Source organism: Streptomyces sp. NPDC085866, from assembly GCF_044541035.1.
Lineage (GTDB): Bacteria > Actinomycetota > Actinomycetes > Streptomycetales > Streptomycetaceae > Streptomyces.
In genome coordinates, this window is record NZ_JBITSQ010000018.1 from 1 (window position 1) to 56,616 (window position 56,616).

A 56,616-nucleotide genomic window follows, 5' to 3' on the forward strand; every position below is an offset into this window, starting at 1 on the left:
TACCTCGCCCGGGCCCGGGACGGGGACAGGGACCTCCTCCACGACGAACTTCTTGCTGTCCAGGTGGAAGCGTCCGGCGAGCATGGTGTCCATGAAGATCTGCTTTCTGTGAGTGGCACGTCGCGGTCGGCCGGGCCGACGGGTGCCGTGGGATACCTCGGAAGTGGGAGGCGGGGGTTGGTGGCCGGGAGGCGTGCAGGGCAGCGGTCCGCACGCCTCCCGGCGTCTGGGGGTCAGGCGAAGACGTCCTGCTGGTAGCGCTCGTCCGCTTCCAGTTGGGCCAGCCACTGCTGGGCGGCCGCGTCGTCGCTTCCGGTCTTCTGACGGTGGATGGCGGAGAGTGCCTCGCGGACGGCGGGTGCCATGCGGCGGCCGTCACCGCAGACGTAGATGTACGCGCCGTCCTGAATGGCCTGCCACACCGTGTCGGCGGCACTGGCGATGGCGTTCTGCACGAACCGGGCCGGGTGTCCGGTCACCGCGGAGAAGGCGGTGTGCACCCGGGCGATCCCGGACAGCTCCCACATCTCCATCTCGCCCCGGTAGAAGTAGTCGTGCTCGGGGTGGCGGCAGCCGACGAAAACCTGGGACAGGCCGATCTTCGTGCCGTTCTCGTACTGCCAGGCCCGCTCCTCCAGGAAGCCGCGCAGCGGCGCGATGCCGGTACCGGGACCGATGAGGATCAGCGGCGTGGCCGGGTCGGCGGGCGGGGCGAACGTCGGGGAGGGCACGCGGACGTAGCCGTAGACGACGTCACCGGGCTCGAGGCCCGCGATGTAGGAGGAGCAGGTGCCGCGGTACTGGCCGTCGCCGGACAGGGCCGGGCCTTCCAGCAGGCCGACGGTCAGCCGCACGTGGCGCGGGTTGGCCAGCGGGGAGGAGGAGATGGAGTAGAACCGCGGGCGGATCGGGCCCATCATCTCCAGGAACACCGCCAGCGGCAGCTCGACCGCCGGGAAGCGCTCCAGCAGGTTGAGCACGGAGACCCGCTTGCCCAGGATCTCCTTCTGGTAGCGCTCCTCGGCTTCGGCGGTGTCGGCCGTGTAGGCCTGCAGCTGCGGCCGGGTCCACGGGCACTGGGTGTGCTCGGCCAGCGTGTGTATCTGGGTGCGGGTGGCCACGTCCTGTAGCTCCAGGAACTCGGTGAACAGCAGACCTGCCGTGACGGGGGCGCCCACCGGGAGGTGCGTGCGACCGCCGGCGGGCTGGTCCAGTCGCAGGACCTGGTCGCGGTCGACGCCCAGCCGCGCCAGCGCGCGGTCGACCAGCTGCGGCTCGTTCTTGGCGAAGACAGCCAGGTGGTTGCCGGTGTCGTAGGTGACACCGTCCGGCAGCTCGATGGTGATGGACTTCGCGGCCGGGCGCGGCGGCTCGATGCTGAAGTCCCACAGCCCGGTCGCGTCGTTGACCAGCTCGTCGTTGGCGACCACGGTGAGCGGGTACGCCTGCTCGGAGACGATCGCGGGACGCACGTCCGCCTCGGTGAGCAGCTGCACCTGGTAGCGCGGCCCGGTGGTGTCGGAGGTGTCGGCCGCGTACTCCTCGGCCAGGGTCGCCCACAGGCCGTCCATCCAGCGGGTGGCCATGCCGTCGAAGTCACCGGCGGCATCCGCGATGCCGCGCTCGACCACCGGGGTGGCGCCGGCGGCCAGCAGGCCTTCCTCGATCCGCTTCGGGAAGGCCTGGTAGGTGGCCACCCACTGGGTGTTGCCGGCACCCAGCAGCCCGAACCGCACGTTGGACAGCGAGCCCTCCGGGAGTCCGGCGGCGAGCAGGTCGTCGAAACGCTGCGCGTTGTCCGGGGCTTTGCCGTTGTAGCTGGAGGCCACGACCACCAGCAGGCCCTCGGTGGGCAGGTTGTCACCCAGCTCGTCCAGGCCGACCAAGGTGGTGCCGAACCCGGAGCGCTCGCCGCGGTCAGCAATCGTGCGCGCCAGGTCCTCGCAGGAGCCCAGGCTGGAGCCGTAGGCGACGGTCAGGTTCACCCCGACACCGCTGACCGCGGCCTGCGCCTGCGTGTCATCGGTCTGCAGGTCCGCGGCGCCGAAGACGGTGCGCTCGTGCTCCTGGCGGGTCCGTACGACCAGCTGGAAGTCGCCTGGCTTCCGGGTCAGGGCCTCCCGCACGTCCATCTTGTAGTCGCTGGTGTCGGAGAACTTGAACTTCTGCAGCACAAGCGCGAGGGCCAGGCGGGCCTCGGTGAGCGCGAACTGGCGGCCGATACAGGCACGCACGCCGTTACCGAACGGCTTGTAGGCGTGCGGGTGGTGATTGACCCGGTTCTCCGGCAGCCACCGGTTGATGTCGAACTCCTCCGGCCGCTCCCACGCCTTGGGGTGGGTGTGCAACGGGCCCTCGAGGATGTTGACCCTCGTTCCCTTCTTCAGCTCGTAGCGGCCGCCGATGACGGTGTCCTCCAGCGGGGCCTTGCCGATCAGCGGGATGGGAGCCCACAGGCGCAGGGTCTCCTCCAGAATCCGCGGGATCACATCCATCTGCATGATCGTGTCGTAGTCCGGGACCGTGTCGCCCGGCATCAGCCGGTCCACCTCGGCGTAGGCCTGGGCCAGGACGTGCGGGTTGCGCATCAGCGAGTAGGTGGCGAACGACAGCAGACCACTGGTGGTCTCGTGGCCGGCGATCAGGAACGTCACCACCTGGTCGCGGACGTTGTCGTCGGGCAGCGGCTTGCCGGTCTCCGGGTCGGTGGCGTCCAGCATCAGACCCAGCAGATCTTCCTCACCGCTGCCCTTGCCCTCGCGCCGCTCCTTGATCACGCTCTCGACGAGGTCACGCATCAGCTGGATGTTCTGGCGGTACTTCTTCTCGTCCGCCTTGCGCAGCTTGGTCATCATCGGCAGCTCCTGCGAGCGCCGCAGCGACTCCACCAGCGCCGCCAGCAGCCCGTTGAGGAAGGGGTGCAGTTCCTCCTTGGCAAAGGAGTCGAACCGGTAGCCGAACCCCGACAGGGCGATGGTGTCCAGGGTGAGACGGGTGTAGTCGTCGGTGATGTTGACCGGCCGGCCCTCCTTGCCCTCCCACTTGCCCACCAGGTTCTGGGCGATCTCCAGCATCTGCCCGAAGTAGCCCTTCATCGCCCGCTGGCTGAAGGCCGGGAGGAGGATCCGGTGCGCCATGCCCCATTCCTCCTCGTGCTGGTGGGCCGTGAACAGGCCGGCTCCCGCGTAGTCCCGGACATGGGCCAGCGGCGTCTTCTCGACCTGCTTGAAGAACCGCGTCTCGTCGCAGACCTCGGCCACCAGGTCCGGGTCGGAGACGAAGACCTGCTCGATGCCCGCGATGTCCATGCCGTAAATGCCCTCGGGGAACTGCTTGGACAGCTCGCCGAAGTACTCCACCGGGTTGGTGCTGGGGATCTGCGGTGTGTGGCCGAGGAGGGGGACCCCGCGCGGGGACCGGATGGGCCGCAGGTCGGTCTCGGGCTGTGTGGTCATGGCTGACTCCTTCAAGGGGAAAGGCGGGCAAGGGCGCCATTCGGTACGGCGGGGCGCCGGTACGGGAGCGTCCCGGTTTCCATACGCTGTATGCCTTCAGTGGTACCATACGACGTATGGAAACTCAATCGACGGACCCCTGGGTCGAGAAAGCAGGAGTGTTCGGCTCATCGGGGACGGCGTCGCTCACGCAACGGAGTCGCATCAAGATCAAGCGCTTCCGGACGCTCGCCCGATCGGAGGAGGCGAGGGAAGGCCGGCCGTCGCCAGCCGGGCGGCTCGACCGGGCTCCTCCTGACGGATGCACCCCGTGGAGAACACCTACGATCCGCGACGGCGGCTGCGGCGACATCCCGGCGAGCGGCCAGTCCCCCCTTCCCGCCGACAGGCATCGCACAGGTCGGGGCCGCCCCCATGCGTGTTGGCGGCCGGCGGCAGCGCTGGAGAAGCAGGCGTCTCCACGTCTCTACGCCGCGCTCGATCGGTCCGGCATCAGGCCGTGAGAGCAGGCAAGGCAGGTTCGCAGGATCCCCCGGCCGGACACACCTGCGATCCGCCGCCGCAGGCGAGTGCACCGGGGAGTGGGCGCGGCCGACACGTCTCGCCCGGTTCTACGCCTGCTGGCGCCGGGCAGCACTGCGCCATGACGGTGAACTGGGCCGCTGCGAGCACAGCGAGTACGAGTGAACGCCGAGACAGCCGCCGCTCGCGCGTCGAGCCGCTCTCCTCGAGCTCGGCTTCCAGTCGAGCCTTTTCCTGGTCGAGGCAGGCTTTGCCGACGCCGCCGACGCTGGTACCATACACTGTATGGCGACTGCACGGAAGCCCCCTCGGGGCACGAGAAAGAGGGACGTACCGCTCACCAAGGACGGCATCTACGCCATGGCGTTGCAGCTCATCGACGCCGACGGGGTCGAGGCGCTCACCATGCGCAAACTCGCGACCGCGCTCGATGCAAACCCGATGTCGCTCTACCACCACGTGCCGAACAAGGATGCCGTGCTGCGCGGCGTGGCCCACCGGGTCGGTTCGCAGTTCCGCGCGGGGGAACTGGAGGACGTCCCCTGGCAGGATCGGCTGCGTGAACTGGCCCGGGACTTCCGCGAACTGTCGCACCGTCACCCGAAACTGATGGGGTATTCCTTCACGCGCCCCGACTACGTGCAGCCGGAGGACCCCTTCTGGCAGGCACTGATCGACATCCTGGCCTCCGCGAAACTACCCGAGGAGGAGATTCCGCGCGTCGCCGCGACCCTGGTCGGCGTGTTCACGGGTCTGCTGCTCGGCGAACTGAACGGGGCACTGCAGCGGTGGGCCACCCTGCCACCGGCACCGTCGGGCCCCGACGGGGAAGACGCGCCCCCGCCCTCCAAGGACGTGATCGACACAATGTTCAACTCCGCGCTGGACGCAGCGGTCGCCGGAGTGGAGAACCGTGTCGCAGGAGTCCGCGAGGGGGCGTGACGGAAAAGGGAACGGCGCCGTGGAGGCGGGGCGCGATCCGGCGACGCCCCCACCGGGCCGACCTGATGCCGCCCGCGACAGCGAAGGACCACAGGGGAGGCAGGAGCGTAGAGAGGCCGCCGCGATGTCCGGAGCGCTGACCCAGCCCACGTCGCCCACGTCAGCCAGTACCGAAGCGGGAAGCCGTCCGGGCACGGAACGGAATCGTCCCGCGGACGCACACCATCCGCTGGATGGGCCGGTGGCGGTCGCCACGGCGCCCGACCGCACACCCTGCGGATACGGGAGGACGCCGCCCCGTTCGCTTCCGCGGCGCTGACGCCGGCCGAGACGGCGCCGCTGGAGCCCGACGGGACCGACATACGGACCGAGTTCACGCCGCCCCAGACACGTTGGCCAATTCCGGCCCCCACTGCGCACCCACCGTCTCGGCGGAACGGTACAGCTTGAGGATGCTGTCCCTCATCAGCAGCACGTCTGGGCCTGAGGCCCTCACTGCTCTTTCGGCTCGAAACCGGCCGCCATGTCCGAGACGGGATTTTCCTGGGACTCTCCTTCGCAGCGTGCGGCCGGCGGGCGGAGTTGACGGGGGATGCACGCGGAGGGACGCCGGAAGTTCTGCGGGGGCCGGCCGTCGCGTCTGCCGGCGTGATCGACTGTGAGCCGGCTTTCCAGGCCGTTGATGATCGTGTCCAGCACCAGGCGGAACATCCGGTCCTCGCCGGAGTCCTCGTTCGTCGGCCCGCCCTCGCTGGAGGCGGGGGTGGTGGGCTGGAGGCTCGACCACCGGTGGAGCGCGCCGTTGAGCTCGGCGATCATCACGCCGCTGACGACGGCACACACGAGCGCGGCGAGCTGCGGGATCTCCGACTGCGGCACCCCTGCGGCATCCAGTACGGCGGTGAGCGCGACCCAGAAGGGATCTTCAGCCTGGATGAAGTCCGGCTGGCTGAACGAGTAGGCCATGAGGTTGGGATGCTGGTGTGCCAGCGTCCGGAAATCCGTGGCAAGCAGGCGCATGCGCTCCTGCCAGGGAGCGTCCTCCAGCGTCACGGTGCGGAACCGGGTACCGACCATTCTCGCCACGCCACGCAGCAACGCTTCCTTGTTCGGCACGTGGTGGTACAGCGACATTGGGTTCGCGTCCAGCACGGCGGCGAGTCTGCGCATCGTGAGCGCCTCGACCCCGTCGGCGTCGATGAGCCGCAGGGCGGAGACGCAGATCCCTGCCTCGGTCAGAGGCACATCCCTCTTCCGAGTACCTCTAGGGGTACGCTTCGCACTTTCCATACGATGTATGATATCAAGCCGTACGGCGTACGGAAATGTGACGTACAAAGCAGAGCAGCGGTGCGACTGCCAACGTTGCGGGCGGGCCGGCTGACGGAGACGGTCGTCCACTCCCCCCTTCCCGCCCGAGTCGGTTCTTCACGCCTGGCCTGCCGAACATCCGAATTCTCAAGGGGTACTCACCTCATGGCTCTTCCGGACCTGGACGATCTCATTGCGGAAGTCGACCGCAGATGCGACACCGCAACCCGCCCCGATGGACAAGAAAAGTCCGACTGGCCAGCCCTCCTCGCGGTCGCCACCCAAGTCGCGGGGGAACTACAGGGGCTGGCAGACGCCCTGGTCGAGGAGTACGTCGAGCACTGCCGGAGGCACGGCTCCTCATGGACGGACATCGGCGCGGCCCTGGGGGTGACCCGACAGGCGGCCCAGCAACGATTCCAAGTCCCGCACAAGCGCTACGGCCCCGAGACCATGACCGACGACCTCCAGCAGGCGATGGTCCACGTCAGGCATGCGGCGGTACAGCACCGCAACAACTACATCGGCACCGAGCACCTGCTCTGGGGACTGACCGCGCAGGACAACAGCGCCACGCGGCTCCTGCAGGCTGCCGGCGTCTCACCGGAGACGGTCCACCGGTCGGTCGGAACTGAGCTGAGCCCGGGTGCCTCCCAGGCAGCAGAGCGCATCGCGTGGACGCCCTACTCACGCAAGGCCATCGCCATTGCGCAGGCCCGGTCCGAGCACAACGGATCCGACCACATCGACTGCGACGACCTGCTCATCGGACTTACGCAGGTCGGCCGCGGAGTCGCCGCCAACGTCCTGACCGAGGCCGGATTCGACCCGGCCGCCCTCGACTCCACGGCTGCGAGAACCCGCTCAACACAGCACGGGTGCGTCCACTGATCGTGCGGCGCTGCGGCTCGTCGTCCCGGCCACGTCCATGACCAGCTCCTACCGCAGGGGCCTGGCGCCGACACGCACGTCCGGACCGCTCGGGATCGCGTTCACGCTACAGCTCCGTTCCGGCGTCGCCCTCGTCGTCCGAAGAGTGCCGCTGTGCGGTGTCACCCTGGACCGGGGTGTCCTTCTCCTGCTCGTCCAGCAGTGCCAGGAGGGCGGCGTCGGCCTTCTGCTGGTCCTCCTTCGTCAGTTCAAGAGGTGCGTTGCTGTAGACCGTGTACTGGTTGGGATAGATGATGTTGGCGGCCCTCAAGGTGAACGTCAGAACCGGGCGCCACCCCTTGCGGTGACCCACTCGCGCGCGAAGCTGGACCTTGTAGTTACGGGGCTCCGCGACGAATCCCGAAAACGGCGCCTCGAACTCGACGAAGAGTTGTCGCGCCTCTCTGCCGGCCACGGCGAATCCGGCCGGCAACTTCAGCTCCTCGCCCGGCCCGGGTTCGAGTCGAGACGGTGAGGACCTCCACAGGAGCGGCAGATGAGAGGCGGGCTCATCAGGAAAGGTGAGCATGAGATCCTGCACGACTATCGGCTTGGCCCCGGTGTTGTGCAGAACAAGCGGAAGCCGCAGGCGAGCCCGGGAAGGGTGGACAATCGCCGCAAAGGAATGAGGCTCCCACGACTCCAGGCGCCCCTGCCTGGCGTTGATCCACCAGAAGGAGGCGACCGTGAAGCACAACGCGCAGACCGAGACAATGGCGCCACCAGAAAACAGTGAGGACGCAATCTGATCAGTAGCTGCCATCAGCGGAAGCACAGATTCAGTGTGTCAGCACTGGTATGGGCACGCGAACAGGACTCGGTGTCGAGAGGTCATGAGTGCCCTGGCCTCTCGTGGCGTAGCCGCTGAGCCCCTCACCCTCCGGCGAGGAAGTGCGCCAGCAGAGCGTCCAGGTCGAAGTGCCGGAGCTCGGCGCCCCTGGGCACCACCGCCTCTGTTTCCTGCAGGAACGTCTTGATTTCCTGCGCCTGAGCTTTGAGCAGGGCCGTACCAGCCGGTGGACTGAGGAGGATGTACACGTCGCCGAGGTCATGCTCGTCGGCGGGCCATACGCGTATGTCGCCCTCGCCTGCGGGACCCTTCAGGCCATCGGCCAGAAGATCTCGCCCAATGATCCAGTCCACCGCCTCGTCGCTTCCGGCAACAGTGAATGCGGCACGGAGGGCATAAGGATCACTGGGGTCGTACCGCAGGCTCATGGTCATTGACAAGGACATCTCTTGCGATACGACAAGCTCCACAGATAGCCCCCGGATCACGGTTTTCAACGACTTCATCGGTCTTACTCCTGTGCCTCGAGGCATACGGGGAGGCCTTCAGGGGACATCCGCCGGAATCAAAGAAGCTGCCCCCTCGTCACGGTCCCCGCCATGACGCCAGCCATGGCAGCCGCGCTCACGGATTTCTCCTCCGCCTCAGAGCAATCCGTCAGTGCAACAGACGCTCAGATCACTGATGCAGCTCGCGGGGCGTTGCTCGAAATGCAGGGCATAGGCCGTCCTCAAATAACACCCCGGGGGTTCCATGCGCCGCATGGAACCCCCTCACCCAGTGAACCATACGTCGTACGGAAAGTCGACGGCAGCGTTACCGGCGCGGGAGAAACGGCTCTCCCTCATGATCATGGCGACGCGGCGGGAGATGTGGTCGGTGATGGACGGGGCCAGGTCGAGACGGCCGTTGCCGGCCAACCGGATCAGCTCGTAGACGTGATCGAACGAGGATCCGTAGTGTCCGAACACCTTCTTGTTCTTCAGGTTGAAGGTCATCCTCTCCGAGATCTTCAGCGGCTCGGTGGTGATACCCACCAGGACGAGCGCACCGTGGTTACCGAGGATCGGCATCGGGGTGAGCGCCTACACCCTGGGTATGCGGCACGCGTTCGACGCCGACCACATCGCCTTTTTGCGGCCGGCATGAGTCTGCTGGACACCATCGACGGTTCTTTCATGAACTTCGCCTACGGCTGGGCCTTTTCCAAGCCGGTACGGAAGGTCTACTACAACCTCACCATCACCGGCCTGTCCGTCGCCGTCGCGTTGATCACCGGCACCGCCGAACTGCTGGGCCTGCTCGCCGAGAAGGCCGACCTGCACGGCGCGTTCTGGGACTGGATCAGCGGCCTGGACCTGAACACCGTCGGCTTCGTCATCGTCGGCCTGTTCTTCGCCACGTGGGCCGCTGCCCTGGCCGTGTGGAAGCTCGGCCGTGTCGAGGAGAAGTGGACCGCCGGGCTGCGCCCCGCCGAGCAGCAGAGCGACCGACAGCTGGGCACAGCAGACTCGGTGAAAAATCGGCGCCGGTACTCAGAAGAGCACCGGCGCCCACGGCATGGCGCCTCTCACCTACCAGGCGGCGTGCCCTCAGGCATAGGCGACGGCGTCCTCGACGGGCACGCGGGGCAGCCGCGGGAACCACGGGTCGGCACCGGGGTGACCGATGTTGACCACCAGTTGCGAGCGCCGGCTGGTACCGGCGAAGAACTCCCCGTCGACGCCGGCCTTGTCGAAACCCGCCATGGGACCGGCCGCGAGCCCCGCCGCGCGGACCGCGAGCAGGAAGACCCCGGTCTGCAGTGCCGAGTTGTAGGCCGCGATGCTCTCGCGCGTGTCGATCTGGTCGGCGAACGCCGCCCGCAGCATGTCGCCGCGGGCTGGAAAGACTGTCGGCATCTGCTCGTGGAAGTCGACGTCGTACGCCAGGATCGCGACGGCCGGCGCACTGAGCGTCTTGGCCCTGTTGCCCTCGTCGAGGTGCCGGACGAGTCGCTCCTTGCCCTCGCGGGTGCGCACGAAGAGCACGCGCAGAGGCTGGCCGTTGGCGGCGCTCGGCGACCAGCGAGCGAGTTCCCAGATCATGGCGAGTTCGTCGTCGGCAACGGCCACCTCGGCGAAGGTGTTCGCGGTGCGGGCCTCGGTGAACAGCACCTTCCGCCCGGCGTCGTCGAGGACATCGAGGGCCTGCGGTTCGCGGTCGGTCATGCTCATCATTTCTCTCTTACTTCGGTTGTGTGTGGTGCCGGGGCGGATTGACCGCCCCGGCACCACCCCGTGGGGACGGGGTTTGCGGAGCCGTGCGGGGCACAAGGACCCTGTGCTGTCACATGGGTCTGTGGTGCCCTGGCCGACTCATGTGTGGTGTGCTGACCGTTTGTTCCGCTCCGCGCCCAAGCGGGCGAAGTAGGCGATCAGGTCGGGGTTGTCGACCGCCGCGGGGTTCAGGACCTGCTCGGCGGGGGCACCCTGGAGCAGGCGTTTGACGGGAACCTCGAGCTTCTTGCCGGTCTTCGTGTGCGGGAGCGCCGGTACGGCGAGGATCTCGTCGGGGACGTGGCGGGGTGAGGCGCCGGCGCGGATCGCGTCGCGGATCCGGTCGCGCAGGGAATCGTCCAGGCCGACCCCGTCGGCGAGGACCACGAAGAGCGGCATCCAGTAGCCGCCGTCGGGTTCCTCCGCGCCGATGACGAGGGCCTCGGTGATCTCGGGGAGGCGTTCGACGACGTCGTGGATGTCGGCACTGCCCAGACGCACGCCGTTGCGGTTGAGCGTGGCGTCGGAGCGGCCATGGACGATCACCGAGCCGTGCGAGGTGAGCGTGATCCAGTCGCCGTGCCGCCACACACCTGGGTAGGCGCCGAAGTAGGCGTCGCGGTAGCGGCTGCCGTCGGGGTCGTTCCAGAAGTACAGCGGCATGGACGGCATGGGGCGGGTGACGACCAGTTCGCCGACCTGGTCGAGGACGGGGGTGCCCGTCGTGTCGTAGGCGGCCAGCGCCACGCCCAGGCTGGGGGCGGACAGCTCCCCCGCCCAGACGGGGGTCGTGGAGGCGCTGCCGGCGAATCCGGAGACGATGTCCGTGCCGCCGCTGGTGGAGGCCAGCTGGACGCCTGCGCCCACGTGGTCACGGACCCAGGGGTAGGCGGAGGCGGGCAGAGCGGAGCCGGTGCAGCCGACGACGCGGATGGCCGACAGGTCGTGCACGGAGGGCTCGATGCCCAGCTTGGCCATGGCCAGCAGGTACTGGGGGCTGGTGCCGAAGACGGTGACCTTGTGACAGGCCGCCAGCTCCCACAGGACGTCCGGACGCGTCTGCGGTGCAGGGCTGCCGTCGTAGGTGCAGGTGGTGGCACCAGTCAGCAGGGTGGAGACGACCAGGTTCCACATCATCCAGTGGGTCGTGGTGTACCACAGCAGGCGGTCCCCGGTGCCCAGATCGGTGTGCAGGCCGAGGGTCTTGAGGTGTTCGAGCAGGACCCCACCGTGCCCGTGGACGATGCCCTTGGGCAGGCCGGTGGTGCCGGAGGAGAAGACGACCCACAGAGGATGGTCGAACGGCACCGGGGCGATGGTGAGGTACTCGATGCGGGTGACCGCGTCCTCCCAAGGAACCGTCAGCCCCGAGTCCCCACCTTCGGGCCAGGCAAGACCCACGTGGTCCACGAGCACAGTGGCCTTCAGTGTCGGAAGAGCGGCGGCGAGTTCGAGCGAGGCGGTCCGGCGGTCGTGTGTGGTGCCGTTGAAGAGGTAACCGTCCGCGGCGATGAGCACCGTGGGTTCGAGCTGGGCGAAGCGGTCGGCGGCGGCCTTGGGTGCATAGTCCTGGCCGCACACCGACCACACCGCGCCCAGGCTTGCGGTGGCGAGGAAGGCGATGACGGCGTGGGGGGTGTTGGGCAGATAGCCCACCACCCGGTCGCCCTGTCCGACTCCCAGGTCGCGCAGGCTGGCGGCGACGGAGGCGACCCGGGCGCGCAGCTCCCGGCCCGTGATCTCATAGCCGGCTCCGGTCTCGTCCAGGGCAGTGATCGCGGGAGCGTCCGGCTGCAGGTTGCGCAGCGCGTGGTGGGCGTAGTTGAGGGTGGCGCCTGGGAACCAACGGGTGCCGGGCATGGTCTCCTCGGCCAGCACCCGCTCGTACGGAGTCGTCGCGTCGATGCCGAAGTACTCCCACACCGCGGCCCAGAACCCATCGAGGTCGGTGACGGACCACTGGTGCAGAGCTCGGTAGTCCGTGGGGTCCTGGATCCCTTCGGCGCCCCGGTGCCGGGCCGCCCATCGGGCGAAGTCCGCGATGCGGCTGCGGGCGACCGCATTCGGGTCGGGGGTGAAAAAGGGTTCCGGATACGGCGCGAGATGGGGGGTGGTCATGGCGTGGTGCTCCTCGGCGGGGGGACTGGCCGGGCATTGGCGGTACGGCGGGCCGTATGCAGCAGGGGAGCCCAGGCGCCGGCATCCGTGAAGCCGCCGGTGCCGGCCGGGACGGTGTCCATCACGACGCGGTCAGGGCGCAGCAGGACGGCGTCCGCCCGGCCGCGTGCCAGCCAGGCGGCCAGGGTTCCCTCGTCGCCCAGGTCGTCGACGTGGATCGTGGATGCGCCCAGTGCCGTGGCTACGGCCGTCACCTGCGGGGTGGGAGGCACGGCGGTCAGAACGGCGAAGGAGTCCCCGAGGACGTCATCGAGGCGCACTCGTCTCCCGTCGCGCCGTACCCACGGCTGCGGGCAGAAGGTGCCGGCCAGCACCCGGCCGACCAGCCTGGGTCGGCGCCGTACGAGTGGACCGGCGGTCAGGGCGGGGCTGAGGTCACGGCTCACCGCCTCGGTCACGCCGGGGATGCGACAGGCCGTGCCCACGACGGCCCGGCGGAACGCCGCACCGCGGTCCTGCCCGCCGGTCATGGCCCAGCCGACGGCGACCGCCACGCGGATCACATGGCGGGCGTGCGGCTTGCGCTCGCGTTCGTAGGTGTCCAATAGCTCCTCGTGTGCGCCCTGTTGGAGCACACGGGCGAGTTTCCAGGCGAGGTTCTGCGCGTCGCGCAAGCCCGCGCACAGACCCTGCCCGACGAAGGGCGGGGTGAGGTGGGCGGCGTCGCCCAGCAGGAAGACGCGTCCCCGGCGCCACCGGTCGGCGAGACGGGCCCGGAAGGTGTACTGCGCCTGCCGCATCACCTCGAAGTCGCCGCCCGCCGAGGCAGCGGAGGGCGGCAGGTCCACCCAGGGGGCGACCAGCTCGCGCAGGCGTTCCAGTCCGTCCGGGCCGTCCAGGGGTTCGTCGGCGGCGAGCCGGAACTCCCAGCGGTAGCGGTCCTCGCCGACGCGCATGAAAGTGGCGGGCCGGGTGGGGCAGCAAATCTGCTCGGCACCTTCCCAGGTGCGCACCGACCGGCTGGTGCGCACGTCGATGACCCGCCAACTCTCCTCGAAATGCAGGTCCTCCCACACGGCGCCGATGGCGTCACGGGTGACACTGCCCGCGCCGTCGCAGCCGAGGACGGCATCGGCCCACAGGTGCTCCTCCTCGTCGCTGCCGTCGCGACGGAAGGCGACCCGGACCGGACCCGTCGGATCGTTCGGTCCGTCGGTGTTCTGCGTGGTGGACTGGGTGACGGACACGACCTCCACCCCGCTCCACAGCTCGCATTCCGGGCGGTGGGCCAGGGCGTCGCGCAGCAGGCGTTCCAGCTCGGGCTGGTCGAACATGCTGGTCTGCGGGAAGCCGTGGTGTCCGTGCAGGGACCGCGGGAACTCGGTGATCACGCGGCGCCGGGCGTCCAGCAGCCGCAGCCCGGGCGCCGGGCGGGCGAGGGCGGCGAACTCCTCGTGCACACCGACGCTCTGCAGGATCCGGCGGATCTCGTCGTCCACGACGACGGCGCGCGGCAGGGGGTAGATGTCCCGGTGGCGTTCGAGGAGCAAGCTGCGCACGCCGTGCCGGGCGAGCAGAAGGGCGGCCATGACCCCGACGGGTCCGGCACCGACGATCACCACCGGTCTCCGGGATGCGGCCTTCATGGCGCGTCCGTAACGGGGGTCCGCTGCTCGCCGAGCTCGATCCGCCCGTCGGGGGTGGCGATCGTGGCGGTGATGAGGTCACCGCTGTGCAGGTAACGGGGGTTCTTGGCCTGGCCCTTGAAGAAGGCCTTCCACTTCAGTGCGGGCGGCAGCAGCGCACCGATCTTCTCGGCCGGCTTGGGCGGGGCCTTCAGCGCAGTGCCGCCGGGAGTGCCGGTCAGCAGCAGGTCGCCCGGGTCGAGCGTCTGGAAGCGGGCGAGCAGGGTGAGCGCCTCGGCGGGCCGTACGATCATGTCGGCAAGGGTGCGGTCCTGGCGCGGTACGCCGTTGACCGACAGCCGCAGCCGCAGGTTCAGCAGATGGGCGAAGTCCTCGGGCTCCAGCAGGGCCAGGTACGGCCCCGTCGGTGTGAAGGTCGGATAGGACTTGCTCTCGTAGAACTGGGTCTTGGTCAGCTGGACGTCGCGAGCGCTGACGTCGTTGGTCAGGACGAGCCCGGCGACGTAGCGCGGCAGATCCTGCTCCTCGACGACGGTGCCCACGGGCAGGGTCGCGCCCATGACGAGGCCGAGTTCCACCTCGTAGTCCAGGAACTTCACGTGCGCGGGGCGGACGATCGCGTCGTGCGGGCCGCTGACCGAGCCGGACGCCTTGCGGAAGAAGGTGGGCGGGATGTCACCGGTGAAGCCCGAATCCTTGGCGTGGCTGCGGTAGTTGACCATCTGGGCGACCACCCGGCACGGGGTGGTGACCGGCGGCAGCACCACCAGGTCGACGACGGGCGTGCCGCTCTCGGCGGAGGCGGCGGCCTCGCGGACCGCGTCCCGGTCCGCGAGCAGTTCGGCGGTGGTCACGGCCTTGGTGTCGATGCGGACGGCGCGCTCGTCCCGGACGACCCACCAGCCGTCGGGGGTGCGCAGAACGTTGGTGCTCATGAGCTCATCGCTTTCATCAGGCCCAGAAGGCGTGCGGGGTCGAGTTCGTTGTCGTCGCGCAGGGCCGCCATGACCTCGCGCAGCTTGGCGGGCGACGGGTTGGCGCCCAGGAAGTCGCGGGTGACCGGCGGGCCCCACTGGGCCAGGCCGCTCGCCGACATCGGCGCCCAGCCGGGCTCCAGGTCGCAGGAGAAGAGGTCACCGTCGGCGAAGTGCTCCAGCATGAAGCGGTCGGGGTCGCGCCAGTAGTCGAACAGCTGGCTGCCCTGGATGTGCCGGCCGATGCCCCAGCTGCGCTTGTAGCCGCGTTCGGCCAGGTACTCCCCGCCGGCGGCGATCGCGTCGAGGTCGGTGACCTGGTAAGCCGAGTGGACGTAGCCGGTTCCGGGCCCCAGGTGCAGGGCCAGCGTGTGGTGATCGACGGCCACGCTCCCCTGGTCGCACCGGATGAACGCCATCGTCGGCCCGCGCCCGCGCTGTCCGTCCAGGAACAGGAAGTCGGACACGATCATCCCGAGGGTGTCCAGGTACCAGTCCAGAGTGCGGGCGAACACCCGTGTCTCCAGCACCACGTGGCCCAGCCGCTGAATACGGGACGGCTCACGGGGCGGACGCTGGGTGGCGTTCGTACGACGGTGATCGGTACCGAAGTTGAGGATCAGCGGCTTCTGCTCGGGCAGCGCGGGCAACTGCTCGGCGCACTGCACGACCCGGACCGGCAGGCCCGAGGGATCGAGCAGGGCGACCGACTGCCCGCCGCCCGGTACGCCGATGTCCTGGACGGTGCTGCCGGTGGCACGGGCCAGCCGGTCCAGGTCGGCCCGCTCGGCCGCGCGGAACGCCGGCCCGATGAACCGGGACGCAAGTCCCCGCCGGATGACCATGCAGGGTGAGCCCGCGAAGGTGCCCCGCAGCCACAGCTCCCCCTCGGTGCGGGCGGCGATCGCAAACCCGAAGTCACGCGCGAAGACCTCGGCTCGGTCCAGGTCGGGCTTCTCGAACTCCAGCCAGGCCAGGTCGGCCACCTTGATCACGGGATTCCGGGACCGTCCCGGATGCTCACCGCGCAAGGCGCCCTGCTCGCTGTGGAGGTCTTGGTGGGCCGTCTGGGGAGCGGATCTGTTGACGGGGGTGTGGGACATGGTGTCCTCCAAGCAACACTGCTGTAATGAGGAAATCATCAACTTTGCCGTTACCCATCGTCAATAGGGTGGAACCAAATAATTGATAATCTCATCAGTAATGGCAGACTCATCGCGATGGTTGTTACACTCGCCGTATGCCGACGTCAGCCCCGCCCAAGAACCGCTTCGAGCGGCGCCGTGCCGAGACCCGTCAGGCGCTCGTCCGTGCGGCCCGGCAGATCCTCGCCGAGACCGGGGACACCAGCGCCAGCATCCAGGCCATCGCCGAGCGCGCCGACGTCGGTTTCGGCTCCTTCTACAACCACTTCGAGTCCAAGACGGAGCTGTTCGACGCCGCGGTGACAGACGCCCTGGACGAGTTCGGGCAGGTCATAGACGAGCGCGTACAAGGAATCGACGACCCGGCCGAGCTCGTCGCCGCGGGCTTCCGGCTCACCGCCCGCATGGCCGACTCCCACCCTGAACTCATGCGGATCCTGCGGGACCGCGGTCTGGCCTACATCCACTCGGAACGCGGACTCGCCCCGCGAGCCCTGCGCGACCTGGAGAACGGCATCGCATCGGGCCGCTTCACCTGCCGCAACGCGACCACCGCCCTGTCCGCCATGGGCGGCACCCTGATGTCCCTCGTGGCGCTGCGGCTGGCCCGCCCCGACCTCGACGGCGACGAGGCCGCCTCGGACCTGGCCGAGATGGTCCTGCGCATGCTCGGCGTCCCGCCGGACGAAGCCCACCAGGTGACCCGGCGGCCGCTGCCCGACCTCGGTTGACCCGAGCACCGGCTGCGCCAGGCCCCGTGGACACCGGAGAGCCGTGGGCGTCACACGTCCGCCGGTGGCCGCGCGGACCCTTGCCCTCGACCACGACCAGCCCGTGAGAGCGGGCTCCTCCGGGACACCGGGCAGCCAGGTGCGGCCGGCTGAGGCTTCGCGATCCACCAGGACGGCGTAACGTCGTCAGCGTGGACTTCACCGCGGACAGTCTTCTGTCCCGTGCCGCGCATCAACTCAGCCCGCGAGCGGACGAGCTGATCCACGACGCAGAGCAATGTCTGCGGCGCGAGGTCCCCGACGCCGGCCAGAGCCTGGACGCTGCCGTGCGGCTCGCTCGCACTCCGGACGTCGATGCCTGCGCATGACTCGGCCGACCGAGCTGCGGACCCGGCAGCGGCCGAAGCCTGACGCACGGTGTCGCCGGTACGCGTTCACTCGCCGGCCGACCGGGCCTCCATGTCACCGGGCGTCCGCCTCCCGTACTGACGCGCACTCAACCGGGCCTTCGGCAAGACGGTTGCCGCAGACATCGAGCGGCTCGGTACCTGTCACCGCAAGGGTGAGTCGGCGGTGGGCGTCAGCACGGACTCGGCGACGCCGACGATCTGGTTGATGTCGAAGCCCTCCATGTCCGCACGGAATTCGGGGCTGGACAGGTACGCCTGCAGCCGCTCTTGAACGTCGTCGGCGTCCCGGTAGGAAACGAGGGCGTACAGCTGGGGCGCCTCACTCCCAGGAGCCGCAGCCACCGTCCAGACGCCGTGGGTGGCGATCCTGTGCTTGGCCATGCCGGGAATGTGCTTGGACCAGATGTTCTCGTAGGCGACGAGTGCCTCAGGGCTGCGCAGTGTGTAGACGCGGAGCTGGTACTGGGACATGAACTCTTTCCTTCTCTTCTGTGGCCGGGACAAAGATCCCCATCCGCCCGGCGGTTGGGAGGCTTCTCTCAGCCTTTTGCAAACAGGTTCGCCAACTCGAGGTCCCAGTCGATGTGTCCGGACTCGGTGCCCCGCGGCACCAGCGCCTCCGTGTTCTCCAGGAAGGTCCTGACGTCCTGCACGGGAACCTCGAGCAAGGCGGTGCCCGCGCGAGACCCGAGAGCGATGTGCATCCCTTGGTCACCACGGCTGACAGCCGACCAGATCCGGATGTCCCCACAGCCTGCAGAACCCCTCAGGCCATCGGCCAGAAGATCACGCCCCAGCACCCATTCGGTCGGCTCGTCAGCGTCGGTGAAAAAGTCGGCACGAACGACATAGGGATCAGCGGGCTCGTACCGCAGGTTCATACACATGGACAGCGAGTAGGTGCGCGAGATGACAAGCTGCACGGCCACTTCCTGCATGACGGTGTTCAAAGACTCCATCGACTTTCACTCCTGCCTGGGCGGCGGTCAGCGACCGCTGATCTCGTCCCGGCCGTCACGGTGCCAGCCATGGATCTCGTCCCAGGAGTAGCCCAGTTCCAGCAGATAGCCGACACCGTGGTCCCAGCGGTCGTCGCCGGCGTTGACGCCGACGGCAGGGCGCTGGCCGTGCACGCATGCAGAAGTCGCGGCCGAAGCGGTGCCCCCGGCACCGAGAACGGCGACACCCGCGACCGCCACGGATGAAGCGGTGACGGCAACGCGCCTAGTGAGCTTCTTCTTGAACTTTCCCTTCCCGATTCGTGCGATCTGCACCATTGGCTACATGCAGGCGATGTGCCCTGCCTGGCGCGACCCGAGCAAACTCTTCCATGCGGCGTATGGAAGTGCCTTCACAGGATTACCATACGATGTATGGAACTGTCGAGGCGGCGAATATGGCCCACTCGGCCGGCAGGGGCATGAACAGCTCGACGTCCTCACGCAGACCGTCGACCGCCTGGACGAAGTCAGCCTGGCGTTAAAGAAGATGCTCACCTGCATCGACCGTCTCAGGCTCTCCATCGAGGAGATCAGCCGCATTGGCAGGCAACTGGGCAGCTTTTCTGGAGCTTTCACCCACCTCTCCCTCATCGGCGCGACCTTCGGACGCGACCACGTCCTGGGCTGAGCCCTCGCCCCTGAGGAACGAGCTGCCCAGGTTTTCTGTCTCCGGCGCCGTGGCATGCGCGCGCCCAGGTCCGGCCCCATGCTGGAAGCGAGGAGGGAGACAACGGAGGGAGTGGTGGGCATGCAGACCGTTGTGGATCTCACGCGCTGCCAGGGCTATGCGCAGTGCGTCTTCCTCGCGCCGGAGGTGTTCCAGCTGCACGGGGAGGAGGGGTTGTTGTACGCCACAGCCGTCCCCGACGACCAGGTCGAGCGCGTGCGCCAGGCCGCGGCGGCGTGCCCGGTCCAGGCCATCCTCCTCGGCGAGGAGGTGAGCGCCGGTGCCCGGTGACCTCAAGGACGGCCGGATCGTCATCGTCGGCGCGTCGCTGGCGGGGCTCAGGGCGGCAGAGACGCTGCGCGAGGAAGGCTTCACCGGCTCGCTGACCGTGGTCGGGGACGAGCCCCATCCGCCCTACGACCGGCCGCCGCTGTCCAAGCAGGTGCTGCTCGGCCAGGCGGCGGCGGACACCACCGGGCTGCCGATGCGCCAGGACCCGAACGCCGATTGGCGGCTGGGCGTGCGCGCCACCGGCGTGGACCTGCTGGCGAAACAGGTGTTGCTGGAGGACGGCGAGTCACTGCCGTACGACCGGCTGCTGATCACCACCGGGACCCGCGCACGGCCCTGGCCCAACCCGGAGGAAGCCTCCCTGGACGGGGTGTTCACCCTGCGCACCCGCGAGGACGCCGGCGGACTGGCCCAGCGGCTGACCGCCGGGCCGGAGCGCGTGCTGGTGATCGGCGGCGGCTTCACGGGCTCGGAGATCGCCTCGGCCTGCCGGGAACGGGGACTTGAGGTCACGGTCGCCGAACGCGGCCCCGCACCCCTGGTGGGCGCGCTCGGTGGCACCCTGTCGAAGCTCGCGGCCGTCATGCAGCGCAACCACGGCGTGGACCTGCGCACCGGGGTGACGGTCACCGCCCTCAACGGCAACGGCAGCTTCACCGGTGCGGAGCTGTCCGACGGCAGCCGCATCGACGCCGACGTCTGCGTCGTGGCTCTGGGGGCGGTACGCAACGTCGAATGGCTGGCGGAGTCAGGGCTGGCGGCGGGCCCGCGCGGGATCGCCTGCGACGCCGGATGCCGGGCCTTCAACATGTACGGAATCGTCACCGACGACGTCTTCGTGGCCGGAGACGTCTCCCGCTTCCCGCACCCGCTGTTCGGCTACCAGATGCTCTCCCTGGAGCACTGGGGAAACGCGGTCGAGCAGGCCGAGGTGGCGGCACACAACATGATCAATCCGGGGCCCCTGCAGCGCCCGCACCTGGCCGTCCCGTCGTTCTGGTCCACCCAATTCGGGCTCAACATCAAATCGGTGGGCGTGCCCACGTACTCCGACCACGTGGTCATCGCCCAGGGCTCCCTGGAGGCGCGACGTCTGGCAATGGTCTACGGCTACCAGGGGCGGGTCACCGCCGCGGTCACCGTCGACATGGCCAAGTCGCTCGACTACTACCGGCACCTGATCGAGACGGCTGCTCCGTTCCCGCCCCCGCCCGGCGCACAGGATCGTGCGATCGCGGCCGACATCGCGATTCCGTCCGACGTGCCGGATCCGAAGTGGCTGTCTCACGGCCCCACCGTCGCACTCACCGGTCACCTTCCCGATCGACGGCTGACGGTGGTGTAGCCCACGGACCGACCCACGTCCGCCCAACCACGAGGAGCCGCGATGGCCTCCGAGACCCTGCTGGCACGGATCACCGACTACGCCAGTCGCCCCAACCCCTACCCGCTGTACGCGGAACTCCGCGAGGCCGGTCCCGTGGTGCGGCAGGCAGACGGCGGCTACCTGGTCGGCACCTACCACGAGATCGCCGCTCTGCTCCACGACCCGCGGATGAGTGTCGACCCTCGCAGCCGTGGCGAAGTGACACACAAGCCGCCGTTCCTGCGGCTCGACGACCCGGAGCACCACAGGCTGCGCACCCTCGCCATGCGGCCCTTTGGCCCGCCGCACAGCCCGGGCCGGGTCGATGCCATGCGCGGCGAGATCGACCGGATCACCGACGAACTGACGGAGTCCTTCGAGGCGGGCCGGCAGATCGACGTCGTCGACGATTTCGCCTACCCGCTGCCTGTCACGGTGATCTGCCGCCTGCTCGGCGTACCGCGCGAGGACGAGCCGCTGTTCCGGGCCTGGTCCGACGCTCTGGTCGCAGCCGCCGACGTCAGGCCCGAAGAGGACACCACCGAGACGGACAAGGCGGGCGACCAGGCGCGCATCGAGATGGGCGGGTACCTGGTGAACCTCGCCGAACAGCGCCGTGGCAAGCCGAGCGACGACATGCTCTCCGCCTTCGTCAACGAACGGGACCCGGCCCTGCGGCTCACCCAGGAGGAACTCGCGGAAACCGCCATACTGCTCCTCATCGCGGGACACGAGACCACGGTCAACCTGATCACCAACGGGGTGCTCACTTTGCTGCGCCAACCCGAGCACCTGGACCAGCTGCGCCGTGACCCCGGCCTGCTGCCGCGAGCGGTGGAGGAACTGCTGCGCTACGAACCTCCGGTCCACATCCGTGAGCGCCTCCCGCTCGCCGACATCGACGTCGCCGGTACGCCGATCGCCCAAGGTACCCCCGTCGTTCTGGTGCTGGCCTCGGGCAACCGCGACCCCAGGCGGTTCCACGATCCCGACCGGTTCGACCCCACCCGCCCGGACAACGAGCACCTCGGCTTCGGCAGCGGCATCCACCTCTGCTACGGCGCACCCCTAGCCCGCATCGAAGCCCAGGCCGCACTGGGCGCACTGCTCCCCCACCTCGGCACGGCACGCCTGGTCCAGGAACCGCCCCCCTACCGCCAGAACGCCATGCTCCGCGGACCCCGCCACCTGCCTATCCGACTCCGAGGCTGAGGGGCGACGACAGCAGGCGAGGCAAGACCAGCCACTGCGGTCCGTTACGCAGGCCCGCGGGAACCGGTGCACTGTCGGCGCCGGTCGGCCGGTGCGCGACAGGATCCTCTTCACGCGGCAGCGGGAAGGGGCCGCCGGGCGAGGTCACGGGCCTCATCCGGGGAGAGGCCCAGCATGCGCAGGATCATCTCGGCCATTGTGCCTGCGGCCCGGTCGCTGTCGGCCTCGGGCTGATTGCACCACAGCTCCAGGAGGGCCAGCAGGCTGCCGTTCAGCACGGTCAGGGCGATCACCGGGTCGACCACGGTGAACCGGCCTGCGTTCATGCCCTCCTCCACGTCGCGCTTCGCCCGCGGAGCCAGCCCGTCACCAGCACATATCCGACCGAGCTCGCTGCGGAACAGGATCTGCATGATCTCCGGGTATGACTCGGCCATGCGCGCGCTGAGCCGCACGCCCCCAGCGAGGCGCTCGGCGGGATCATCGACGCCGTGCAGGCGTTCATCGACGGCTTGGGCGTACTCCTCGAGTGCGTCGGCCACGGCCGCGTCGAACAGGTCCGGCTTGCCCGTGAAGTGGTTGTAGAAGGAACCGAGGCCCACGTCCGCGCGCTCCGCGATGGCATGGATGCTGGCGCCGACGCCACCGGACTCGGCCAGGATCTGCCGCGCGGCGCGGACGAGTGCCTGGCGGGTCTCGGCGCGACGACGTTCGAATCGGTTCCTGCGTGGGGCTGACATCAGCATGCTCCATGAATAAGAGCAGCATTTCTGATGGATTCATCATTGCACCGCCCACCTCGACTGTCCACCCTGACCCACCCAGCCCCGACTCCGCGATGGCGTGACATGACAGCGCACGGTCACATCTGGGCATTTAATAACTTTCGGGTGACTTGACGATGAAGCAGTCGTATCTGACTATTTCATCAGAAGTGGACAAAGTCGTCCAAGGTTGGCAGACGTCGCGCCGGCTTCCATCACGGCCGCAGATCGGGCCGACGCCGCACATGCCGACGCTGCCTCACACCCACGCACCGATGGGAAGAACCGGATGACGAACACCGACCACACACCACTCGCCGAGCCGGTGAGCTCCCGGGAGATACCCGACGCGGCTATAGCGATGCTCGATGGAGAGGGGACCGTGGTGGGGTGGACGCACGCCGCCGAGCAGCTTGTCGGGTACTCGGCCGGGGAAGTGGTGGGCCGGTCCGCCGCACACGTGCTGCCGCCCGCCGAACACGCCCCGGGGGCTTCGGCGTTCGCCGAGCAGTGCCGCGCCCAGGGTGGCTGGTCCGGCACCGTGACGGTCCGCCACCGCGACGGCCACGCCATCAAAATGACGCTGCGGATCTCACTGCTGTGGGGGCAGAACGCCGGCACCCGGTGGCTGGTGTCCGTGACCGACATAGGCACCCTGTCCTCGGGGGCTTCCGACGGAGCTGTGCGGGAGTCGCTCCTGGCCCACTCACCGGTCGGCATCGCCGTCTATGACCCGCAGCTGCGCTGCACCTGGGTCAACGACGTCATGCAGCGCCACGACGGCACTCCTCGTGAGCGACGGTTCGGACGCCGCCTGCGGGACTCATTGCCCGCCGTCGAGGCCGAAGCGCTCGAGGTGGTGATGCGGCAAGTGCTGGACAGTGGCATCACCATGGTCCACGAGTACCGGGCGTGGTCGTCGACGGACCGGCGCCGGGAGCACGCGTTCTCGGCCTCGTTCTTCTGCCTCCAGGACGCGGACGGCACGGCACTGGCAGTGTGCTCCATGAGCGTGGACGTCACGGGCAACCGGCGGGCACGCGAGCGCCTTGCCATCCTCAGCGAAGCCAGCACGTGCATCGGCAGCACCCTCGAGGTCATGCGGACCGGGCAGGAACTGGCCGACCTTGCCGTGCCCCTGCTGGCCGACCACGTGATCGTCGACCTGGTGGAGTCGGTTCCGTTCGGCGTGGATCCCTCGGCGGGGACCGGCAACGCGAACGACCGCCCACCTGTGCTGCGCCGTGCCGGTGTGGCCTCCGTCGACCCGGGTACCCTCAAGTTGCCGTGGGTGCGCCAAGAGGTGATCCGCCCCTTCCCGACCTCGCTGTTCGCCACCGTCCTGCGCACGGGCAGGTCTTACCTGGAATCGGTGCTGGACACCTATGCGGGCCCCTGGACCCTTCACGACCCGGTGCGCACGCAACGGCTCCGTGACAGCGGCGTCCACTCTTTGATGGTCGTACCCATCCGTGCACGCCGCTGCGTGCTGGGGCTGGCGGTGTTCGGCCGCTCCGAGGAGCCGACGCCGTTCCAGGAGGACGACCTCCTCCTCGCGGAGGAGCTCGTCACCCGAGCCGCGCTCAGCCTGGACAACGCTCTCCAGTACGCTCGCCAACGCACCGCAGCCCTGACGCTCCAACGCGACCTGCTCCCCCACCATGTGGGAGGCGGCGCCGCCGTCGATGTCGCCTCGCGCTATGTGCCGGCTGACATGGATCACGGCGTGGGGGGCGACTGGTTCGACGTGATCAAGCTGTCTGGCGCCCGGGTGGCCCTCGTCGTCGGAGATGTGGTCGGACACGGCATCAACGCCGCGGCGACGATGGGCCGATTGCGCACCGCCGTGCGCACGCTCGCGGACATGGAATTGCCTCCCCACGAACTGCTGAGCCACCTCGATGACACGGTCAGGCGGCTGAGCGAGGAAGATGCCGACACTCCGGACCAGTTCCCCGCGGCGGTGGGCGCAACCTGTCTGTATGCCGTCTACGACCCGGTTACCCGGCGGTGCACGATGGCGCGGGCCGGGCATCCGCCGCCCGCGATCATCGACCCGAAGGGCCATATCACTTTCCCCGACATGCCCGCCGGGGCCCCGCTCGGCCTCGGCCTCGGTCTGGCCCCCTTCGAGTCCGTGGAACTGGAACTGCCCGAGGGAACTCTGCTCGCGCTCTACACCGACGGTCTGGTCGAGTCCCGCGACGACGACATCGACGTGGGACTGGATCGCCTGGGCGCCGCCCTGGCAGAGACCGGATCGTCCCTGGAAGACCTGTGCTCTCAGGTGATCGAGACCCTGCCGACTCAGGCGCCGGCCGACGATGTCACCTTGCTCCTTGCGCGAACTCGCGGACTCGAACCGGCCCAGGTCGCCTCCTGGGAACTGCCGAACGAACCGGCCGCCGCCCGCATCGCCCGGCAGGCAGCCGCCCGTCAGCTCAGCGAATGGGGGCTTGTGCATCTGGTGACCACCGTGGAGCTGGTTGTCAGTGAACTGGTCACCAACGCCATCCGCTACAGCGGCGGGCCGATCCGCCTACGGCTCATCCAGCACCAGGTCTTGACTTGCGAAGTCTCCGACAGCAACTCCAGCCACCCACGCCCCCGTCATCCCCACATCGTCGACGAGAACGGCCGCGGTCTTTCCCTCGTGGCTCAGCTGTCCCGCAGGTGGGGGTCACGCTCCGCAATGGACGGCAAAGTCGTCTGGGCCGAACAGGACCTGCCCTCGCAAGCCGTTGTGGTGTGACGCGCTGCCGACCGGGCGGCCAACGGCCGCCACATCACGACGATCTCTCGAGCCGCAGGCTCTCGTACAGGAAGCCACAGATGGATATGGACAATGTCAAGAACGCCGACTCGGCAGGCGCCTCCGACGGATCGACGGGCGTCTCCGGTTCCGGTCCCAGCGGCAGGTTGTACGCCTTCGACGGTCTGGCAGCCGCCGTGCTCGACGATCGAGGCGCGGTGCTGCGGTGGACGCAGACAGCACAGGACCTGACGGGGTTCCGCGCCGAGGAGGTCTGTGGCCGCCCCGTGCAGGAACTGGTGGCCGACCTCCCGTACGACCTGCGCGGCGCCACGGAGATGCCGGCGTCCGGCCGGGTATGGCTGTGGCACCGGTGCGGCGACACCATCGATGTCACCTTCAGGACCACCATGGTGGGGGGCTCGGCGGAGATCCTCGTCCTGGCGGCCCCTACGCCCCACGTCACCGACCACGAGCACGGAGCGGCGCTGCTGCGTGCGCTGGCCGCACAGAACGGGATCACGATCGCCGTGCACGACACGGATCTCACCACTGTGCAGACGAACGCCACGCCGGGCAATGCCGACGGCCGTCCAGTACCGCCCGGCGCTCGGCTGAGCGACGTGCTGTGCGCCCAGGACGCGGAGAACCTCGAGGCAGTACTGCGCCAGGTACTCGAGACGGGTGCCCCAGTGGTCCGCAGAAACCAGCAAGTGAGCTGGCGGCACGATCCGGCGCGGCAGTACGCGCTGTCGGTGTCCGCCTTCCGACTGGAGGACGCGCGGGGACGCGCCACGGGGGTCGCAGCCCTGTACATCGACGAAGCCGACCAGATGCGTGCCCGCCGCCATCTGGACCTCGCCCGCGAGGTGGCCGAGCGGGTAGGAGGATCCCTGGATGTCGTACACACCGCGCAGGACCTTGCAGACGTTCTCGTACCTGCCTTCGGGGATCTCGCCGCAGTCGACCTAGCGCACTCCGTTTTCGCCGGGCACGAACCCTCGAAGGAACTGGGCGGTGGAGACATGAACAACGCGGCCCTTGCGCCGGCCACCGCAGTGTGGCCGGCGGGCATCGAGCGCGGGCAGTGCGTCCCGCCCCTTTTCGCCCACCCCCTGCTGCACAGCTTCCGACACGGCGAGCCGGTCGTCTTCGGCGTTGACGACGTCATCGCCATGCTCAGCGACCCACAGCTGGTCGAGTATCTCGTCCCGAAGGACGCCCATTCGGTGATGGTTGCACCGTTGCATTCCCGCGGGCTCACGCTCGGCGCCATATCGGCCTGGCGCTGCGGCCGATCCGCCCCCTTCACCGAGGACGAGGCGGATCTCATGAAGCAGATCGCCTCACGGGGCGCGCTCGCCATCGACAACGCCCGCCGTTACACGCGGGAGCACAGGGCGGCCGTAGCGCTGCAGCAACTCCTCCTTCCCCCGGCCACGACCGACACTCCGGGAGCAGAGACCGCCGGCGTCTACCTGCCCGCAGGCTGGGGAGCGGGCAGCAGCGGCGACTGGTACGACGCCATTGCCCTCCCCTCTCTCCGGCTGGCACTTGTCGCCGGAGACGTGGTCGGCCACGGGATGCCCGCGAGCGCCACCATGGGCCGCCTGCGCGCCGCCATCCAGACGCTCGCGGACCTGGAACTCGAACCGGACGAGCTGCTCACCCGGATCGCGGACCTGGTCCAGCGCCTCGCGGCCGAAGCCCCGTCCGGCGACCGCGACATCGTCGGCGGCACCTGCCTGTACGCGGTCTACGACCCGGTCACCAGACGCTGCACCATGGCCAGTGCCGGCCACCCACCCCCCGTCCTGGTCCGGCCCGACGGGACCGCCGAAGCAGTCGGGATCTCCCCGGGGCCACCACTCGCCCTCAGCGGCATGCCGTACGAGACCACCGTGATCGACGTCGAGCCGGGCAGCGTCCTCGCTCTCTACACCGACGGCCTGGTCGAACGGGGCGATCGCGACACCGGCCAAGGCCTGCGGCGCCTGACGGAAGCCCTGGCGGCGTACTGCCGTCCGGGTCGTGCCCTGGACGAAACCGGCCGGGCTCTCCTCGCCGACCTGGCAGACCAGGCGCCGCGCGACGACGCGGCCCTGCTGCTGGCCCGCACCCGCGCCGTCCGAACGGCGGACACCGCTCACTGGGAGATCCCGGCCGATCCGGCCGCCGTCTCCAAGGCCCGAAAGTGGATAACCCACCAGCTCACCATGTGGGGCCTGGACGACCTCCTCTTCACCACCGAACTCATCGTCAGCGAACTGGTGACCAACGCCATCCGCTACGGTCGTCCGCCGATGGACCTCCGTCTGATTCGCCACAACGTCCTGGTGTGCGAGGTCACCGACTCCAGCAGCACCCAACCCCGCCTGCGGCGTGCCCGCACAACCGACGAGGGAGGACGAGGCCTGTTCCTCGTCGCTCAACTCGGCGGACGATGGGGCTGTCGCCATGGCCAGAACGGCAAGACGATCTGGTCCGAGCAAGCCATCCAGGATCCCCCTGAAGCTACGGCTCACCGAGGTGGGTCGCGGCAGAGTCACCCACTGCTCTGATGTCTATCGACCCGGTGTGCCATGACGGAAGTACATGAGGCCGGAGTCTGCGAGCGGGAGCAGACTCCCACCTCGTGGCCGCTGTGTGGCTCGGCTCGCTGGAGGCGCAGCGACCGGGATCAGGTGCCGTCACCGAAGCCGGGCTTGGCATTGATCACGGAAGAGACGTCCACGACCACGTCACTCGCACGCTTCTCCGGTACCCCGGCAGCGATCAGGGTGGCGACGACGAGAGGGACGACATCATCATCCAGGACCCCGGCATTAACGCTCTCCAGCAAGGCGACCATCAGCGCTTCCAGTCCAGCGCTGAGCGCCACGGGCGGCAGGTGGGAATGGAAAACGCCCTCCCGCTGTCCCCTCTCCAAAATGTCCGTCGCCGCGTCTCGGACCGGAGCCAAGATCCCCGTTACGCGTTCGGCTCCCAAGTGCCTGCGAGCCAGCGCCAAGAGCATCCGGTACCTGTCCCCCACAGGCCACATCGCAAGGAACAGCCGCGCCAGGGCCCGCTCAGCCGACTCATCCAGCCCCACCGCGTCCTCCGCAGCCTCCCTCAGCGCTGTGGACGCCTCGTCGGCGAGCGCTACGAGCAGGGCTTCCCGTCCGGGAAAATGCCCAAAGAGCGTGCGCCGCACGACACCGGCAGCTCGCGCGAGCTCCTCCATCGTGATGTCCGGGTTCCGACCGAGCTCCCGGCGGGCCGTGTCCAGGATGCGCGCCCGGTTGGATCGTGCATTGCGGCGCTGAGGCGCGCGGGCCACGGGTTTGCTCACGACAACCTCGGTACATCGGTAGGGCAGGGTGGCGGCGCAGAGGCCAATCGGTACGTCCGATTTTGGCAGAAGCGAGAATCGCCTGCTCTGTCGGCCCATCGCTGTGCGCCATTCGCGCCGACAGCCGCCGCGTGTGAAGTTCGCGCCATCCGCGCCGACACGTGCAGGCCGAAGCTCTCCATCACGCAGACATTCCTCTACGCCGCAGCGGTGACGGCCGTGGATGCCGGGGACGCGTGGCTCAGTCGAGCGAGATCACCCGTGCCGCGGGCCACCAGACCGCCTCGCTGTCGTCCCTGTCTCACGACTCGCATCTTGATGTAGCGTTCATTCTAATTGGAATGATCGCTATGACAGGGTGAGCGCAGGAACGGGGGTAAAGGCCACGCACCAAGGAAGGCACATCGATGACGAGGCCGCAGACGCCGCGCCGGAAGCGCGCGAACGGGGTGGAGTCGCGGCAGCGCATCCTCGATGCCGCGGCGGAGATCGCTGGTGAGCGCGGATACGAGGGCACGAGCATCGCGGCGGTCAGCGCCAAGTGCGGCCTGCCCGCGAGCTCGATCTACTGGCACTTCGAGAACAAGGACGACTTGATCGCCGCGGTCATCGAGCGTAGCTTCGAGACCTGGCTGGCGGAGGTCGAACTGCCGGACGAAGGCGCCCCGCTGGAACGGGTCGCCACCATGGCGGCGAACGTGGCCAAGTCACTCATCGCAGCGCCGGACTTCCTGCGCCTCGGCCTCATGCTGGCCCTCGAGCGCCGCCCGGAGGAACCCGCGGGACGGACGATGTTCCTGCAGGTCCGCGAGATCGCCCGGAACAAGATCACAGAAGTGCTCGAGACTCTCTTGCCGGAGCTGGACGACGCCGCCGTCCGCGATCTCACCACCTACGCCGTCGCCGGCGCCGACGGTTTGTTCATCGCCCACGAGATCGACGGCAACAGCGTCGATCTCGTCCAGATGCTGCAACTGCACGCCCGGTTGGTCTACGAGGCCGCCACACACACGTCCGCAATGAGCCACGGATGACGTGGTCGCTGACAGGCATCGACCTCACCCTCACTTTCCTGCGCCAAAAGCGCAAGGAGAGCCAGCGACCCGCCCGCATCGCGCCGGTCGAACTTCGTGGCATGCCGGGCATCTCTAGACCTGCTCAACGGCTTCCTGGAGAGGCTGACGGCAGAGTGGGCGGAGTCGGCTCTCCCGGGTCCTCGAGCGATTGCCATGCCGAAGGGCACCTAGCCAGCCGGTGCGACCAAGATCCGGACCATGCCCGGACCAAATGCCGGAGCACATGCGCATCTGTGCGTACGGCTTCCGCGGCGGGGGTGCGGGGGCTTCACGTGACGTGCCTCCCGGGGAGGACGGACGGGGTCACGTGTCAGTTGCCGCCGCCTGAGCGGGAGTTACCGCCTGCTTCCGGTACGAGCGCACGCTGAACCTCGGGTCGGCGCGGCGGCGGTCCTGGCCGGGCAGGGCAGCCAGCCGCTCGGCGAAGCCTTCGACGCGGGGGTCGCCGGGCGGCAGCGCGGTGAACCAGCCGCGCCGCAGGTCGGCGATGGTGGAGCGGGGGCTGCGGCCCTGCCCGAGGCCGGGGAAGGTGGCCCGTCCGGCGGGCTGCAGCCCGTGCTCGGCCGCGTGGGCCGCGAGGATTTCGGCGGCGTCCTGGGCGGGGCGGCGGGGGCGCGGGGCGAGGACGGTGTCGATGTCGCTGCCGACGTCGTGCGCGGCGGCCTTGTCGACGGTGGTGACGTAGACCCCGCCGGGCCGCAGCACGCGGGCGCACTCGGCGACGACGGCGCGGACGTCGGCGGGGTCGGACAGCAGGTGCAGCAGCCAGATGCTGGTGACCGCGTCGAAGGTGGCGTCGGCGAAGGGCAGTCGGCGGCTGTCGGTCAGCAGGACCGCGCCGGGCAGGCGGGCCGCGGCCGTACGGGCCATGCCGGGGGCGAGGTCCACGCCGGTCACCCGCAGCCCGGGGCGGGAGGCGGCCAGGCGCCGGGTGACGATGCCGGTGCCGCAGGCGACGTCGAGGAGACGGCCCGGCCGGTCGGGGATCAGGCCGAGGACGGCGTGTGCGGCGGCTTCGGCGCGCGGCTCGCCGCCGCGGGACGCGTCGTAGGCGTCGGCTTCCTTGTCGTAGTCGAGCACACCGCTCAGTGTGGCCCGTGACCTGGGGCGATGTCCTCCACCCTGTGGGCGAGTTCGAAGTCCTTCCCGGTGACGACGCCGCCCGCGCTGTGGGTGTTCACGCTGAGGGAGACGGTGCTGTAGCCGAGGGTCAGGTCGGAGTGGTGGTCCAGCTCGTCCTGGATCCGGGCGATGTGCACGACCAGCGCCGTGGCAGCGAAGTGCGAGCCGAGCCGGTAGGTGCGGGTGAGCCGGTCGCCCTCCACCGACCAGCCGGGCAGCTCGGCCAGCCGCTCCTCGATCTCCTTCTGCAACAGCGGTTCGACGGCCATGACCGGTCTCCCTTCGGGGCGGGCTGGTACGCGTTCAGCCTGCCACGCTCAGCCCCGTACCCGCTCCGCGGCGAGGTCGTCGGCCAGTGCGGCGATGCGGGCGCGGCCCTCGACCCGCTCGACCCAGGCGTGGGGCAGGCCGACGTCGCCGTGCCGGGCGCCGAGCAGGTTGCCGCAGATCGAACCGGTGGAGTCGCTGTCACCCGAGTGGTTGACGGACAGCAGCAGGGCGTCCTTGACGCGGGGCTTCGCCAGGGCGCAGTACACGCCGAGGGCGAGGGCCTGTTCGGCGACCCAGCCCGCCCCGAGGGACTCGACCTTCTCCGCGGTCGGCGACCCCTCCGCGGCCAGGTCGAGGGCCTCGCGCAGGGCGGCCGAGGTCTCCTCGTGGCCGGGGTGGCGTTCGAGCAGCCGCAGGGTGCGCAGCACCGCGCCCTCCAGAGAGTCCCCGGCGACGAGGTGGGCCACGATCGCGGCCAGGGCGCCCGCCGCGTAGTAGCCGGTGGGGTGGCCGTGGGTGATCTGGGCGCCGCGGGCGGCCATGGCGAAGGCCGCGTCGGCGCGGTTGACGAGGCCGAAGGGGGCCGAGCGCATCACCGCGCCACAGCCCTTGGAGTCCGGGTTGACCTGCCCCGGCCTGCCGTCGAGCGGGAGCTGGGGGTCGGGCGCGTACATCTGGGCGACCCCGGACAGACAGGCGTTGCCGGGGGCGCGACGGGCGTACAGCCAGGCCTCGGCGAGCAGGCCGACGGCGGGCTGCGGTTCGGCCTCCCCGGGGCCCGGCTTCGACTGGGTCTGCAGCCACCGCTCGTACGCCTGGCGCAGCAGCAGGGCCCAGCCGCCGCCGATCCCCTTCTCCCGCTCCCGGGCGTGGGCCTGAACGAGGGCCTCGACGGTGAACAGGGTCATCTGCGTGTCGTCGCTGATCCGGCCGACCAACCCGTGCGCGCCGGGGACGAGACCGGTCACCCCGTGCTCGCCGTGGGAGACGCGGATCCGGTCGAGGGAGGCGAACTCGACCGGGTAGCCGAGGGCGTCACCGACGGCTCCGCCGAGCAGACAGCCGCGGACCCTGGACCGGTACACCGCCACGGCCTCCCAGGACTGATTCCACGGCTGGTTCATGCGGGTGCTCCTCAACTCCGGTGCCCGGTTGCGGTAGTCGGGCGGGCTCCTCGACTACGGTCGTCCGTATGACCATTGTCGCGACCGGCCCGAACGCATCCGCCGACACCCCCGCAGACAGGACCGACAAGGCCGACAAGGGCATCGGCCCGCTGCTGCGCGCCTGGCGGGAGCGGCGCAGGATCTCGCAGCTGGAGCTGGCGCTGCGCGCCGACTCCTCAGCCCGGCACATCAGCTTCATCGAGACCGGCCGCTCCCGGCCCAGCGAGGAGATGGTGCTGCGGCTGGCCGAGCACCTGGACGTGCCGGTGCGCGAGCGCAACGCCCTGCTGCTGGCGGCCGGTTACGCCCCGCACTACCCGGAGACCCCGCTGGACGACCCGGCGCTGGACGCGCTGCGCGACGGCATGGAGCGCCTCATCCAGGGGTACGAGCCGTATCCGGCGCTGGTGGTCGACGCCGGGTACACCGTGGTGGCCGCCAACCGGGGCATCACGATGCTGCTGGAGGGCGTCCCCGAGAAGCTGCTGACGCCCGCCCCGAACGCGATGCGGCTGACCCTGCACCCTGAGGGGCTCGCGCCGCGCATCCGCAACCTGCGCGAGTGGCGCGGGCATCTGCTGGCACAGATGGAGCGGGAGATCGCCCTGCACCGCTCGGACCAGCTGCGCGCCCTGTACGAGGAGGTGGCCGCCTACCCGGTGCCCGAGGACGCGCCCGGCGACGAACCAGCCGAGCCGGTGCCGTACTTCGCGCTCCCGATGCAGATCGAGCACGACGGCCGGATCCTCTCCTTCGTGTCGTCGATCTCCACCTTCAACACGCCGATGGACGTCACGGTCGCCGAACTCGCCATCGAGACGTTCCTGCCCGCGGACCCTGCGACCACCAAATACCTTCACACACTGGCCGGTTGACGAACTCTCCCGAGCCGACTCCCCTCGACCGCGTGTGCGAAACGGCGCCGCATGACAGACTGCCCGCGTACTTCGGCGCGTAGGGGAGGGCGTGGCGTGAGTGAGCGGCGGGCTGCGCCCACCGTGGGCCAGGTGGTGCTCGGCAAGCGGTTGCAGGAGCTGCGGGAGGCGGCCGGCCTCAGCCGCGAGGAGGCCGCCCGGGTGCTCCGGGTGGCGTCGGCGACCGTACGGCGGATGGAGATGGCCGACGTCGCGCTGAAGATCCCGTACGTGCAGGTGCTGCTGACCACCTACGGGGTGTCCGAGCAGGAGTCGGCCGCGTTCGTGCGGCTGGCCGAGGAGGCGAACCAGCCGGGCTGGTGGCAGCGGTTCCACGACGTGCTGCCCGACTGGTTCAGCCTGTACGTGAGCCTGGAGGGCGCCGCCCGGATCATCCGCTCCTACGAGCCGCACTTCGTGCCCGGTCTGCTGCAGACCGAGGAGTACGCGCGCGAGGTGATGGAGGCCGGGACGATAGGGCAGACCGGCCCGGAGACGGTCGAGCGGCATGTGTCGCTGCGCATGGAGCGGCAGCGGCTGCTGGAGCGGGACGATCCGCCCCACCTGTGGGTGATCATGGACGAGACGGTGCTGCGGCGTCCGGTGAGCGTCCGGCCCGAGGTGATGCGCGACCAGCTGGACCGGCTGCTGGAGTACGCCGAGCGGGACCGGGTCACCCTGCAGCTCGCCGAGTTCGCGGCCGGCCCGCACCCGGGGACGTACGCCCCGTTCACGCTGTTCCGGTTCGCCGAGCCCGAGCTGCCGGACATGGTGTTCACCGAGTACCTGACCGGCGCCCTGTACCTGGACTCGCGCCGGGAGGTCTCGGCGCATCTGGAGGTGCTGGACCACATGACGGCCCGGGCCGCCTCCGCGCAGCGCACGATGAAGCTGCTCCGGGAGTACCGCCAGAGCTTCTGACCCCCTGCGACACCTCCGACACCCCTGCGACCAGCTGAGGAGCACCCACCGCATGACCGGACCGGACGCCGCGCCGCCCACCGTGATCGACACCAGCAGGCCGCACCCCGCGCGGGTGTACGACTGGTGGTTGGGCGGCAAGGACAACTACCCGGTGGACGAGGAGCTGGCCCGCAAGATCCTGGCCGCGGACGGCACGGCGGTGCGCGGGGCGCGCGCCAACCGCCGGTTCATGCACCGCGCCGTGCGGGCGGCGGCCGAGGCCGGGATCCGGCAGTTCCTGGACATCGGCACCGGCATCCCCACCGAGCCCAACCTGCACCAGGTGGCGCAGGGCGCGGCCCCGGAGTCCCGGGTGGTGTACGCGGACAACGACCCGATCGTGCTGCGGCACGCCGAGGCGCTGCTGCACGGCTCCGCCGAGGGCAGCACGGAGTACATCCACGCCGATGTCCGGGACCCCGAGACGATCCTGCGGCGGGCCGGGGAGAGCCTCGACCTCGGCCGGCCGGTGGCGCTGTCCCTGATCGCGCTGACCCATTACCTGGGCGACGGGGCCGATACCGACGACGACGTGTACGGCCTGGTCGAGCGCTATGTCGCGCGGCTCGCGCCGGGCAGCTTCCTGATCCTTTCCCAGGTCACGCAGGACCTCAGCCCGGACGGGGTGGCCCGGGCCGCCGAGCTGTTCCGCAGGAGCGGCACGCCCTTCCACCCGCGCACGCTGCCCGAGTTCCGGCGATTCTTCGACGGCCTGGAACTCCTCGGTCCGGGCGTGATCCCCGTGCACGGGTGGCGCCCGGAGCCGGAGGACGTGGCGGCGCAGGCGGAGGGCGTGGTGCCGGTGTACGCGGGAGTGGCGCGCAAGCCCTGACCCGAACGGGTGAGCGCCCGCGCCGGGTGACCCGTACGGCGGTCTGAACAGGTGGGTGTCCCCGCCCGCCCCTAGGTTCTGAACCATGGGGTGAGCAAGGGAGCGCACGTGACGGACACGCGGACACCACCCGGGGAGCCCGGCGCGGCGCTGCTGAGCGCCGCGCGGTTCTTCCGTCCGGGCACACCCGCGCCCGACCTGCACAGCGTCACGCTCACCGGCGGCCGGGAGGCGGACGCCTTCTACCGGGACCGGTGGAGCCACGACAAGGTGGTGCACTCCACGCACGGGGTGAACTGCACCGGTTCCTGCCGGTGGAAGGTGTACGTCAAGGACGGGATCATCACCTGGGAGACCCAGGAGACGGACTACCCGTCGGTGGGCCCGGACCGCCCCGAGTACGAGCCGCGCGGCTGCCCGCGCGGCGCCGCGTTCTCCTGGTACACCTACTCCCCGACCCGGGTGCGCTACCCGTATGTCCGGGGCGTGCTGCTGGAGCTGTACCGGGAGGCGAAGCAGCGGCTCGGCGACCCGGTGCTGGCCTGGGCCGACCTGCAGAACGACCCCGAGCGGCGGGGCCGTTACCAGCGGGCGCGCGGCAAGGGCGGCCTGGTGCGGGCAAGTTGGGACGAGGCCGTGGAGATCGTCGCGGCCGCCCAGGTGCACACCATCAAGACGTACGGCCCCGACCGCATCGCCGGGTTCTCGCCGATCCCGGCGATGTCGATGGTGTCGCACGCGGCCGGCGCCCGCTACCACTCGCTGATCGGCGCGTCGATGCTGTCGTTCTACGACTGGTACGCGGACCTTCCGGTGGCGTCCCCGCAGGTCTTCGGCGACCAGACGGACGTGCCGGAGTCGGGCGACTGGTGGGACGCCGCCTATCTGATGATGTGGGGCTCGAACGTGCCGGTGACGCGGACCCCGGACGCGCACTGGATGGCGGAGGCCCGCTACCGCGGCCAGAAGGTCGTGGTGATGGCGCCGGACTACGCGGACAACGCCAAGTTCGCCGACGAGTGGCTGCACCCGCACCCCGGCACCGACGGCGCGCTGGCGCTGGCCATGGGGCATGTGATCCTCAAGGAGTTCTTCGTCGACCGGGAGACACCGTTCTTCGCGGACTACGTAAGGAAGTTCACCGACCTGCCGTTCCTGGTGACGCTGCGCGAGCGGGACGGGGCGTACGTGCCGGACAAGTTCCTGCGCGCCGCCGACCTCGGGCAGGGCGGCGAGGGTGCGGAGTGGAAGACGGTCGTGCTGGACCGGGCGAGCGGCCGCGCCGTCGTCCCGAACGGCTCCCTTGGCTTTCGCTGGACCGAGTCCGGCAAAGGTAAGTGGAACCTCGAACTCGGCGCTGTGCAGCCGGAGCTGAGTCTGTACGGCGGTGAGGTGGCGGCCAACGTCGAGGTGCTGCTGCCGCGGTTCGACACCGAGGGCGGCGAGCACGGGCAGGGCCGTGGGGACGTGCTGCGGCGCGGTGTGCCGGCGACCCGGCTGGGCGGATCGAACGGCCCGCTGGTGACGACTGTCCACGACCTCCTGCTGGCGCAGTACGGTGTGTGGCGGCCAGGTATGCCGGGCGACTGGCCCGCCAACTACGAGGACGCCCGCTCCCCGGCGACGCCCGCCTGGCAGGAGCGGCACACCTCCGTACCGGCCGCCCGGTGCGTGAAGATCGCCCGCGAGTTCGCGCGGACCGCCGAGCGGTCCCGGGGCCGCTGCATGATCCTCATGGGTGCCGGCACCAATCACTGGTTCCACTCCGAGACGATCTACCGCGCCTTCCTCGCCCTGCTCCAGCTCACCGGCTGTCAGGGCCGCAACGGCGGCGGCTGGGCGCACTACGTCGGCCAGGAGAAGTGCCGGCCGGTGACGGGCTGGGCGACGCTGGCCGCCGCCTCCGACTGGGTCCGGCCGCCGCGGCAGATGATCGGCACCGCGTACTGGTTCCTCAACACCGACCAGTGGCGCTACGACCGCTTCGCCGCCGACGTGCTGGCCTCGCCGCTCGGCGAGGGCAGGTTCGAGGGGATGACGGCGGCCGACTGCCTCGCCCTGTCGGCCCGCGCCGGCTGGATGCCGTCGTACCCGACCTTCGACCGCAACCCGCTCGATCTGGGCGAGGTGCTCGGCGACCCGGTGGCGAGGACGGTGGCCGAACTCCGGGCGGGCACACTCAAGTTCGCCTGCGAGGACCCGGACGCGCCGGAGAACTGGCCACGCGTGCTCACCCTGTGGCGGGCCAACCTGCTGGGCTCTTCGGCGAAGGGCGCCGAGTACTTCACCCGGCATCTGCTCGGCACCCAGTCCTCGCTGCGCGCCGAGCAGGCCGCACCCGGTGAACGGCCCCGGGACGTGGTGTGGCGGGAGGAGGCACCCGAGGGCAAGCTCGACCTGCTGCTGTCGCTGGACTTCCGGCAGACCTCCTCCACCCTGCTGTCGGACGTGGTGCTGCCCGCGGCCACCTGGTACGAGAAGCACGACCTGTCCTCCACCGACATGCACCCCTACGTGCACTCCTTCACGCCGGCTGTGGACCCGCCCTGGCAGGCGCGCACCGACTTCGACGCCTTCAAGGCCCTCGCCGAGAAGCTGAGCGAGCTGGCCGTCGACCACCTGGGCGTCCGCAAGGACCTGGTGGCGACCCCGCTCCAGCACGACACCCCGGGCGAGACCGCCCAGCCCGGCGGGGTGGTCCTGGACTGGAGGCGCGGGGAGTGCGATCCCGAGCCCGGCAAGACGCTGCCCGAACTGACCGTCGTGGAGCGCGACTACACGGCGGTCGGCGCCAAGTTCGGAGCGCTCGGCCCGCTGGTGGAGCAACTCGGGCTGCCCGCCAAGGGAATCTCTCTCCGGCCGGACGAAGAGGTCGCACATCTGCGTGAGTTGAACGGCCCCGTGCGCGGCGGGCCGGCCGACGGCCGCCCGTCCCTGGACACGGCGGTGAAGGCGGCCAACACCGTCCTGGCCCTGTCCGGCACCACCAACGGGCGCCTGGCCACCCAGGGCTTCCGCACGCTGGAGCGGCGCACAGGCCAGGAGATGGCGCATCTGGCCGCCGAGCACGAGGGCAAACGGGTCACGTACGCCGACACGCAGGCGGCACCGGTGCCGGTGATCACCTCGCCGGAGTGGTCGGGCAGCGAGTCCGGCGGCCGCCGGTACACCGCGTTCACGCTGAACACCGAGCACGGCAAGCCGTGGCACACCCTCACCGGGCGCCAGCACTTCTTCCTCGACCACGACTGGATCCACGAACTCGGCGAGGGGCTGCCGGTGTACCGGCCGCCGCTGGACATGCACCGGCTGTTCGGCGAACCGCGGCTCGGGCCCGACGGACAGCGGGAGGTGACGGTCCGCTATCTCACCCCGCACAACAAGTGGTCGATCCACTCCGAGTACCAGGACAACCTGTTCATGCTGGCCCTCTCCCGGGGCGGCCCGAACATCTGGATGTCCCCGCAGGACGCGGACGCCATCGGGGTGAAGGACAACGACTGGATCGAGGCGGTCAACCGCAACGGCGTGGTCGTGGCCCGCGCGGTCGTCTCGCACCGGATGCCGGCCGGCACGGTCTACATGCATCACGCGCAGGAGCGCACGGTGAACGTGCCGAGGACGGAGACCACCGGGATGCGCGGCGGCATCCACAACACGCTCACCCGGCTGATCCTCAAGCCGTCCCATCTGATCGGCGGCTACGCCCAGCTGTCCTGGGCCTTCAACTACCTGGGCCCGACGGGCAACCAGCGCGACGAGGTGACGGTGATCCGCCGCCGCAGCCAGGAGGTCGAGTACTGATGCGCCCGATGGCCCAGATCGCGATGGTGATGAACCTCGACAAGTGCATCGGCTGTCACACCTGTTCGGTCACGTGCAAGCAGGCGTGGACCAACCGTCGGGGCATGGAGTACGTCTGGTTCAACAACGTCGAGACCCGGCCCGGGCAGGGCTATCCGCGCCGCTACGAGGACCAGGAGAAGTGGCGCGGCGGCTGGGAGCTGAACCGGCGCGGGTCCCTGAGGCTCAAGGCGGGCGGCCGGCTGCACAAGCTCGCCGGGATCTTCTCCAACCCCAGGCTGCCGGAGATCAAGGACTACTACGAGCCCTGGACGTACGACTACCGGAACCTCACCGACGCCCCGCTCGGCGAGGACTTCCCGGTCGCCCGGCCGGTGTCGTCCCTCGACGGCAAGCCGATGAAGATCGAGTGGTCCTCGAACTGGGACGACAACCTGGCGGGCGCCCCGGCCCACGGAGACCTCGACCCGTTGGTGGAGCGAGTGCGCCAACAGGCCTCGGACAAGGTGAAGTTCGCGTTCGAGCAGACCTTCATGTTCTATCTGCCGCGGATCTGCGAGCACTGCCTGAACCCGTCGTGCGTGGCCTCCTGCCCGTCGGGGGCGATGTACAAGCGGGCCGAGGACGGCATCGTGCTGGTCGACCAGGACCGGTGCCGGGGCTGGCGGATGTGCGTGACCGGATGCCCGTACAAGAAGGTGTACTTCAACCACGCCACCGGCAAGGCCGAGAAGTGCACGCTGTGCTATCCGCGGATCGAGGTCGGGCTGCCGACGGTCTGCTCCGAGACCTGCGTGGGCCGGCTGCGCTACCTCGGAGTGATCCTCTACGACGCCGACCGGGTGACCGCTGCCGCGTCCGTGCGGGAGGAGAAGGAGCTGTACGAGGCCCAGTTGGGCGTCTTCCTCGACCCGGAGGACCCCGCGGTGCGGCAGGCCTGCGAGGAGGCGGGCATCCCGCACGACTGGACCGAGGCCGCCCGCCGCTCCCCCGTGCACGCGCTGATCAACAGGTACCGGGTGGCGCTGCCGCTGCATCCCGAGTACCGGACGATGCCGATGGTCTGGTACATCCCGCCGCTGTCGCCGGTGGTGGACGCGCTGGCCGAGACCGGACACGACGGCGAGGACGCGGGGAACCTGTTCTGCGCGATCGACACGCTGCGCATCCCGCTGGAGTACCTGGCGGAGATGTTCACGGCGGGCGACACCCGCCCGGTGCGGGCCTCGCTGGAGCGGCTCGCGGCGATGCGCTCCCACATGCGCGCGCTCAACCTCGGCGAGCAGCCGGACTCGGGAATCGCCTCCGCGGTCGGGATGCGGCCGCACGAGATCGAGGAGATGTACCGGCTGCTCGCGATCGCCAAGTACGAGGACCGGTACGTCATCCCGACCGCCGCCGTCGGTGACGCCCGCCGGCTGGAGGAGTCGGCGCTGCCCGGGGGATGCAGCCTCGACTACGAAGGCGGACCGGGCATGGGCGGCGACGGCCCCTTCGGCCAGGACTCCGGCCGCAGACAGCTGCCGCTGGTGTCCGTCGAGAACTTCCGTCTGCTGCGCAAGCGGCAGACCTCCGACCACGCGGACGACGCCTAGGAGGCCCTGATGCCCTCGGACGCGGTGCTGTACCAGGCGGCGGCGCTCTGCCTGACCTACCCGGACGACGACTTCTTCGCCCGGCTGCCGCTGCTGCGCGAAGCCGCCCCGCAGCTGCGCGCGTTCACCGACCACGCGGCCGTCAGCGAGCCGCAGGAGCTGGCTTCGCACTATGTGCAGGTCTTCGACTTCAGGAACCGGCACAGCCTGTACCTGAGCTGGTGGCGGGACGGCGACACCCGGCGGCGGGGCATGTCCCTGGTCCGCTTCAAGGACGTCTACCGGCAGCACGGGCTGGAGTTCAGCGGCGAGGAGCTGCCGGACTTCCTGCCGGCGGTGCTGGAGTTCACCGCCCGCACCGGCAACACCGATCTGCTGACCGAACACCGCGACGGTCTGGAACAGCTGCGCTCCCGGCTGACCGACCACGGCACACCGTACGCGGCCGTCCTGGACGCCGTGTGCGCCGCACTGCCGACCGCACACACCGGGGTGCGCCCATGACCACACTCCTGTGGGGCGCCCTGCCCTACATCGCCTTCGCCCTGCTGGTCGCCGGCCTCGTCTGGCGCTACCGCTACGACAAGTACGGCTGGACCACGCGCTCGTCGCAGGTGTACGAGTCGAAGCTGCTGAACATCGCCTCGCCCTGCTTCCACTACGGCATCCTGTTCGTGCTGGCCGGGCATCTGATCGGGCTGTTCGTGCCCGCGTCCTGGACGCGGGCGACCGGCGTCGGCGAGCGCACGTACCACCTGTTCTCCCTGTACGGCGGCACGGCGGCCGGAGTGCTGACGGTCGTCGGGATCCTGTTGCTCGTCTACCGTCGGCGGACCCGCTCCCCCGTGTTCCGGGCCACCACGGTCAACGACAAGATCATGTACGTCGTTCTGCTCGGGGCGATCGTCCTGGGCATGGTCGCCAAGCTCGCCCATGCCTCCGGCGACGGCTACGACTACCGCGAGACGATCGCCCCCTGGGCGCGCAGCCTGTTCACGCTCCAGCCGAAGACCCACCTGATGGAGGGCGTGCCGGTGCTGTACCAGGTGCACGCGGTGACCGGCATGCTGCTGATCGCGTTCGTGCCCTACAGCCGCCTGGTGCACATGTTCAGCGCACCGGTGCAGTACCTGTTCCGGCCGTACGTCGTCTACCGGACACGGGACCCGAGGCAGCTCGGGCCGCGGCCGGAGCGGCGGGGCTGGGAGCGGCTGGGCGGTTAGGCCGCGCCGCCCTTCTGCTCCCGGTCCTCGTCGACGATCTCCGCGTCCACCACTCCCTCCTCCTCGGGCGGCGCGCTCTGTTCCCCGGCCGAGGCGCCGGAGGCCGAGTCGCCGGAGGCCGAGGGCTGGGCCTGGCTGTACATGGCCTGCCCCATCTTCTGGCTGACCGTGGCGAGCTTCTCGACTCCCGTGCGCAGGGCGGCGGTGTCGGCGTTCTGCTCCAGCAGGGTCTTCAGCTCCGTTGCCGCCGCCTCGACCTCGGTGCGGGTGTCGGCGGGCACGCGGTCCTGGTTGTCGTGGATGAACTTCTCGGTCTGGTAGACGAGTTGTTCGGCCTGGTTGCGGGTCTCGGCGGCCTCCTTGCGCTGCCGGTCCTCCTCGGCGTACTGCTCGGCCTCCCGCATCATGCGGTCGATGTCGTCCTTGGGGAGGGCGGAGCCGCCGGTGACGGTCATCTTCTGTTCCCGTCCGGTCGCGAGGTCCTTCGCGGAGACGTGCATGATGCCGTTGGCGTCGATGTCGAAGGCCACCTCGATCTGCGGGACACCGCGCGGGGCGGGCGGCAGGCCGGTGAGGTCGAAGACGCCGAGCTTCTTGTTGTAGGCGGCGATCTCGCGTTCGCCCTGGTAGACCTGGATGCCGACCGAGGCCTGGTTGTCGGCGGCGGTGGTGAAGATCTCCGAACGTCGGGTCGGGATCGTGGTGTTCCGCTCGATCAGCTTGGTCATGATGCCGCCCTTGGTCTCGATGCCCAGGGACAGCGGGGTGACGTCCAGGAGGAGGACGTCCTTGACGTCGCCGCGGAGCACGCCCGCCTGGAGGGTGGCGCCGACCGCCACCACCTCGTCGGGGTTGACGCCCTTGTGCGGGTCCTTGCCGGTCAGCTCCTTGACCAGGTCGGTGACCGCGGGCATCCGGGTCGAGCCGCCGACGAGGATGACATGGTCGATGGCGGAGAGCTTCACGCCCGCGTCCTTGACCGCCTGGTGGAAGGGGGTCTTGCAGCGGTCCAGCAGGTCCGCGGTCAGCTCCTGGAACTGGGCCCGGGTCAGCTTCTCCTCCAGGTGCAGCGGGCCCTCGGCGGAGGCGGTGATGTAGGGCAGGTTGATCGAGGTCTCCGAGGACGAGGACAGCTCGATCTTGGCCTTCTCGGCGGCCTCGCGCAGCCGCTGCACCGCCATCTTGTCGTTGCCGAGGTCGATGCCGTACTGCGCCTTGAACCGCTTCACCAGGTGGTCGACGACCCGCTGGTCCCAGTCGTCACCGCCGAGGTGGGTGTCGCCGTTGGTGGCCTTCACCTCGATGACGCCGTCGCCGATCTCCAGCAGGGACACGTCGAAGGTGCCGCCGCCCAGGTCGAAGACGAGGACGGTCTGCTCCTCGCCGCGGTCCAGGCCGTAGGCGAGGGCGGCGGCCGTGGGCTCGTTGATGATCCTGAGCACCTTCAGGCCGGCGATCTCCCCGGCCTCCTTGGTCGCCTGCCGCTGGGCGTCGTCGAAGTACGCCGGCACGGTGATCACCGCGTCCGTGACGTCCTCGCCGAGGTAGGCCTCCGCGTCCCGCTTCAGCTTCTGCAGCACCCGCGCCGACAGCTCCTGGGCACGCAGCCGGGCGCCGTCCACCGTGCCCTGCTCGGGGAAGCGCCAGTTCGCGTCGCCCATGTGACGCTTCACCGAGCGGGCCGTGCGCTCCACGTTCGTCACGGCCTGCCGTTTGGCGACCTCACCGACCAGTACCTCGCCGTTCTTCGCGAACGCCACCACGGACGGGGTGGTCCGCGCGCCCTCCGCGTTGGTGACGACGGTGGACTCGCCGCCCTCCAGGACGGCCACCACCGAGTTCGTCGTCCCGAGATCGATTCCGACCGCACGTGCCATGGTCCGTCCCCTTCCGCCAGGGCGCCTCGCACCCTTCCAGCACAAAACACGCGTACGGCGCTGTCAATGTACGAATACCCGGAAACGGCGGTGCCGCGCCCCCGTGCGGGAGCGCGGCACCGGGACGGTGGTGCGACGGTCAGGCCAGCTCGGCCGTCAGGGTGATGGTCGTGCCGGTCAGGGCCTGGCTGACCGGGCAGTTCTTCTTGGCGTCCTCGGCCGCCGAGGCGAAGCCCTCCGCGTCCAGGCCCGGCACCTCGCCGCGGACGGTGAGGTGGATACCCGTGATGCCCTCGCCCGGCTGGAAGGTGACGTCGGCCTTGGTCTCCAGACGGGTGGGCGGGGTGCCGGCGCCGGTGAGGCCGTGCGAGAGGGCCATCGAGAAGCAGCTGGAGTGGGCTGCGGCGATCAGCTCCTCGGGGCTGGTCTTGCCGTTGGCCTTCTCGGCACGCGACGGCCAGGACACCGGCTGCTGGCCGATGCCGGAGGAGTCGAAGGTGACGAGGCCGGTGCCCTCGATCAGGTTGCCTTCCCAGACCGTGTGTGCGGTGCGCGTGGTAGCCACGGTGGTTCCTTTCGCATGTGGTCCCGTGTCCAAGTCCTGCGCCACCCATCCGATCACATCCGGGCTCACTGCACCCTGAAGACCGGGCCACGCGGGGTGAACGGAAGGCGACCACCCTGCGGGATCAGATAGGCGTGCTCGCGCCGCACCCGCAGGACGTCGCACCAGCCGTCGGTGATGACCAGCACCGGCGCGCCCGGCGGGAAGTCCGGTGCGCGGTGCAGCAGGTCGATGCCGGGCTGCAGAACGGTGCCGCCGCGCCCGTGCACCCGTACCCGGCCGGCGATCTCGGTGACCGGCACAAAGCCCGCGTCGTGCGGGGCGGCGTCGCAGAACACCACACGGGCGGCCGGTACGTCGCGGGCCTCGGCGTAGGAGGCGATCGCGCCGAGGGCCTTGCCGAGCAGGGTGCGATCCATCGAGCCGGAGGTGTCGAGCACGACGCCGAAGGTGCAGCGGGCGATCTCCTCCGGCGGGAAGCAGCGGCCCGCGCGCGGGATGTCGGGGGTGGCGGACTGGCGGCGCGAGGGGCGGGCGTAGGAGCGTACGGCCTGCGGGCTCGGCACGAACTCGTCGAACCAGCGGGCCAGTCGGGCGTCCCAGGGCAGCGGCGGATGGCTGAGTGCGCGGATCTCCTCGACCAGCCCGCCGGGCAGGAAGCCGCGCTGCTGCCCCTGGTGCAGGTCCAGGCCCCGGACCAGGCCGCGGCGGTAGAACTCGTCCAGGTCCACGGGGGCGCCGGGCGGGGCGAGCGGAGCGCCGAGAACGTCGCCGAGGCCCTTGCCGCGCAGGGTGGCGAGGCGGCGCATGCGGCGCAGGTCGCCGGCGATGCGGTCGTAGACCTCCTCGGCGGACAGGCCCGCCAGCTGCGGGTCGTACAGCAGCCCGTCGGGCATGGTGCCGACCTGCATCTCGGCGAGCCAGCCGTTGATGACGTAGTCGCAGGCGACGTTGAACAGGTAGGGGTCGCGGGTGCCGCAGCGGTCGCCGTGGCGCAGGGCGGCGTGCAGCATCTCGTGGGCGAGGATGAACCGCCACTCCTCGTCCTCGAAGGTGCGCAGCGGGTTGACGTAGATCTCGCCGGCCTCGGCGTTGACGGCGGCGACGGCGATGCCGTGGGCGCGGGCGAGTTCGGCGTCGGCGACCAGCTTGATGCCGGCCGCGATGCCGCCGAGCAGCGGGTAGGAGGAGACGAACCAGCTCAGGGCGCGTTCCCAGGGGCGCTGCCGGGTGGGGCCGCCGGTCATGGCGTCGCGGCGGCCGCCGGCCAGGTCCATGGCGGTGGCCATGGTGCGGGTGAGGCCGTGGGCGAAGGCGAGCTGCCAGTCGGGGGGCTTTTGCAGGTAGCCGGTCCAGGGCACGAGCAGCTGGTCGGGTTCGGTGCCGGCCGTGCCGCAGTGCTCGTACACGGCCGGGATGTGCTCGGCGCGGCGCCAGCGGGCGGCGATCTGTTCCTCGTCGCCGCCGGGGTAGGACGCGGGCAGGTCGTCGGGGGTGCGGCCGACGGGGAAGGTGAGCAGGAAGCGGTTGACGACGGCACAGCGTGCGGCGAGGTCGTAGCGGTCCGGCTGTACGCGTTCGCCCTTGGCGGCGGGGACGTGCCCGAAGCCGAGGTGGATCAGGCCGTGGGCGATGGCCCAGGCCCACTCGGCGGGCTCCGCCCGACGGGTGGGGTGCAGATGGACGCGGCCGCCGGAGTCGATGCGGACCAGGCCCTGGCGGGGCGAGGCGGGGCAGTCCTCGCGGCGGCACATGTCCGCCTCGACGGCGGCGAGCGCCGGGTTGGCCCACACCAGCTGGACGCCCTTGGCGCAGTCCTCGGCGGCCGGATCCGGCTTCTTCTTGTTCTTCGCGCTGCGGCCGCTCATCGCCGGGCCTCGACCAGCCGGGGCATGTCCCGGGCGGCCTCGATGAGGAACCAGGCGGGCAGGACGGGGTTGCCGTCGGCGTCGGAGGCGATGACGCTCTGTGCGACCTCGACGGAGATCTCCGCGAGCTGCACGAGCAGGGACTTGGCGCGGTAGGCGGTCTGCCGGCCGTTCGCCGACATGTGCTCCTTGGTGACCGGCAGCTCCTTGACCAGGCGGCCGCGGAAGGATTCGGCGAGGTAGTACAGCAGGTCGCGATCCTCCAGGCGGTGCGGCCAGCGGGCGTCGCCCTTCAGGATCGCCTCGATGCCGAACCGGCTGCGGACGATCTTGACGTAGCCGCAGAAGGCGGTGGCGTGCGCGGGGGTGAGGGTGCCGTGCGCGAGGACGCTCAGGGTGGCTTCGTCGAGGTCGGGTCCGAAGGAGTGCAGGGCGTCGGAGAGCATGTGCCAGGAGCGGGGCGTGGAGAACGGCTCCTCGGTCTTCGGCGGCCTGGACCACAGGTGGTCGGGCCGGTCGGTGAGGTGGTCCAGGATCCACGGGTGGATGCCGTGGCCCGCGGCCCAGGCGAGCCAGTCCTTCGGGGAGGCCTCGAGATGGACGTGGGCGAGCCGGTTGACCAGGGCGGAGGCGATGGGCCGGGCGAGGGCGTTGTCGGTGGCGCGGTTGCCGGCGCCGATGACGATCGACCCCTCGGGCAGCTCGTAGCTGCCGATACGGCGGTCGAGGATGAGCGAGTAGAACGCCTTCTGCACGTCCGGGGTGGCCGCGTTCAGCTCGTCCAGGAACAGGCAGTACGGCTCGTCGCGGGCGATGGTCTCCGGCGGGCAGAACACCGAGCGCCCGTCGCGGATCTGCGGCACGCCGATCAGGTCCTCGGGGGCGAGCTGGGTGCCGAGCAGGCTCACGCACTCCAGGCCGAGGGAGGCGGCGAACTCCCGTACCAGGGAGGACTTCCCGATCCCGGGGGCGCCCCAGACGAAGACGGGCCGGACGGTGGCGAGGCCGAGCAGCAGCTCGGGAAGACGGGCAGGGGTGACCGTGACGGCAGCCTGCAAAACAGAGGCTCCTTGGGGATGTTCGAGAATGTGCGACTCGAACAGTGTGGGTGTACGTCCCCGCGCGCGCAGCCGATTTTCAGGCGGCCTGTTCCTCCTTGGCCTCCGCACTGATCGGCACCTGGGGGCCGTTCGCCTCGCGCAGCCAGCGGCGCAGGACGCGGTGCACGTGCTCAGCGCCGGACAGCTCCGCTCCCTCCTCGACCGGGGCGGAGAGAGTGAGCGGGGAGAGCAGGAAGGGGTGGGACTGGGCGCCGCCGAGACCACCGTGGGAGCCGATCTGCTCCTCGAAGGCGAGGACTTCGCCGTCGGCGGGGTCGTGGAAGGAGTTCACCATGATGTCGGCGGTGTGCGGGAAGGAGTGGGTGCGGCGGACGGCGTCGGCGGCGCCGGTGCCGAACCGGGCGAGCGGGCCGGGCTCGTGGTCCAGCTCGGCCAGCGGGATCTCGGTGCCGTGGGGGCCGAGCACCACGCCGTCGTGTTCCTCGCTGCGCACCAGCAGGAAGCCGATGCCGGGGTGGTTGGCGAGGGTGGTGAGCAGGGCGGGGTGACGGGCCTCGATCTCCTCCTTGGTCATGCGGTGCGGCACGTCCGGGAAGGAGACCAGGCCGAGGTTGCCGGAGGCCAGCACGATCGGCTCGGAGTCCGGAGCGAAGCGAGACGGGGGTCCCCCCGGCCGAAGGGTCGGGGAGGGCCGGAGCCGCTCGCCCTTCTCCTCCACGGGCCGGCGCAGGGCCGCGCGGACGGCGGTGCGGGCCTCGGCACCGCTGCGGGTTCGTTCGGCCCGGCGCGGTACGGGCAGTCCGCAGCCGGCGCGGACTAGGTCGGCGAGGGTGAGGCCGTAGCGGGCGCGGAAGGTCTCGCCGGGGCTCTGGCCGTGGTCGGACAGGACGACGATCCGGTAGGGGCGCGGGGCGTGTTCGGCGGCCTTCTCGATGAGCGCGAGGGACCGGTCGAGGCGCTGCAGGACCTTCTCGGCGTCCCTGCTGCACGGTCCGGAGTGGTGGGCGACCTCGTCGTAGGCGACGAGGTCGGCGTAGACGGCGGTGCGGCCGGCGAGCAGATCGCCCATCACGGCGGCGACCACGACGTCCCGTTCGACGACGGTGGCGAAGGCGCGCACGAAGGGGTAGAGGCCGCCGCGGCTCACCCGTGGCCGCTGCTTACGGATGCGGGCCCGGGTGGACTGGCCGATCTCGCGGGCGACCTCGGCGACGAAGGACAGGGCGGTGCGCACCGCGTTGGCGGGGTCGGAGAAGTACGCGAAGTAGCCGGCGCGGGAACGGTTGTCCCGGCCGCGGCGGCGGGTGGCGATGGACAGCACGAGGGCCTGTTCGCCCGCGCCGCCGCCGAACAGGTTGCCGCGGCTGGCGCCGTCGACGGTGAGCAGTCCGCCGTCGCCCGTGTGCGCCATGGCGCGGCGCTGGAGTTCGACGGCGCTGGTCGGGCGATTGCACACCATCACCTCGCCCCGGTCCTTCTCGTACCAGCGGAAGGCCGGCACGTCGAAGGTGCTGCCGTGCAGGATGCCGAGCTGGCTGGCGCCGGTCTGGCTGGACCAGTCGGTGCGCCAGGGGGCGAGCCGGTGGGTCGGCCGGCCGCCGTCGTCTGCCGACAGCCAGCGGCCGACGGTCGGCATGAGTCCCTCGCGGACGGCGTGCGTGAGCACGTCGTGGCCCACGCCGTCGAGCTGGATGCAGACCAGGCCGGGCGTGGCCGCGCACGGCGGACCGGCTCTGCGGCGGCGGTCGGCGAGGCGCAACAGACGGCGGCGGTAGGCGTCGTCGTCGCGTACGGCGAGGGCGGCGCCGGTGGCCGAGGCCACGGCGGACATCACGGCAGCCACGATGACGGCGGTCTCCGGGGCGACCTCGCCCCGCCCGGTGGGGTTGATGCGCAGGGCGAGCAGCAGCAGGGAGCCGTTGAGGAAGAAGACCAGCAGGCCGAGGACGAACGCGGGCACGAGCAGCAGCAGCCGTACCAGGAGCGGCCACACCACGGCCGAGAGGACACCGAAGGCCCCGGCGCCCAACGCGGCGGTGACGGCTATCCGGGTGGCGCTGTCGCCGTCGGCGGACTGGAGTCTGAAGTCGGGCAGGAGGCCGGCGAGCACGAGCATGGTGAGTGTGGAGACCGCCCACACCGTGACGCTCCGCCCGACCTGACTGGCGATCCGCCGCCACCGCACGCCCCGCACGCCCCGTACACCTCGCGTCCCGCCCGCTCGATCACCGGTCCTCACCCCACCTTGTCACACGGGACGGAGCCCGGTCGGGCGGGGCGCCGGGCCCTCACCGCCCGTCGTAGCCCGCCGTCGGCATGGACAGCCTGCGGTGCACCCGCGCCTTCATCTGCGCGTCGTACGAGGGCTCGGCCCGCCCCACCGTCTCCACCCGCACCCCGCGCCGCGCGCACTCGGCGGTGAACTCCTCCACCGAGGACAGCGCACGCTCCAGCACGCGCCGGCTGGGTGCCACGAACACGTCCACGCCGGGCCGGACGCCGTCCCACAGTGCGCAATGGTCGAAACGCAGCCCGCCGACGAGAAGTTCCCGCACGACCACATAACCGTGCTCCGCCGCCCAGCGGGCGCACATGGCGTGCTGGCTGCGGGAGTCGACCAGGAAGGGGTCGGCCTCCAGTTCCTCCAGAGGCGTCAGGCTCGCGATGGCGGTGACCCGCACCTGTGCGAGCCCGCCGGAGGCACCCCGCAGCTGTCCCATGGCGTCCCCCTCACCTCCGGGTTTCGCCGCCGACCCTACTCCTGCCCGTAGGCTTCGGGGGAGTCGCACGAAGGGGGCGAAGAAGGTGCCGGTGGAGATCACCTGGTGGGGTCACGCCACCTGTGCGCTCCTGGATTCGAACATACGGGTGCTCACCGATCCCCTGTTCGCGAGCAGGCTCGCGCATCTGCGCCGCCGCCGGGGCGCGGTACCCCCCGCCGAGGCCCGTCGCGCGGACGTGGCGCTCGTCTCCCATCTGCACGCCGACCATCTGCACATGCCCTCGCTGGCCACGCTCGCCCCGGGCACGCGCCTGCTCGTGCCCCGGGGCGCACCACGGGCGGTCCCCGGGCTGCGCCGGCTGCGACACCTGCAGATCACCGAGGTGGCCCCGGGAGACGCCGTCCGGGTCGGGGACCTCGTGGTCCGTGCGGTGCCCGCACGGCACGACGGCCGTCGGCTGCCGGTCGGCCCGCACCGCTCCCCCGCACTGGGATACGTCGTCGAGGGCGAGGCCCGGACCTACTTCGCCGGGGACACCGGGCTGTTCGACGGCATGGCCGAGCAGGTCGGGCCGGTGGACGTGGCTCTGCTGCCGGTGGGCGGCTGGGGGCCGTACCTCGGCGAGGAGCACCTGGACGCGGGGCGGGCGGCGCGGGCGCTGGCCCGGCTGGCACCCCGGGTCGCGGTGCCGGTGCACTACGGGACGTACTGGCCGATCGGCATGGACGCGGTGCGCCCGCACGAGTTCCACGCACCGGGCGACGAGTTCGTGCGCCTGGCGGCCGCGACCGCGCCGCAGGTGGCCGTGCACAAGCTCGGGCACGGGGAGAGCGTGCGCCTGGAGGTCGCGCGGTGAGATGGCCGGCCGCGGTGGTGCTGGCCGCTGCTTCCACGTCCACGGCGCCTCCGGAGACCACGCAACAGGCGATCGGGTATCCGTCCCTGTTCCTGCTGGTGCTGATCGGGGCGTTGGTGCCGGTCGTGCCCACGGGCGCGCTGGTCAGCTCGGCCGCGGTGGTGGCGTTTCATCACACGGCGCCGTACTCGCTGGCGCTGGTGTTCGTCACGGCCTCGCTGGCGGCCTTTCTCGGGGACGCGACGCTGTACTGGCTGGGGCGGCGGGGGATGCGGTCGCGGAAAGGGTCGCGGTGGCTCGAGGCGATTCGTGCTCGGGCGCCGCAGGAGCGGCTCGAGCAGGCGCAGACGAAGTTGGCCGAGCATGGCGTGGCTGTGCTGGTGCTGTCCCGGCTGGTGCCTGCCGGGCGGTTGCCGGTGATGTTGGCCTGCCTGGTTGCGGACTGGCCGTTGCGGCGGTTCAGTCGGGGGAATCTGCCCGCTTGTCTGGCTTGGGCGTTGACATATCAGGTGATCGGGATTCTGGGGGGTTCGCTGTTTCCCGAGCCGTGGGAGGGGGTTGTGGCTGCGGTTGGGCTGACGCTCCTCATCAGTGTGGTTCCGAGTTTGGCGCGGCGCGTTTCTCGATAGCGCCGTCGAGGGGTCGGTTCGTTTTCGGGGTGCGCGTGCGTTGTGGCTCGCCGCGCCCACGCGGCGGAGCCGCACATCGACACAGCCCCGCGCCCCTTCAGGGAGTTCGGTCCAACAATCTCGAGCCGCCCACCGGCATGTCCCACAGGTCTTCACGGTCCAGGCCTGCCTTCTCCCACGCCGTCCGTACTCGCGTCAGCGGTTCCAGGACCGGCTCCGCCGACAGGATGAACGTGCCCCAGTGCATGGGCGCCATACGCCGCGCACCCAAGTCCACAGTGGCCTGGACCGCCTCCTCCGGGTCGCAGTGGACGTCGCTGAGCCACCAGCGGGGGTCGTAGGCGCCGATGGGCATGAGGGCGAGGTCGATTCCGGGGTAGCGGCGGCCGATGCGGGAGAACCAGTGGCCGTAGCCGGTGTCGCCGGCGAAGTAGAGGCGCTGTCCGTCGCGGTCGGTGAGAACCCAGCCGCCCCAGAGGCTGTGGCAGGTGTCGGTGAGGGTGCGCTTGGACCAGTGGTGGGCGGGCACGAAGTCGAAGCGCACGCCGGACAGTTCGGCGCCCTCCCACCAGTCCAGCTCGGTGACGCAGGTGAACCGGCGCCGCTGGAACCAGCGGCCGAGGCCGGCGGGCACGAACACCGGTGTGGTGCGCGGGAGTCGGCGCAGTGTGGGGGCGTCCAGGTGGTCGTAGTGGTTGTGGCTGATGACGACGGCGTCGACGCGCGGCAGGTGCTCCCAGGGGACTCCGACGGGGGTGATGCGGGCCGGGGTGCCGAGGATGCGGCGGGACCACACGGGGTCGGTGAGGACGGTCAGCCCGCCGATCCGGACGATCCAACTGGCGTGTCCCGCCCAGGTGGCGGCGACCGTGCGGGTGCCCGTGCGGGGCAACGGGGCGGGTGCGTAAGGGAGCCGGGAGATGTCGGCGAGGCTCTCGGGGCCGGGGCGTACGGAGCCCTCGCGGGCGAAGCGGGCGAGGGCTTTGAGGCCGGGCAGAGGCGCGGTGAGCCGGTCGTGGAAGGTCCGCGGCCAGACCCGGTGTTCGCCCAGCGGGCGGGGCTCGGCCAGCGGCGGGAACGGGGGCGCGAGGGGGGCCGGGGCCGCGGGGGCGCCAGCTTCTCCACTGGTCGTCGTGGTGGTGGCGGAACCGGGCTCATGCGTCTGCTGCGTCATCGAGGAGGCTCCCATCGCTGAGCGTCGTCGCAAAGATCGGCGAAGGCCGACCTCAAGGAGATCAACGCGCGTTGCACGTGTGGCAGTTCCAACGGTGAGGGTGACATGAGGCATTCCGTGCGTTCCTCGTCCGTGCCGCCCAGCAGGGACCCCGTGGCGAGCCGCACGCGCAGCGCCCCGAGGTCGTCGCCGAAGCGGTGACCGCCGGGCGCGGGCATGCCGAGCCGGGTGGTGAGGAGGTCCTCCAGTTCCTGGGCGTCGCCGACGCCCTGCTCGGCGAGCACCTCGCGCAACGGGCCGAGGTCGACGTACAGATGGCGGCCGGCCTGCGGTGGCCGGGCGAGCGCACCGGCCGCGACGACCGCGCCCTGCGCGGCGGCCGCCACGCGCGCGTGCAGGCGTACGGCGGCCTCGCGGCGCTCGGTGACGGGTGCGGGTTCGTCGAGGGCGTACCCGGCGGCCGCGGCGACCGGTGCGGCGATCCGGGCGCCGAGCGCGGTGAGGATGTCGAGCACGCGCGCGTGGAGGTGCTCCCCCGCCTCTCCCGAGGGGAAGCGGGCGACGGCAGCGGGCCAGCCGGGCGGCAGCAGGGCACCGGCCAGATCGGTGACGACAGTGACCCCGTCGGGCACCATCTCGGCGGGGCTGAGCAGGACCGTCTCGCGCGGGTCGTGCACGGTGTCGCGCCAGGTCTCGTCGCTGACCAGATGCAGGCCCTCGGCGGCCGCCGCCTCGACGGTCTCGTGCAGCAGTTCGGGCGGGGTGACGGTGGCGGTGGGGTCGTCGGCGACGGACAGCACCAGCAGCCGGGGATCCCCGCCTTCCGTACGGACCCTGCGGACGGTCTCCAGCAGGGCGTACGGGTCGGGCACGCCGCCGCCCTCGGCCGAGGTCGGCACATGGAAGACGGGTCTGCCGAGCAGGCGGGCGTAGGGCGCCCACCAGGCGGCGCACGGGCGGGGCACGAGCACGTCACCGGTGTCACCGGCGATGGCGGCGGTCAGCGCGAGCAGCAGCGCGGGGGCACCGGGTCCCGCGGCCACCCGGTCGGGGACGCAGGGAAGCCCGCGCCGGGTCCAGTAGCCGCAGGCCGCCTCCAGCAGGCCGGGGGCGCCGCCGACCGGCTGGGCCTCGGCGCGGCCCGCCGCTGCGGCGAGGACGGCGGAGAGTTCCGGGAGGACGGGCAGGCCGTCGCCGGGCAGGGGCGGCCCGTAACGGACCGGCCCGTGGCCCTCCGGGTCCGTCCGCCGCATGTCCGCCTCCGCGCAGTCCGTGGTGCCGTGTGGTGTTCCCGTCGGGGCCGTGCTCTCCTCGTCGGCTGTGCCTTTGCCTGGACCTGTTCCTGGGCCTGCTGCTGTGCCTGGTCCGGGCCTGCTCCTGTGGTGCCGGCTACGTGGAGGGTGCGTACGGTGCTGCTGTCGGTGCCCTCGGGATGTGTACCCGGCGGACGGCCCTCCATGGCCGTCCGCCGTAATTGTCCTCCGGCACGGCCCGGCACGAACCCGGCCCGGGCCGCCCCGCGTCAGCCGTCCACGGACCTCCTGCGGCCGGACAGCCGGTAGACGGCGCCTCCGCAGGCGGCGGCGATCAGCACACCGCCTGCGACCAGCGCCGGAACCGAGTCGTTGAAGCTGCCGCCCGTCCCGGCCGCGACCCCGCCCTGTCCTGTCCCCTGGGCGCAGTCGCCGCTGTCGCCGCTATCGCCGTCGTAACCGTCGTAGCCGTCGTAGCCGCTGTCGCCGCCTTCCCGGTTCTCGCGGCAGCCGTGTCCGCCGGAGCAGGCCGAACCGTGGGAGTCCGCGCACTCCTGTCCGTCGCCGTGGCACTGCCCGGGCTCACGGCACTGTGTGGCACCGCCGGAACAGGTGCGCGAACCGTCCTCGCACTCCCGCCCCTGCTCCTGCCCCGGCCGCTGTCCCTGTCCCTGTCCCTGTCCCTGTCCCTGCTCCTGCCCTTGCTCCCGCCCCTGCCCCGTCGTCTCCTGTCCCGCCCCGGGCTCCTGCCACTGCCCCGACCCCGTCTCCTGCCCGGCCCTCGAATCCTGCCGTTCCCCCTGCCCCGCCGTCTCCTGCCCCACCCCCGGCTCCTCCCGCTGCCCCTGCGCCGGCCCCGGCGTCTCTCCCTGCCCCAGCTCCTGACCCTGGCCCTGACCCGGGCCCTGGCCGTCGTCACACTGCACGCTGCCGCCCGCCAAGGGCGGCGGCGTGGTGTCGGGGGTGTCCGGTGCCAGTCCGGTGAGGTTGTCGCAGGGCGCGGCGGGGGTGGCGCCGGGCTGGACGGTGCCGGGGCCCGCCGCGTCCGCGGGGGCCGCGGGGGCCGCGGGGGCCGCGGACGCGGCGGGCCCGGCTACGAGCGCGGCACCGGCCAGGACGGCGACGGACAGGGCACGGGCGGTGCGGCGCATGGGGCGGGCTCCTCGGCGGTGCGGGCGTGGGACACGGCGGTCGTGCCCTCGCTGCCATCACAGCCCGCCCGGCGCCGCGGCGCGCGCGGCCGGACCCCATTCGCGGGACGCGAACGGCCTAACGGGTGACCCCACGACAGCGGCCGCCGAACGGCTCCGCAGAGGTTTTCCGCACCCCACGCAGGTGACTCGGTAGGTGCTGGCCTTCGACCCTCTGGAGGAAGTCATGCAGCGAGGCAGTGACCGACTGAGCGTCCACCGGGACGACGAGATGAAACACGAGCTGCAGGAGCTGCTCAGGTCAGGGCACCCGACACGCACCGAGGAATGGGCCGATCCGGAGCCGACCGCCGACGACGACCCGGAGGTCTGGAGCGGGCCGGTGGGCGGTCTGGGATCTCCTGCGTCGCTGGAGCGGGTACGGCTGGCGCTGGCCCGGAACCTGAACCGGCACGCCTTCCCCGCCGACGCCCACGAGCTGGCCCGGGCCCTGCGCCGGGGCAACGCACCGGGCGCGCTGATCGACGCGGTGGCCGGGCTGCCGCGCTCGGGGCGGTACGCCAACGTGCAGCAGCTGGCCGAGGCGCTGGTGGGCGTCTGACGAGCCGGGACCGGAGCGGTGAGCGCACCGGGAACGGCAGGTGAGGCCGAACGCGGGCGGCACCTGGGGGCTCCTCAGGTGCCGGACGTGCCCGGAGTCACCGCCTCGCCGCAGCCGCGCTCCCGTGCGCCCTCGCGGGTGCGACCCGAGCTGACGAGGCGGCGCGGGTTGCGGCGCAGGTACTCGCCCTCGAGCTGTGCCATGCGCTCGTTGTGGGCCCGCAGGGCGTCGTTCGAGCCGTACAGGAGGGTGTCGTGGCGCGTGCGGTGGATCGTCTCCAGCTCCTTCATGAGCTGCTGGTCGTCCAGCCGGCTGGGGTCGACTCCGGTCATGGTGGCACCCCGCTCGTCGTGTTGGTTCATCCGGTTCGGGTACCCGCCCGGCACGCACTGCCCCCGAGCGCTTCCGGGAGGGAGCCGTGGAGCTCGCATTCCTGAGTCCACTGTACGAACATCCGGCTCCCCGGGCCCTCCGGCGGAGCCGCCGGGCTACCGGGCCCGTTCCACCCGGCGTTCGTCCCAGACCGGCTCCGGGGTCTCGCGGACGCGGCCGTCGCTGCCGAAGACCAGGAAGCGGTCGAACGAGCGGGCGAACCAGCGGTCGTGCGTGACCGCGAGGACCGTGCCCTCGAAGGCCTCCAGGCCCTCCTGGAGAGCCTCGGCCGACTCCAGGTCGAGGTTGTCGGTCGGCTCGTCCAGCAGCAGCGCGGTGACTCCCTGGAGTTCCAGCAGGAGGATCTGGAAGCGGGCCTGCTGGCCGCCCGAGAGCCGGTCGAAGGGCTGTTCGGCCTGGCCGGTCAGCTCGTAGCGGCGCAACCGGGACATGGCTGCACCCCGGTCCTGCGCGTGTTCCTTCCACAGGATGTCGAGCAGGGTGCGGCCCTCGAGCTCGGGATGGGCATGGGTCTGGGCGAAGTGGCCGGGGACGACCCGCGCGCCGAGCTTCCACTTCCCCGAGTGCGCGACCTCGTCACCGGCGAGCAGCCTGAGGAAGTGCGACTTGCCCGAGCCGTTGGAGCCGAGCACGGCGACCCGCTCGCCGTAGAAGACCTCCAGGTCGAAGGGGTTCATCAGGCCGGTCAGTTCCAGCCGCTCGCAGGTGACGGCCCGCACGCCGGTACGGCCGCCCTTCAGGCGCATGGTGATGTCCTGCTCGCGCGGCGGCTCGGGCGGCGGGCCGACCTCCTCGAACTTGCGCAGGCGGGTCTGCGCGGCCTGGTACCGGGAGGCCATCTCGTGGCTCACGGCGGCGGCCTGGCGGAGGTTCAGCACCAG

At 70.5% G+C, this 56,616-nt stretch carries 50 protein-coding genes and 1 pseudogene (1 of these 51 only partly in view); 22 read left to right on the top strand and 29 right to left on the bottom strand.

Annotated elements, in window-relative coordinates; all coding sequences use genetic code 11:
- Window positions 1-233: 233 nt before the first annotated feature.
- On the bottom strand, window positions 234-3,455 hold the full coding sequence (locus ACIF83_RS36370) for a bifunctional cytochrome P450/NADPH--P450 reductase (RefSeq protein WP_399733582.1): 3,222 nt from the start codon (window positions 3,453-3,455) through the stop codon (window positions 234-236).
- Between the two features lie 807 nt (window positions 3,456-4,262).
- Here ACIF83_RS36370 and ACIF83_RS36375 point away from each other — a divergent pair.
- On the top strand, window positions 4,263-4,919 hold the full coding sequence (locus ACIF83_RS36375; protein WP_393481244.1) for a TetR/AcrR family transcriptional regulator: 657 nt from the start codon (window positions 4,263-4,265) through the stop codon (window positions 4,917-4,919).
- 492 nt (window positions 4,920-5,411) lie between these two features.
- On the opposite strand, the gene ACIF83_RS36380 is transcribed toward ACIF83_RS36375, so the two are convergent.
- The gene (locus tag ACIF83_RS36380) at window positions 5,412-6,164 is read right to left on the bottom strand and encodes a TetR/AcrR family transcriptional regulator (RefSeq protein ID WP_399733585.1); all 753 of its coding nucleotides are present in this window, start codon (window positions 6,162-6,164) and stop codon (window positions 5,412-5,414) included.
- 231 nt (window positions 6,165-6,395) lie between these two features.
- Here ACIF83_RS36380 and ACIF83_RS36385 point away from each other — a divergent pair, with 231 nt between their 5' ends.
- Window positions 6,396-7,121 (top strand): Clp protease N-terminal domain-containing protein, encoded by a 726-nt coding sequence (locus tag ACIF83_RS36385; protein ID WP_399733588.1) that lies wholly within the window; start codon window positions 6,396-6,398, stop codon window positions 7,119-7,121.
- A gap of 106 nt (window positions 7,122-7,227) precedes the next feature.
- Here ACIF83_RS36385 and ACIF83_RS36390 read toward each other — a convergent pair whose 3' ends face one another.
- From ACIF83_RS36390 to ACIF83_RS36400, 3 genes are all read right to left on the bottom strand, one after another.
- Entirely contained in the window at window positions 7,228-7,935 is a 708-nt protein-coding gene (locus tag ACIF83_RS36390) for a hypothetical protein (protein WP_399733591.1), read from the bottom strand.
- A gap of 98 nt (window positions 7,936-8,033) precedes the next feature.
- Window positions 8,034-8,456, bottom strand: coding sequence for an SsgA family sporulation/cell division regulator (locus ACIF83_RS36395; RefSeq protein WP_393481253.1), 423 nt, complete (start codon window positions 8,454-8,456; stop codon window positions 8,034-8,036).
- Between the two features lie 267 nt (window positions 8,457-8,723).
- On the bottom strand, window positions 8,724-9,023 hold the full coding sequence (locus ACIF83_RS36400) for a hypothetical protein (RefSeq protein WP_393481256.1): 300 nt from the start codon (window positions 9,021-9,023) through the stop codon (window positions 8,724-8,726).
- A 57-nt stretch (window positions 9,024-9,080) separates the two neighbouring features.
- Here ACIF83_RS36400 and ACIF83_RS36405 point away from each other — a divergent pair.
- Window positions 9,081-9,437 (top strand): annotated as a pseudogene (locus ACIF83_RS36405) (HoxN/HupN/NixA family nickel/cobalt transporter); the annotation flags it as partial.
- Window positions 9,438-9,542: 105 nt separating this feature from the next.
- Here the strand turns inward: ACIF83_RS36405 and ACIF83_RS36410 are convergent.
- From ACIF83_RS36410 to ACIF83_RS36430, 5 genes are all read right to left on the bottom strand, one after another.
- Window positions 9,543-10,160: a malonic semialdehyde reductase gene (locus ACIF83_RS36410; protein ID WP_399733595.1), complete on the bottom strand. Its 618-nt coding sequence runs from the start codon at window positions 10,158-10,160 to the stop codon at window positions 9,543-9,545.
- A 147-nt stretch (window positions 10,161-10,307) separates the two neighbouring features.
- Complete coding sequence (locus ACIF83_RS36415) at window positions 10,308-12,326, bottom strand: acetoacetate--CoA ligase (protein ID WP_399733597.1); 2,019 nt, start codon at window positions 12,324-12,326, stop codon at window positions 10,308-10,310.
- Window positions 12,323-13,972, bottom strand: coding sequence for a bifunctional 3-(3-hydroxy-phenyl)propionate/3-hydroxycinnamic acid hydroxylase (locus ACIF83_RS36420; protein ID WP_399733599.1), 1,650 nt, complete (start codon window positions 13,970-13,972; stop codon window positions 12,323-12,325). The genes ACIF83_RS36415 and ACIF83_RS36420 overlap by 4 nt, the downstream gene beginning before the upstream one ends.
- Window positions 13,969-14,907 carry a fumarylacetoacetate hydrolase family protein gene (locus tag ACIF83_RS36425; protein ID WP_399733602.1) on the bottom strand — a complete coding sequence of 313 codons (939 nt, stop codon included), beginning with the start codon at window positions 14,905-14,907 and terminating at the stop codon, window positions 13,969-13,971. Before ACIF83_RS36425 ends, ACIF83_RS36420 begins: the two co-directional genes overlap by 4 nt.
- Complete coding sequence (locus ACIF83_RS36430) at window positions 14,904-16,049, bottom strand: VOC family protein (RefSeq protein WP_399733604.1); 1,146 nt, start codon at window positions 16,047-16,049, stop codon at window positions 14,904-14,906. The genes ACIF83_RS36425 and ACIF83_RS36430 overlap by 4 nt, the downstream gene beginning before the upstream one ends.
- 137 nt (window positions 16,050-16,186) lie before the next feature.
- On the opposite strand from ACIF83_RS36430, the gene ACIF83_RS36435 reads away from it, so the two are divergent.
- Together ACIF83_RS36435 and ACIF83_RS36440 are read left to right on the top strand one after the other, a co-directional pair.
- The gene (locus tag ACIF83_RS36435) at window positions 16,187-16,822 is read left to right on the top strand and encodes a TetR/AcrR family transcriptional regulator (RefSeq protein WP_393481270.1); all 636 of its coding nucleotides are present in this window, start codon (window positions 16,187-16,189) and stop codon (window positions 16,820-16,822) included.
- Window positions 16,823-17,013: 191 nt separating this feature from the next.
- The gene (locus ACIF83_RS36440) at window positions 17,014-17,190 is read left to right on the top strand and encodes a hypothetical protein (RefSeq protein WP_393481273.1); all 177 of its coding nucleotides are present in this window, start codon (window positions 17,014-17,016) and stop codon (window positions 17,188-17,190) included.
- 183 nt (window positions 17,191-17,373) lie between these two features.
- Here ACIF83_RS36440 and ACIF83_RS36445 read toward each other — a convergent pair whose 3' ends face one another.
- From ACIF83_RS36445 to ACIF83_RS36455, 3 genes are all read right to left on the bottom strand, one after another.
- Window positions 17,374-17,703, bottom strand: coding sequence for an NIPSNAP family protein (locus tag ACIF83_RS36445; protein WP_398140258.1), 330 nt, complete (start codon window positions 17,701-17,703; stop codon window positions 17,374-17,376).
- Between the two features lie 68 nt (window positions 17,704-17,771).
- Complete coding sequence (locus ACIF83_RS36450; RefSeq protein ID WP_393481277.1) at window positions 17,772-18,191, bottom strand: SsgA family sporulation/cell division regulator; 420 nt, start codon at window positions 18,189-18,191, stop codon at window positions 17,772-17,774.
- A gap of 27 nt (window positions 18,192-18,218) precedes the next feature.
- Window positions 18,219-18,365 carry a hypothetical protein gene (locus tag ACIF83_RS36455; RefSeq protein ID WP_399733608.1) on the bottom strand — a complete coding sequence of 49 codons (147 nt, stop codon included), beginning with the start codon at window positions 18,363-18,365 and terminating at the stop codon, window positions 18,219-18,221.
- A 76-nt stretch (window positions 18,366-18,441) separates the two neighbouring features.
- Between ACIF83_RS36455 and ACIF83_RS36460 the strand changes: the two genes are divergently transcribed.
- The 4 genes from ACIF83_RS36460 (at window position 18,442) to ACIF83_RS36475 (ending at window position 21,769) form a co-directional block, all read left to right on the top strand.
- Window positions 18,442-18,861, top strand: a complete 420-nt coding sequence (locus ACIF83_RS36460) for a hypothetical protein (protein ID WP_399733611.1) — start codon at window positions 18,442-18,444, stop codon at window positions 18,859-18,861.
- A 120-nt stretch (window positions 18,862-18,981) separates the two neighbouring features.
- Window positions 18,982-19,191: a ferredoxin gene (locus tag ACIF83_RS36465; protein WP_010982020.1), complete on the top strand. Its 210-nt coding sequence runs from the start codon at window positions 18,982-18,984 to the stop codon at window positions 19,189-19,191.
- Window positions 19,181-20,536 carry an NAD(P)/FAD-dependent oxidoreductase gene (locus ACIF83_RS36470; protein ID WP_399733614.1) on the top strand — a complete coding sequence of 452 codons (1,356 nt, stop codon included), beginning with the start codon at window positions 19,181-19,183 and terminating at the stop codon, window positions 20,534-20,536. The genes ACIF83_RS36465 and ACIF83_RS36470 overlap by 11 nt, the downstream gene beginning before the upstream one ends.
- Window positions 20,537-20,578: 42 nt before the next feature.
- Entirely contained in the window at window positions 20,579-21,769 is a 1,191-nt protein-coding gene (locus ACIF83_RS36475; RefSeq protein WP_393481287.1) for a cytochrome P450, read from the top strand.
- 110 nt (window positions 21,770-21,879) lie between these two features.
- Here ACIF83_RS36475 and ACIF83_RS36480 read toward each other — a convergent pair whose 3' ends face one another.
- Window positions 21,880-22,515, bottom strand: coding sequence for a TetR/AcrR family transcriptional regulator (locus tag ACIF83_RS36480; RefSeq protein ID WP_399733618.1), 636 nt, complete (start codon window positions 22,513-22,515; stop codon window positions 21,880-21,882).
- 307 nt (window positions 22,516-22,822) lie between these two features.
- Here ACIF83_RS36480 and ACIF83_RS36485 point away from each other — a divergent pair, with 307 nt between their 5' ends.
- Both ACIF83_RS36485 and ACIF83_RS36490 read left to right on the top strand, forming a co-directional pair.
- Complete coding sequence (locus ACIF83_RS36485; protein ID WP_398140262.1) at window positions 22,823-25,285, top strand: SpoIIE family protein phosphatase; 2,463 nt, start codon at window positions 22,823-22,825, stop codon at window positions 25,283-25,285.
- A gap of 80 nt (window positions 25,286-25,365) precedes the next feature.
- A complete protein-coding gene (locus ACIF83_RS36490) occupies window positions 25,366-27,846 on the top strand; it encodes a SpoIIE family protein phosphatase (RefSeq protein WP_398140263.1) in 2,481 nt (826 codons plus the stop codon).
- 119 nt (window positions 27,847-27,965) lie between these two features.
- Here the strand turns inward: ACIF83_RS36490 and ACIF83_RS36495 are convergent, their stop codons facing one another.
- On the bottom strand, window positions 27,966-28,619 hold the full coding sequence (locus ACIF83_RS36495; protein ID WP_393481296.1) for a TetR/AcrR family transcriptional regulator: 654 nt from the start codon (window positions 28,617-28,619) through the stop codon (window positions 27,966-27,968).
- 407 nt (window positions 28,620-29,026) lie between these two features.
- On the opposite strand from ACIF83_RS36495, the gene ACIF83_RS36500 reads away from it, so the two are divergent.
- Entirely contained in the window at window positions 29,027-29,653 is a 627-nt protein-coding gene (locus ACIF83_RS36500; RefSeq protein WP_399733623.1) for a TetR/AcrR family transcriptional regulator, read from the top strand.
- 345 nt (window positions 29,654-29,998) lie between these two features.
- On the opposite strand, the gene ACIF83_RS36505 is transcribed toward ACIF83_RS36500, so the two are convergent.
- The 3 genes from ACIF83_RS36505 to ACIF83_RS36515 are packed head-to-tail and all read right to left on the bottom strand — an operon-like array spanning window position 29,999 to window position 32,211.
- Window positions 29,999-30,775 carry a class I SAM-dependent methyltransferase gene (locus tag ACIF83_RS36505; RefSeq protein ID WP_399733625.1) on the bottom strand — a complete coding sequence of 259 codons (777 nt, stop codon included), beginning with the start codon at window positions 30,773-30,775 and terminating at the stop codon, window positions 29,999-30,001.
- Window positions 30,776-30,780: 5 nt separating this feature from the next.
- Window positions 30,781-31,086 (bottom strand): 4a-hydroxytetrahydrobiopterin dehydratase, encoded by a 306-nt coding sequence (locus ACIF83_RS36510; RefSeq protein WP_399733628.1) that lies wholly within the window; start codon window positions 31,084-31,086, stop codon window positions 30,781-30,783.
- A 48-nt stretch (window positions 31,087-31,134) separates the two neighbouring features.
- A complete protein-coding gene (locus ACIF83_RS36515; RefSeq protein WP_399733631.1) occupies window positions 31,135-32,211 on the bottom strand; it encodes an ADP-ribosylglycohydrolase family protein in 1,077 nt (358 codons plus the stop codon).
- 68 nt (window positions 32,212-32,279) lie between these two features.
- On the opposite strand from ACIF83_RS36515, the gene ACIF83_RS36520 reads away from it, so the two are divergent.
- From ACIF83_RS36520 to narI, 7 genes are all read left to right on the top strand, one after another.
- Window positions 32,280-33,128 (top strand): helix-turn-helix domain-containing protein, encoded by an 849-nt coding sequence (locus tag ACIF83_RS36520; protein WP_393481308.1) that lies wholly within the window; start codon window positions 32,280-32,282, stop codon window positions 33,126-33,128.
- Window positions 33,129-33,224: 96 nt separating this feature from the next.
- Window positions 33,225-34,088 (top strand): helix-turn-helix domain-containing protein, encoded by an 864-nt coding sequence (locus tag ACIF83_RS36525; RefSeq protein ID WP_393481310.1) that lies wholly within the window; start codon window positions 33,225-33,227, stop codon window positions 34,086-34,088.
- Window positions 34,089-34,140: 52 nt separating this feature from the next.
- Entirely contained in the window at window positions 34,141-34,962 is an 822-nt protein-coding gene (locus tag ACIF83_RS36530) for an SAM-dependent methyltransferase (protein WP_399733635.1), read from the top strand.
- Between the two features lie 108 nt (window positions 34,963-35,070).
- Window positions 35,071-38,766, top strand: coding sequence for a nitrate reductase subunit alpha (locus ACIF83_RS36535; RefSeq protein ID WP_399733638.1), 3,696 nt, complete (start codon window positions 35,071-35,073; stop codon window positions 38,764-38,766).
- Window positions 38,766-40,361, top strand: coding sequence for a nitrate reductase subunit beta (gene narH / locus ACIF83_RS36540; protein ID WP_399733641.1), 1,596 nt, complete (start codon window positions 38,766-38,768; stop codon window positions 40,359-40,361). The genes ACIF83_RS36535 and narH overlap by 1 nt, the downstream gene beginning before the upstream one ends.
- A 9-nt stretch (window positions 40,362-40,370) precedes the next feature.
- Window positions 40,371-40,865, top strand: a complete 495-nt coding sequence (gene narJ, locus ACIF83_RS36545) for a nitrate reductase molybdenum cofactor assembly chaperone (RefSeq protein WP_393481320.1) — start codon at window positions 40,371-40,373, stop codon at window positions 40,863-40,865.
- A complete protein-coding gene (gene narI / locus ACIF83_RS36550) occupies window positions 40,862-41,584 on the top strand; it encodes a respiratory nitrate reductase subunit gamma (RefSeq protein ID WP_398140271.1) in 723 nt (240 codons plus the stop codon). The genes narJ and narI overlap by 4 nt, the downstream gene beginning before the upstream one ends.
- Here the strand turns inward: narI and dnaK are convergent.
- The 6 genes from dnaK to ACIF83_RS36580 all read right to left on the bottom strand — a co-directional run bounded on the left by dnaK (window position 41,581) and on the right by ACIF83_RS36580 (window position 49,675).
- The gene (dnaK, locus tag ACIF83_RS36555; protein WP_393481324.1) at window positions 41,581-43,461 is read right to left on the bottom strand and encodes a molecular chaperone DnaK; all 1,881 of its coding nucleotides are present in this window, start codon (window positions 43,459-43,461) and stop codon (window positions 41,581-41,583) included. The two genes, narI and dnaK, sit on opposite strands and share 4 nt — an antisense overlap.
- Before the next feature lie 139 nt (window positions 43,462-43,600).
- A complete protein-coding gene (locus tag ACIF83_RS36560; protein ID WP_393481327.1) occupies window positions 43,601-44,026 on the bottom strand; it encodes an OsmC family protein in 426 nt (141 codons plus the stop codon).
- 65 nt (window positions 44,027-44,091) lie between these two features.
- Window positions 44,092-45,894, bottom strand: a complete 1,803-nt coding sequence (locus ACIF83_RS36565; protein WP_399733647.1) for a hypothetical protein — start codon at window positions 45,892-45,894, stop codon at window positions 44,092-44,094.
- Complete coding sequence (locus ACIF83_RS36570) at window positions 45,891-46,952, bottom strand: ATP-binding protein (RefSeq protein WP_389171588.1); 1,062 nt, start codon at window positions 46,950-46,952, stop codon at window positions 45,891-45,893. The genes ACIF83_RS36565 and ACIF83_RS36570 overlap by 4 nt, the downstream gene beginning before the upstream one ends.
- Window positions 46,953-47,031: 79 nt before the next feature.
- The gene (locus ACIF83_RS36575; RefSeq protein WP_399733651.1) at window positions 47,032-49,149 is read right to left on the bottom strand and encodes a phage holin family protein; all 2,118 of its coding nucleotides are present in this window, start codon (window positions 49,147-49,149) and stop codon (window positions 47,032-47,034) included.
- A 94-nt stretch (window positions 49,150-49,243) separates the two neighbouring features.
- On the bottom strand, window positions 49,244-49,675 hold the full coding sequence (locus ACIF83_RS36580; protein ID WP_386576046.1) for a hypothetical protein: 432 nt from the start codon (window positions 49,673-49,675) through the stop codon (window positions 49,244-49,246).
- An 85-nt stretch (window positions 49,676-49,760) separates the two neighbouring features.
- Here ACIF83_RS36580 and ACIF83_RS36585 point away from each other — a divergent pair, with 85 nt between their 5' ends.
- Both ACIF83_RS36585 and ACIF83_RS36590 read left to right on the top strand, forming a co-directional pair.
- Window positions 49,761-50,534 (top strand): MBL fold metallo-hydrolase, encoded by a 774-nt coding sequence (locus tag ACIF83_RS36585; RefSeq protein ID WP_399733654.1) that lies wholly within the window; start codon window positions 49,761-49,763, stop codon window positions 50,532-50,534.
- A gap of 14 nt (window positions 50,535-50,548) precedes the next feature.
- Window positions 50,549-51,163, top strand: coding sequence for a DedA family protein (locus ACIF83_RS36590; RefSeq protein WP_399733657.1), 615 nt, complete (start codon window positions 50,549-50,551; stop codon window positions 51,161-51,163).
- A gap of 97 nt (window positions 51,164-51,260) precedes the next feature.
- Here ACIF83_RS36590 and ACIF83_RS36595 read toward each other — a convergent pair whose 3' ends face one another.
- The 3 genes from ACIF83_RS36595 to ACIF83_RS36605 form a co-directional block, all read right to left on the bottom strand.
- Complete coding sequence (locus tag ACIF83_RS36595; protein WP_393481341.1) at window positions 51,261-52,337, bottom strand: MBL fold metallo-hydrolase; 1,077 nt, start codon at window positions 52,335-52,337, stop codon at window positions 51,261-51,263.
- Entirely contained in the window at window positions 52,334-53,590 is a 1,257-nt protein-coding gene (locus tag ACIF83_RS36600; protein WP_393481344.1) for an aminotransferase class I/II-fold pyridoxal phosphate-dependent enzyme, read from the bottom strand. The genes ACIF83_RS36595 and ACIF83_RS36600 overlap by 4 nt, the downstream gene beginning before the upstream one ends.
- A 269-nt stretch (window positions 53,591-53,859) precedes the next feature.
- On the bottom strand, window positions 53,860-54,741 hold the full coding sequence (locus ACIF83_RS36605) for a hypothetical protein (RefSeq protein ID WP_399733662.1): 882 nt from the start codon (window positions 54,739-54,741) through the stop codon (window positions 53,860-53,862).
- A 226-nt stretch (window positions 54,742-54,967) separates the two neighbouring features.
- On the opposite strand from ACIF83_RS36605, the gene ACIF83_RS36610 reads away from it, so the two are divergent.
- Window positions 54,968-55,342: a DUF2795 domain-containing protein gene (locus tag ACIF83_RS36610; protein WP_393481350.1), complete on the top strand. Its 375-nt coding sequence runs from the start codon at window positions 54,968-54,970 to the stop codon at window positions 55,340-55,342.
- 74 nt (window positions 55,343-55,416) lie between these two features.
- On the opposite strand, the gene ACIF83_RS36615 is transcribed toward ACIF83_RS36610, so the two are convergent.
- The gene (locus ACIF83_RS36615; RefSeq protein WP_393481352.1) at window positions 55,417-55,704 is read right to left on the bottom strand and encodes a DUF6158 family protein; all 288 of its coding nucleotides are present in this window, start codon (window positions 55,702-55,704) and stop codon (window positions 55,417-55,419) included.
- A gap of 126 nt (window positions 55,705-55,830) precedes the next feature.
- Window positions 55,831-56,616 carry the end of an ABC-F family ATP-binding cassette domain-containing protein gene (locus ACIF83_RS36620; protein ID WP_399733666.1) on the bottom strand. The gene runs 834 nt beyond the window's last position, so the window shows 786 of its 1,620 coding nt (coding positions 835-1,620); its start codon lies beyond the right edge, outside the window; its stop codon occupies window positions 55,831-55,833.

What these genes read in the sequence shown, in the direction of transcription:
- ACIF83_RS36415 (WP_399733597.1), bottom strand. Translation starts at nt 12,326, where the DNA reads ATGACCACCCCCCATCTCGCGCCGTATCCGGAACCCTTTTTCACCCCC.
- ACIF83_RS36420 (WP_399733599.1), bottom strand. Translation starts at nt 13,972, where the DNA reads ATGAAGGCCGCATCCCGGAGACCGGTGGTGATCGTCGGTGCCGGACCC.
- ACIF83_RS36425 (WP_399733602.1), bottom strand. Translation starts at nt 14,907, where the DNA reads ATGAGCACCAACGTTCTGCGCACCCCCGACGGCTGGTGGGTCGTCCGG.
- ACIF83_RS36485 (WP_398140262.1), top strand. Translation starts at nt 22,823, where the DNA reads ATGACGAACACCGACCACACACCACTCGCCGAGCCGGTGAGCTCCCGG.
- ACIF83_RS36565 (WP_399733647.1), bottom strand. Translation starts at nt 45,894, where the DNA reads ATGAGCGGCCGCAGCGCGAAGAACAAGAAGAAGCCGGATCCGGCCGCC.
- ACIF83_RS36490 (WP_398140263.1), top strand. Translation starts at nt 25,366, where the DNA reads ATGGATATGGACAATGTCAAGAACGCCGACTCGGCAGGCGCCTCCGAC.
- ACIF83_RS36375 (WP_393481244.1), top strand. Translation starts at nt 4,263, where the DNA reads ATGGCGACTGCACGGAAGCCCCCTCGGGGCACGAGAAAGAGGGACGTA.
- dnaK (WP_393481324.1), bottom strand. Translation starts at nt 43,461, where the DNA reads ATGGCACGTGCGGTCGGAATCGATCTCGGGACGACGAACTCGGTGGTG.
- ACIF83_RS36435 (WP_393481270.1), top strand. Translation starts at nt 16,187, where the DNA reads ATGCCGACGTCAGCCCCGCCCAAGAACCGCTTCGAGCGGCGCCGTGCC.
- ACIF83_RS36520 (WP_393481308.1), top strand. Translation starts at nt 32,280, where the DNA reads ATGACCATTGTCGCGACCGGCCCGAACGCATCCGCCGACACCCCCGCA.
- ACIF83_RS36580 (WP_386576046.1), bottom strand. Translation starts at nt 49,675, where the DNA reads ATGGGACAGCTGCGGGGTGCCTCCGGCGGGCTCGCACAGGTGCGGGTC.
- ACIF83_RS36610 (WP_393481350.1), top strand. Translation starts at nt 54,968, where the DNA reads ATGCAGCGAGGCAGTGACCGACTGAGCGTCCACCGGGACGACGAGATG.
- ACIF83_RS36605 (WP_399733662.1), bottom strand. Translation starts at nt 54,741, where the DNA reads ATGCGCCGCACCGCCCGTGCCCTGTCCGTCGCCGTCCTGGCCGGTGCC.
- ACIF83_RS36615 (WP_393481352.1), bottom strand. Translation starts at nt 55,704, where the DNA reads ATGAACCAACACGACGAGCGGGGTGCCACCATGACCGGAGTCGACCCC.
- ACIF83_RS36510 (WP_399733628.1), bottom strand. Translation starts at nt 31,086, where the DNA reads ATGGCCGTCGAACCGCTGTTGCAGAAGGAGATCGAGGAGCGGCTGGCC.
- ACIF83_RS36475 (WP_393481287.1), top strand. Translation starts at nt 20,579, where the DNA reads ATGGCCTCCGAGACCCTGCTGGCACGGATCACCGACTACGCCAGTCGC.
- ACIF83_RS36430 (WP_399733604.1), bottom strand. Translation starts at nt 16,049, where the DNA reads ATGTCCCACACCCCCGTCAACAGATCCGCTCCCCAGACGGCCCACCAA.
- ACIF83_RS36465 (WP_010982020.1), top strand. Translation starts at nt 18,982, where the DNA reads ATGCAGACCGTTGTGGATCTCACGCGCTGCCAGGGCTATGCGCAGTGC.
- ACIF83_RS36500 (WP_399733623.1), top strand. Translation starts at nt 29,027, where the DNA reads ATGACGAGGCCGCAGACGCCGCGCCGGAAGCGCGCGAACGGGGTGGAG.
- ACIF83_RS36445 (WP_398140258.1), bottom strand. Translation starts at nt 17,703, where the DNA reads ATGTCCCAGTACCAGCTCCGCGTCTACACACTGCGCAGCCCTGAGGCA.
- ACIF83_RS36515 (WP_399733631.1), bottom strand. Translation starts at nt 32,211, where the DNA reads ATGAACCAGCCGTGGAATCAGTCCTGGGAGGCCGTGGCGGTGTACCGG.
- ACIF83_RS36530 (WP_399733635.1), top strand. Translation starts at nt 34,141, where the DNA reads ATGACCGGACCGGACGCCGCGCCGCCCACCGTGATCGACACCAGCAGG.
- narH (WP_399733641.1), top strand. Translation starts at nt 38,766, where the DNA reads ATGCGCCCGATGGCCCAGATCGCGATGGTGATGAACCTCGACAAGTGC.
- ACIF83_RS36395 (WP_393481253.1), bottom strand. Translation starts at nt 8,456, where the DNA reads ATGAAGTCGTTGAAAACCGTGATCCGGGGGCTATCTGTGGAGCTTGTC.
- ACIF83_RS36480 (WP_399733618.1), bottom strand. Translation starts at nt 22,515, where the DNA reads ATGCTGATGTCAGCCCCACGCAGGAACCGATTCGAACGTCGTCGCGCC.
- ACIF83_RS36595 (WP_393481341.1), bottom strand. Translation starts at nt 52,337, where the DNA reads ATGACGCAGCAGACGCATGAGCCCGGTTCCGCCACCACCACGACGACC.
- ACIF83_RS36370 (WP_399733582.1), bottom strand. Translation starts at nt 3,455, where the DNA reads ATGACCACACAGCCCGAGACCGACCTGCGGCCCATCCGGTCCCCGCGC.
- narJ (WP_393481320.1), top strand. Translation starts at nt 40,371, where the DNA reads ATGCCCTCGGACGCGGTGCTGTACCAGGCGGCGGCGCTCTGCCTGACC.
- ACIF83_RS36600 (WP_393481344.1), bottom strand. Translation starts at nt 53,590, where the DNA reads ATGCGGCGGACGGACCCGGAGGGCCACGGGCCGGTCCGTTACGGGCCG.
- narI (WP_398140271.1), top strand. Translation starts at nt 40,862, where the DNA reads ATGACCACACTCCTGTGGGGCGCCCTGCCCTACATCGCCTTCGCCCTG.
- ACIF83_RS36400 (WP_393481256.1), bottom strand. Translation starts at nt 9,023, where the DNA reads ATGCCGATCCTCGGTAACCACGGTGCGCTCGTCCTGGTGGGTATCACC.
- ACIF83_RS36450 (WP_393481277.1), bottom strand. Translation starts at nt 18,191, where the DNA reads ATGGAGTCTTTGAACACCGTCATGCAGGAAGTGGCCGTGCAGCTTGTC.
- ACIF83_RS36385 (WP_399733588.1), top strand. Translation starts at nt 6,396, where the DNA reads ATGGCTCTTCCGGACCTGGACGATCTCATTGCGGAAGTCGACCGCAGA.
- ACIF83_RS36410 (WP_399733595.1), bottom strand. Translation starts at nt 10,160, where the DNA reads ATGACCGACCGCGAACCGCAGGCCCTCGATGTCCTCGACGACGCCGGG.